The following is a 56,703-nucleotide window of genomic DNA, read 5'->3' as shown; positions in this document are numbered from 1 at the left end:
CATCGGCGCGATCATGGAGCTCTGCCAGACCCGTCGCGGCACCCTCCTCGGCATGGACTACCTCTCCGAGGACCGCGTCGAGATCCGCTACACCCTCCCGCTCGCGGAGATCGTCTTCGACTTCTTCGACCAGCTGAAGTCCAAGACGCGCGGTTACGCCTCCCTGGACTACGAACCCACGGGCGAGCAGTCCGGCAGCCTGGTCAAGGTCGACATCCTGCTCCACGGCGACAAGGTCGACGCCTTCTCCGCCGTGACGCACAAGGACGCCGCCTACGCCTACGGCGTGCGCCTCGTCGCCAAGCTGCGCGAGCTCATCCCGCGGCAGGCCTTCGAGGTGCCGATCCAGGCCGCGGTCGGCTCCCGCGTCATCGCCCGCGAGACCATCCGCGCCATCCGCAAGGACGTCCTCGCCAAGTGCTACGGCGGTGACATCTCCCGTAAGCGGAAGCTGCTGGAGAAGCAGAAGGAAGGCAAGAAGCGGATGAAGATGGTCGGCTCCGTGGAGGTCCCGCAGGAGGCCTTCATCGCGGTGCTGTCCAGCGACGACTCCGGCGGCAAGAAGAAGTAGTCCGGCAGTGACGTTGAGTACGAGACAGGTCCCCGAGGCGATGCCCGGGGGCCTGTTTCGTTATGAATCGGCCGCTCGGGGGCTCTTACGCACCGGCCGGAGGGCCCCTACTCTGATCACTGCTCGATGGTTACTCGCCAGTTACAAGCCCTGAGTCCCGCCCCTGAATGACAGGCCCTGCCGCGTGGTCCGGAGGACATCCGTGAGCGACACACAGACCTTGATCGAGAACCGTCCGCCCACCGTGGCGGCCCTCTTCCTGGAGCGCGTTGCGAAGACGCCCGATGCGGAGGCGTACAGGTTCCCGGTGCCCGCGGCCGGCGGCCAGGGCCCCGACGAGTGGAAGTCGCTCAGCTGGGGCCAGGCGGCCGAGCGGGTCTTCTCCATCGCCGCGGGCCTGATCGACCTCGGCATCGAGTCGGAGCAGCGGGTCGCGCTCGCCTCCAACACCCGCGTCGAGTGGATCCTGTCCGACCTGGGCGTGATGTGCGCGGGCGGCGCCGTCACCACCATCTACCCGAGCACCAACGCGGACGAGTCCGCGTTCATCCTCTCGGACTCCGAGAGCCGGGTGCTCATCGCCGAGGACGGCAAGCAGCTGGCGAAGGCCCGCGAGCGCCGCGCCGACCTGCCGCACCTCGCCCACGTGGTGGTCCTGGAAGCGGCCGACGCGGTCGCCGTCGACGGCGACCCCGAGGGCTGGGTGCTCTCCCTCGCCGACCTGGAGAAGCGCGGCGCGGCCTACCTCGCCAAGAACCCCGGGGCGATCAAGGAGCGGATCGCGGCCATCACCGCCGACCAGCTCGCCACGCTCATCTACACCTCGGGCACCACCGGCCGCCCCAAGGGCGTGCGGCTCCCGCACGACAACTGGTCGTACATGGCCAAGGCCATGGTCGCCACCGGCCTGATCGGCAAGGACGACGTCCAGTACCTGTGGCTGCCGCTGGCCCACGTCTTCGGCAAGGTGCTGACCTCCGGCCAGATCGAGGTCGGGCACGTGACGGCCGTCGACGGCCGGATCGACAAGATCATCGAGAACCTGCCGATCGTGCAGCCGACGTACATGGCGGCCGTCCCGCGCATCTTCGAGAAGGTCTACAACGGCGTGGCCGCCAAGGCCCGGGCCGGCGGCGGCGCCAAGTACAAGATCTTCCAGTGGTCGGTCGGCGTGGCCCGCGAGTACGCCAAGGTCACCCAGGACAACTTCAAGCGCACCGGCCGCAAGACCGCCCCCTTCGGCCTCGCCGCCAAGCACAAGATCGCCGACGTGCTCGTCTACTCCAAGCTCCGCGAGGCCTTCGGCGGCAACCTGCGCGCCGCCGTCTCCGGAGCCTCCGCCCTGGCACCCGAGATCGGCTACTTCTTCTCCGGCGCGGGCATCCACATCCTGGAGGGCTACGGCCTGACCGAGTCCAGCGCCGCCTCCTTCGTCAACCCGGGCGAGGCCTACCGCACCGGCACCGTCGGCAAGCCGCTCCCCGGCACCGAGGTCCGCATCGCCGACGACGGCGAGGTCCTGCTGCGCGGCCCCGGCATCATGCAGGGCTACCACGGGCAGCCGGAGAAGACCGCCGAGGTCCTGGAGTCCGACGGCTGGCTGCACACGGGCGACATCGGCGAGCTGTCGGCCGACGGCTACCTGCGCATCACCGACCGCAAGAAGGACCTGATCAAGACCTCGGGCGGCAAGTACGTCGCCCCGGCCGAGATCGAGGGCCAGTTCAAGGCGATCTGCCCGTACGTGTCGACCATCGTCGTGCACGGCGCCGACCGGAACTTCTGCTCGGCGCTGATCGCGCTGGACGAGCCGGCGATCCTGGGCTGGGCCGCCGAGAACGGGCTGGAGGGCAAGACGTACGGCCAGGTGCTGGCCGCGCCGGAGACCGCGCGACTGATCGAGACGTACGTGCAGACCCTGAACGAGGGGCTGCAGCGCTGGCAGACGATCAAGAAGTTCCGGGTCCTGCCGAGGGATCTGGACGTGGAGCACGGGGACCTCACGCCGAGCCTGAAGCTGAAGCGGCCGGTGGTCGAGCGGGAGTTCAAGCACCTGATCGAGGAGATGTACGAGGGGTCGCGCGAGGCGTAGCGCTTGCAGCGGGCTCGGCCGTCCGGTGCTTCCGGTCGGCCGGGCGTGCGGGCAGGCCCCTGCTTCCGGCGGGGCCGGCCTCGGCTCGGCACCCTGCCGGTGGGTCGGGTGGCTGCGGGGCGGCCCCACTCGGCGACCCCGACGGCCCACCGTGCGGTCCAGCCCGGTCCGGGGTGCCGCTGCGCGGGGCTGGTCCCCTACCCGCCCTTCCACCGTTCCCCGGGGCTCCGCCCCAGACCCCGCGCCTCAAACGCCGGCGAGGCTGAGATGCCGCGCCTCCAGCGCAGGCGAGGCTGAAGAGGCCCCGGGGTGGCGTCCTCGGGGTTGGCGGGGAGGGATCTTCCGTGGGTGCGGGATGATGGGGGTATGCCTTCCGCACTGCCCGACGGTGAACCCATGCCCGAGGACGGCTCGCTGCCGTCGCACGCCCTTGACGGGGCGGGGGACCGGCCGCTCGGTTTCTACCTGCACGTCCCGTACTGCGCCACCCGCTGCGGGTACTGCGACTTCAACACCTACACGGCCACCGAGCTGCGGGGCACCGGCGGTGTGCTCGCCTCGCGGGAGAACTACGCCGACACCCTGATCGACGAGGTCCGCCTCGCGCGGAAGGTGCTCGGGGACGACCCGAGGGCCGTGCGCACCGTGTTCGTCGGCGGCGGAACGCCGACGCTGCTGCCGGCCGGGGACCTCGTACGGATGCTCGCGGCGATCCGCGACGAGTTCGGCCTGGCCGAGGACGCCGAGGTCACCACCGAGGCCAATCCGGAGTCGGTGAACCCGGAGTACCTGGCCGAGCTGCGGGCCGGCGGGTTCAACCGGATCTCCTTCGGCATGCAGAGCGCCAGGCAGCACGTCCTGAAGGTGCTGGACCGCACGCACACCCCGGGCCGCCCCGAGGCGTGCGTCGCGGAGGCGCGGGCGGCGGGGTTCGAGCACGTCAACCTGGACCTGATCTACGGGACCCCGGGGGAGTCCGACGACGACTGGCGGGCCTCGCTGGACGCGGCCCTCGGCGCGGGACCGGACCACATCAGTGCGTACGCGCTGATCGTCGAGGAGGGCACGCAGCTGGCCCGCCGGATCCGCCGGGGCGAGGTCCCGATGACGGACGACGACGTGCACGCCGACCGGTACCTGATCGCGGACGAGGTCATGGCCGGGGCCGGGTACTCCTGGTACGAGGTGTCCAACTGGGCCACTTCGGAGGCCGGGCGCTGCCTGCACAACGAGCTGTACTGGCGCGGCGCCGACTGGTGGGGCGCGGGGCCGGGCGCGCACTCGCACGTGGGCGGGGTGCGCTGGTGGAACGTGAAGCACCCCGGCGCGTACGCCGCCGCGCTCGCCGAGGGCCGGTCGCCCGGAGCCGGGCGGGAGCTCCTGTCGGAGAAGGACCGGCGGGTCGAACGGATCCTGCTGGAGCTGCGCCTGGTCGACGGAGTGCCGCTGTCCCTGCTGGCCCCGGCCGGGCTCGCCGCCTCACGGCGGGCGCTGGCCGACGGCCTGCTGGCGGCGGGCCCGTACGAGGCGGGTCGCGCCGTCCTGACCCTGCGCGGGCGGCTGCTCGCCGACGCGGTGGTCCGGGACCTGGTGGATTGACCACCGGCCGCGCTCCGGGTCAGGCCGCGTCGCCCACCGTGACGAAGTCGATCAGTTCCTCCACGCGGCCCAGGAGGGTCGGTTCCAGGTCCTTGTAGGACGTGACCCGGGACAGGATGTGCTGCCACGCCGCGCCGGTGTTCTCCGGCCAGCCCAGGGCCCGGCAGACGCCCGTCTTCCAGTCCTGGCCGCGCGGGACCGTCGGCCAGGCCGGGATGCCCACGGCGGACGGCTTCACCGCCTGCCAGACGTCGATGTACGGGTGGCCCACGATCAGGACGTCCTCGGAGGTCACCGAGGACGCGATGCGGGATTCCTTCGAGCCGGGCACCAGGTGGTCGACGAGGACGCCCAGGCGGGCGTCCGGGCCCGGGGCGAAGTCGGCCACGACGGCCCGGAGGTCGTCGATGCCCTCCAGGTACTCCACCACCACGCCCTCGATGCGCAGGTCGTCGCCCCAGACCTTCTCGACCAGTTCCGCGTCGTGCCGGCCCTCCACGTAGATCCGCCCCGCCCGCGCCACCCGGGCGCGGGCCCCCGGGACGGCGATCGAGCCCGAGGCCGTGCGGGCGGGCGCCGCGGGGGCTCGTGACGGGCGGGTCAGGGTCACCACCGCGCCGTCCAGCAGGAAGCCGCTGGGCTCCAGCGGGAACACCCGCCGCTTGCCGAAGCGGTCCTCCAGGGTCACGGTGCCCGCCTCGCAGGCCACCACCGCGCCGCAGAAGTCCGTACCGGCCACCTCGACCACCAGGTCCGGTTCCGCCGCCACCTCCGGCACGGCCTTCGGGCGCTTCCACTGGGGGGTCAGGTCGGGGGAGTACTCGCGCATCCGGCCGAGAGTAGGAGAGGTGCGGCCGTCATGGCTACGACACGCCGAAACGGCCCGCCAGTGTGGCGCGTTGCGCAACGACGAAGTCGGCGTCGACCACCGCGCCGTGACCCGGGACGTACGACGCGTCCCGCCCGCCCAGCGACAGCAGCCGGTCCAGCGCGGCGGGCCACTGCCCCGGTGTCGCGTCCGGGCCCACCGAGGGCTCGCCCGACTCCTCCACCAGGTCCCCGCAGAACACCGTCTCGCGCTCGCCCGGCACGAAGACCGCCAGATCGTGCCGGGTGTGCCCGGGGCCCACGTTGGCCAGCAGCACCTGTACCCCGCCCAGTTCCAGCGTCCACTCGCCCGACACGAGGTGCCTCGGCACCACCAGCAGGTCCGCCGCCTCCGCCGCCTCCGCCTCCGCCAGGCCGTGCCGGACCGCGTCGTCGCGCAGCTCCTCGCGGCCCGTGGCGAGCAGCGCGTCCAGCCCGACCGCCCCGTACACCTCGGCACCCGAGAAGGCCGCCCCGCCCAGGACGTGATCGAAATGGCCGTGCGTGAATGCGATATGGGTCACTCGCCGGCCCGTGAGCCGCTCCGCCTCCACCCGCACCCGCGCGCCCTCGCGAAGGCTCGAACCGGGGTCGACGAGGAGCACGGAATCGTCGCCGACCACCAGTCCCACGGTGCAGTCCCACACCGGGAGCCGTCTGCGGCCGGTCCGTCCGGTCAGCCGTTCCCAGCCCGCCTCTTCCCAACGCACGTCCATGCCGCGACGCTACCCTGGCGGGCCTCCCTTGCCAGGGTCTTACTACCCGGCCGTACACTGAGCGGGGGATCTCTGGCACTCGAACGCCCAGAGTGCCAACGACAGGGCAACGGACCACAGCCGGAGGTGTGCGCGATGCTCAGCGAACGCAGACTCGAAGTGCTGCGCGCCATCGTCCAGGACTACGTCGGGACGGAGGAGCCGGTCGGCTCCAAGGCGCTCACCGAGCGGCACCGGCTCGGGGTCTCGCCTGCCACCGTGCGCAACGACATGGCCGTGCTGGAGGACGAGGGCTACATCGCCCAGCCCCACACCAGCGCCGGCCGGATCCCCACCGACAAGGGCTACCGCCTCTTCGTCGACAAGCTGGCGGGGGTCAAACCGCTGTCGACCCCCGAGCGGCGGGCCATCCAGAACTTCCTCGACGGCGCCGTCGACCTCGACGACGTGGTCGGCCGCACGGTGCGGCTGCTCGCGCAGCTCACCCGGCAGGTCGCCGTCGTCCAGTACCCGAGCCTGACCCGGTCGACCGTCCGGCACGTGGAACTGCTCTCGCTCGCCCCCGCGCGCCTGATGCTCGTACTGATCACGGACACCGGGCGCGTCGAACAGCGGCTGATCGACTGCCAGACCCCCTTCGGCGAGACCTCCCTCTCCGATCTGCGGGCCCGGCTCAACAGCCGCGTCGTGGGCCGTCGGTTCACCGACGTGCCCCCGCTCGTCCAGGACCTCCCCGAGTCCTTCGAGGCCGACGACCGCGCCACGGTGTCCACCGTGCTGGCGACGCTCCTCGAAACCCTGGTCGAGGAAGCCGAGGAGCGGCTGATGATCGGCGGCACCGCCAATCTCACCCGCTTCGGACACGATTTTCCCCTGACGATCAGGCCGGTGCTCGAAGCGCTGGAGGAGCAGGTCGTGCTCCTCAAGCTGCTCGGCGAGGCCAACGAGTCGGGAATGGCCGTAAGGATCGGGCATGAGAATGCCTACGAGGGACTGAACTCCACGTCCGTCGTCTCGGTCGGTTACGGTTCGGGCGGCGAAACGGTCGCCAAGCTCGGCGTGGTCGGACCGACCCGCATGGATTACCCCGGAACGATGGGAGCGGTACGCGCAGTGGCACGTTACGTCGGACAGATCCTGGCGGAGTCGTAAGTGGCCACGGACTACTACGCCACTCTCGGCGTACGCCGCGACGCATCCCAGGATGAGATCAAGAAGGCATTCCGGCGGCTCGCGCGCGAGCTGCACCCGGACGTGAACCCCGATCCCAAGACGCAGGAGCGTTTCAAGGAGATCAACGCGGCTTACGAGGTGCTGTCGGACCCGCAGAAGAAGCAGGTCTACGACCTCGGCGGCGACCCGCTGTCCTCCTCGGGCGGCGGCGGCGCGGGCGGCTTCGGGGCGGGTGGCTTCGGCAACTTCTCCGACATCATGGACGCCTTCTTCGGCCAGTCCTCGCAGCGCGGCCCGCGCTCGCGGACCCGCCGCGGCCAGGACGCCATGATCCGTCTGGACCTGGAGCTGGACGAGGCGGCCTTCGGGACGACCAAGGACATCCAGGTCGACACGGCCGTCGTCTGCACCACCTGCTCCGGCGAGGGCGCCGCTCCCGGCACCTCGGCCCAGACGTGTGACATGTGCCGCGGCCGCGGTGAGGTCTCGCAGGTCACCCGGTCCTTCCTGGGCCAGGTCATGACCTCGCGCCCCTGCCCGCAGTGCCAGGGCTTCGGCACCGTCGTCCCGACCCCGTGCCACGAGTGCGCGGGCGACGGCCGGGTCCGCTCCCGCCGCAGCCTCACGGTCAAGATCCCGGCCGGTGTCGAGAACGGCACCCGGATCCAGCTCGCGGGCGAGGGCGAGGTCGGCCCCGGCGGCGGCCCCGCCGGCGACCTGTACGTGGAGATCCACGAGCTGTCGCACCCGACGTTCCAGCGGCGCGGGGACGACCTGCACTGCACGGTGACCATCCCGATGACGGCGGCGGCCCTGGGCACCAAGTGCCCGCTGGAGACCCTCGACGGCCTGGAGGAGATCGACATCCGGCCCGGTACCCAGTCCGGCCAGGCGATCCCGCTGCACGGACGCGGCGTCACGCACCTGCGCGGCGGCGGCCGGGGCGACCTGATCGTCCACGTCGAGGTCACCACCCCGGGCAAGCTGGACGCCCAGCAGGAGGAGCTGCTGCGCCAGCTGGCGAAGCTGCGCGGCGAGGAGCGGCCGACGGGCCAGTTCGCGCCGGGCCAGCAGGGTCTGTTCAGCCGCCTGAAGGACGCCTTCAACGGCCGCTGACCGGCCCGCACGTACGCGCCAGGAGCCCGGCCCGGGGAGCATCCCCGGGCCGGGCTCCGTGCGTGGTCGGCGGATGCCGGAAGGCCGTCGCCGGCCATGCCCCGCAACGGATCCGGCCACGCCGGGAAGCGGACTATGCCAGGCGAATGCGGTGATTCGGCCGACCGAGCGGGACGTGGCACGATGCAGTCCATGTCCTCGGCACCGAGCGGTCTCTCCCCTCACCCGATCGTGCAGGCGCCCATGGCCGGCGGCGGCTCCTGCCCCGCGCTCGTCGGGGCCGTGTGCGAAGCGGGCGGACTGGGCTACCTGGCCGGCGGCTACAAGACCGCCGACGGCATGTACCACGAGATCAAACAGGTGCGGGCGCTCACCCGGCGCCCCTTCGGCGTCAACCTCTTCATGCCGCAGACGGGTTACGTCGACCCGGCCGCCGTCGAGGCGTACCGCGGGCAGCTCGCCGGGGAGGCGAGCTGGTACGCGATCTCCCTCGCCGAGGAGGACATCATCGGCACCAGCGACGACGGCTACGACGCCAAGCTCGCCATCCTGCTGGAGGACCCGGTACCGGTCGTCTCCTTCACCTTCGGCTGTCCCACGCCCGAGGCCCTCGCCGCCCTCCGCAAGGCGGGCACGTACACCGTCGTCACCGTGACCTCCGTCGAGGAGGCGCGCAGCGCTCAGGAGGCAGGCGCCGACGCGGTCTGCGTCCAGGGCGTCGAGGCCGGCGGACACCAGGGCACGCACCGCGACGACCCCCAGGCCGACGGCACGGCGGCCCTGGGGCTGCTCGCGCTGGTCGCCCAGGTGCGGGAGGCCGTCGCCCTGCCCATCACCGCCGCGGGCGGCCTGATGCGGGGCTCGCAGATCGCGGCCCTGCTGGCGGCGGGCGCGGTCGCGGCCCAGCTCGGCACGGCCTTCCTGGTGTGCCCCGAGTCGGGGGCGGACCCGCTGCACAAGCGGGCGATGACCGACCCCCTCTTCGTACGGACCGAGCTGACCCGGGCCTTCTCCGGGCGGCCGGGGCGCGGCTTGGTGAACCGCTTCATGCGGGAGCACGGTCCCTACGCCCCCGCCGCGTACCCGCAGGTGCACCACCTGACCTCGGGGCTGCGCAAGGCGGCGGCCGCGGCCGGGGACGCGCAGGGCATGGCCCTGTGGGCGGGCCAGGGGCACCGGCTGGCGCGGGCGCTGCCGGCGGGCCAGCTGGTGGAGGTGCTGGCGGCCGAACTGGCCGAAGCCCAGCGAGTGTTGAAGGACATGCAGATGAGGAGTGCGTCATGACCGCCCCCGTGTTCGTGGTCGAAGAGGTCCCCGCGGGGCCGGAGTTCGTCCTGGACGGCCCCGAGGGCCGGCACGCGGTCTCCGTGAAGCGGCTGAACCCGGGCGAGGCGGTGGTCCTCGCGGACGGCCGCGGGCGCTGGGCCGAGGCCGTGGTGAAGGAGGCGGAGGGCAAGGACCGGCTCGTCGTCTCGGTGTCCGGGGTCTTCGAGGAGGCCGAACCGGCCGTCCGGATCACCGTCGTGCAGGCCCTGCCCAAGGGCGACCGCGGCGAGGTGGCGGTGGAGACCATGACCGAGACCGGCGTGGACGCGATCGTGCCGTGGCAGGCCTCGCGCTGCATCACGCAGTGGCGCGGCGACCGGGGCGCCAAGTCCCTGGCCAAGTGGCGGGCCACGGCCCGCGAGGCGGGCAAGCAGTCCCGCCGGGTCCGCTTCCCGGAGGTGGCGGAGGCCCTGTCCACCAAGCAGGTGGCGCAGCTGCTGGCCGGCGCCGACCTGGCGATGGTGCTGCACGAGGACCGGGACACCCCGTCCGAGGCGCTGGCCACGGCGGAGCTCCCGGCGGCCGGTTCCGTCGTGCTGGTGGTCGGTCCCGAGGGCGGGGTCTCCCCGGAGGAGCTCGCAGTCTTCGCGGAGGCGGGGGCGCGGCCGTACCGGCTGGGCCGCTCGGTCCTGCGGACCTCCACGGCGGGCACCGCGGCGACGGCGGTCCTGCTGGCGCGCACGGGCCGCTGGGGCTGACGCCGGGCCCTGCCGGGGCCGAGGCGGCCGGGGAGGCGTGTCCGTGACGCAGACCGGCCCGGGGCCCGAGGCGGCCCGGGGCCTGCGGCGGCTGGGTCCGGAGCGGTCGGCCGGGATCGGGGCCGGGCGGCCGGGGAGGTGTGTCCGTGACGCAGACCGGCCTGGTCCGAGGCGGCCCGGGACCCGAGGCGGCCCGGGGCTCACGGCGGCCCGGGGCCTGCGGCGGCTGGGTCCGGAGCGGTCGGCCGGGATAGGGGCCGGGCGGCCGGGACCCGAGGCGGCCCGGCCCTGGCGGTACGGGGCTCCGGCCGTCCGTGGGGCCCGCACCGGCTTCCGGCCGCGGACTTGCCCTTCGGGGGCCCTTCCCGCCCGGGGGCGGCGGCCGTGGCCGATACGATGCGCGGACTGATCAACACCACGGGAGGCTCAGCAATGGCCGGGGAACCGCAGGCCGACTGCCTGTTCTGCAAGATCGTCACGGGGGCCATCCCCGCGACGGTGGTCCGGGAGACCGAAACGACCGTCGCCTTCCGGGACATCAACCCCCAGGCGCCCACGCACGTCCTCGTCATCCCCAAGGCGCACTACCCGGACGCGGCCTCGCTCGCGCACGCCGAGCCGACCGTCGTCGCCGACATACTGCAGGAGGCCGGCCGGATCGCCGCCGACGAGGGGATCGACGACCACGGCTACCGGGTCGTGTTCAACACCGGCGCCGGCGCCGGCCAGACCGTCTTCCACGCCCACCTGCACGTCCTCGGGGGCCGCGGCCTCCAGTGGCCGCCCGGCTGACCGGGCGGGGATCGTACGTGTCCGTCAGAGAGTTCGTGGTGCTGGGCACCGCAAGTCAGGTGCCCACCCGCCACCGCAACCACAACGGCTACCTGCTGCGCTGGGACGGCGAGGGCATCCTCTTCGACCCGGGCGAGGGCACGCAGCGGCAGATGCTGCGCGCCGGAGTCGCCGCGCACGACATCAACCGGATCTGCGTCACCCACTTCCACGGTGACCACAGCCTCGGGCTCGCCGGGGTGATCCAACGGATCAACCTCGACAAGGTGCCGCACCCGGTCGCCGCGCACTACCCGGCCTCCGGGCAGAAGTTCTTCGACCGGCTGCGCTACGCGACGGCGTACCGGGAGACCGTGATGCTGGAGGAGTCCCCGGTCGCGGGGGACGGGATGCTGCCGGTGGCCAAGGGGGCGTCGTACGTCCTGGAGGCGCACAGGCTCTCGCACCCGGTGGAGTCCTTCGGCTACCGGCTCGTCGAGCCGGACGGCCGCCGCATGGTCCCCGAACTGCTGGCGCGGCACGGGATCAAGGGCCCCGACGTGGGCCTGATCCAGCGCGAGGGGCGGATCGGCGAGGTGTCGCTGGACGACGTCAGCGAGCACCGGGCCGGGCAGCGGTTCGCCTTCGTGATGGACACCCGGCTGTGCGAGGGGGTGGAGGCGCTCGCGGAGGGCTGCGACATGCTGGTGATCGAGTCGACCTTCCTCGAAGCCGAATCCGCGCTGGCCACGGAGCACGGCCACCTCACGGCCGGTCAGGCGGCGGAGGTCGCACGGGCGGCGGGCGTGCGCCACCTCGTGCTGACCCACTTCTCGCAGCGGTACACGGACCCGGAAGCGTTCGAACGCGAGGCCCGGGAGGCCGGGTTCGAGGGCGAGTTGACGGTGGCGGCGGACCTGGTCCGGGTGCCGCTGCCCAAGCGGGGCTAGGCCGTCTCTTCCGGGCTTCGTACGGGGCCGGCCCGGGACGGTCGGCCCCGCCGGTGTGCGGAGCGCGGTCCGGGCGGTGTCCCGGAGGCACCTTCATGGGGTGATCTGCGCCACACTGGTTTTTGGTCCCGGCCGAGGAGGACGGGACCGGCAGCTTTCCACCGCAGGAACGACCCTTCCAGAATTCGGGGAGCAACCGTGACGAGTAGGGACAGCTTCGACAGCGCCTCGGCCGCCGTGGACCCGCTCGGTCCGGTGCGCGACCCGGACGAGCCGGGCTGCGACGTCTTCCTCACCGGCACGGTCTTCCTCGACATCATCTTCACCGGCCTCGACTCCGCGCCCGTGCGCGGCACGGAGTCCTGGGCGCGCGGCATGGGATCCAGCCCCGGCGGCGTCGCCAACATGGCCACCGCCCTGGCCCGGCTCGGCCTGCGCACCTCGCTCGCCGCGGCCTTCGGGGCCGACCACTACGGCGAGTACTGCTGGGACGCGCTCGAACAGGGCGAGGGCATCGACCTCTCCATGTCCCGCACGGTGCCCGGCTGGCACAGCCCCGTCACGGTCTCCATGGCCTACGAGGGCGAGCGCACGATGGTCTCCCACGGCCACGAGGCACCGCTCCCCACGGGCCCCGGACCGTTCCCGCAGTGCCCGCCCAGAGCCCGGGCGGCCGTGGCCTCGGTGGGCCCCGGCCGGGGCGAGGAGTGGATCGGGGAGGCGGCCCGGCGCGGCTCACGGGTCTTCGCGGACACCGGCTGGGACGAGAGCGGGCGCTGGGACCTCAGGGCCCTGGCCGACCTGGAGCACTGCGAGGCGTTCCTGCCGAACGCGGGCGAGGCGATGCGGTACACCCGGACCGACTGTCCGCGCGCGGCGGCCCGGGCGCTGGCCGAGAAGGTGCCGATCGCGGTGGTGACGATGGGCGCGGAGGGCTCGTACGCGGTGGACGGGCGCACCGGCGAGACGGCCGAGGTCCGCGGGATCGAGGTGGAGGAGCTGGATCCGACGGGCGCGGGCGACGTGTACGTGGCGGGTTTCGTCACCGGCACCCTGGCGGGCTGGCCGCTGGCGGACCGCCTCGCCTTCGCCGGGCTGACGGCCGCGCTGTCGGTGCAGGAGTTCGGCGGCTCCCTGTCGGCCCCCGGCTGGCCGGAGGTGGCCCACTGGTGGCGGACGGCCCCCGAGGAGCTGCGCGGCCGCTACGCCTTCCTGGACGAGCTCGTCCCCCGGCCCTCGGCCCCGGCCGCCCGCCGCCGGGCGGTGCCGACGATCGGCTTCCGGCACTCCGCGTAGCCGCGCGGTCGCGCCGGCCCGCATTTCGCCGGGGCGAAAACCTCTCGGGGAAGGCCGCGCCGCGTCGTACGCTTGGTATTCCGGAGGTCGTCGAACAGCACGGCCCTTCAGCGGGAGGTATGCGCAGGCCACAGTGCCGGCCCATGACTCAGACATCGACAGCCCACATTCCGGCGCCGGGGCAGGCGCGAGCCCACTTCACCGTTCCGGCCGCCCATCCGATGGTGACCGTGCTCGGCTCGGGTGACGCCCTGTTGCGCGTGATCGAGAAGGCCTTCCCGAAGGCCGACATCCATGTTCGGGGCAATCAGGTCAGCGCGGTCGGCGCGGCTGCGGAAGTCGCACTGATCCAGCGCCTGTTCGACGAGATGATGCTGGTGCTCCGCACCGGGCAGCCGATGACGGAGGACGCAGTGGAACGCTCGATCGCCATGCTCAAGTCGAGCGAGAACGGCAACGGCCCGGACGAGACGCCCGCCGAGGTGCTCACCCAGAACATCCTCTCCAGCCGCGGCCGCACCATCCGCCCCAAGACGCTCAACCAGAAGCGGTACGTCGACGCGATCGACAAGAACACGATCGTCTTCGGCATCGGCCCCGCCGGTACCGGAAAGACCTACCTCGCCATGGCCAAGGCGGTCCAGGCACTCCAGTCCAAGCAGGTCAGCCGCATCATCCTGACCAGGCCGGCCGTTGAGGCGGGGGAGCGGCTCGGCTTCCTGCCGGGCACCCTCTTCGACAAGATCGACCCGTACCTGCGCCCGCTCTACGACGCGCTGCACGACATGATGGACCCCGACTCGATCCCCCGGCTGATGGCGGCGGGCACGATCGAGGTCGCGCCGCTGGCGTACATGCGCGGTCGTACGCTCAACGACGCGTTCGTCGTCCTCGACGAGGCGCAGAACACGACCACCGAGCAGATGAAGATGTTCCTGACCCGACTCGGCTTCGACTCGAAGATCGTCATCACCGGTGACATCACGCAGATCGACCTCCCGGGCGGGGCCAGGAGCGGTCTGCGTCAGGTCCAGGAGATCCTCGAAGGGGTGCCGGACATCCACTTCTCCCGGCTGACGTCCGAGGATGTCGTCCGGCACAAGCTGGTCGGCCGTATCGTCGACGCGTACGAGAAGTACGACGACGGCCAGCAGGCCGCGAACGGCCACCAGCGGAAGTAGAACCCAGCGCACCATGTCGATCGACGTCAACAACGAGTCCGGAACCGAGGTCGACGAGCAGGCGATCCTCGACATCGCCCGCTACGCGCTCACCCGGATGCGGATCCACCCGCTGTCCGAGCTCTCCGTCATCGTCATCGACGAGGACGCGATGGAGGAGCTCCACATCCAGTGGATGGACCTGCCCGGACCCACCGACGTCATGTCCTTCCCGATGGACGAGCTGCGTCCGCCGGCGAAGGACGACGAGGAGCCCCCGCAGGGGCTCCTCGGCGACATCGTGCTCTGCCCCGAGGTCGCCAAGAAGCAGGGCCAGGAAGCCCCGACGCAGCACTCCATGGACGAGGAGCTCCAGCTCCTGACCGTCCACGGGGTGCTGCACCTGCTCGGCTACGACCACGAGGAGCCGGACGAGAAGGCCGAGATGTTCGGCCTCCAGGCGGCCATCGTCGACGGCTGGCGCGCCGAGCGCGGCATCACCGGTCCGTCGCCGGCCCCGACCGTCTCGTGAACGCCCCCCAGCTGATCACCGGAGCGGTGCTGCTGGTCGTGGTCGCCTGGTTCGCGGCGTGCGCGGAGTCCGGGATCGCCCGGATCTCCAGCTTCCGCGCGGAGCAGGCAGTACGGGAAGGACGGCGCGGCAGCGCGAAGCTCGCCCAGGTCGCCGCGGACCCCACCCGCTACCTGAACGTGGCGCTGCTGGTCCGCGTCACCTGCGAGATGGCGGCCGGGGTGCTGGTCACCTACGTCTGCCTCGACGGGTTCGGCGAGACGTGGACGGCGCTGCTCGTGGCCATCGCCGTGATGGTGCTGGTCTCCTTCGTCGCCGTGGGCGTCTCCCCGCGCACGATCGGTCGCCAGCACCCCCTGAACACCGCGACGGCCGCCGCGTACGTCCTCGTACCGCTCGCCCGGGTGATGGGGCCGATCCCGCAGCTGCTGATCCTCATCGGCAACGCGCTCACGCCCGGGAAGGGTTTCCGCAAGGGGCCGTTCGCCTCCGAGGCCGAGCTGCGCGCCATGGTGGACCTGGCGGAGAAGGAATCGCTGATCGAGGACGACGAACGGCGCATGGTGCACCAGGTCTTCGAGCTCGGCGACACGCTGGTGCGCGAGGTGATGGTGCCGCGCACCGACCTGATCTGCATCGAGCGCTACAAGACGGTCCGTCAGGCGACCACGCTCGCCCTGCGGTCCGGTTTCTCGCGCATCCCGGTCACCGGGGAGAACGAGGACGACATCGTCGGGATCGTCTACCTGAAGGACCTGGTCCGCAAGACCCACATCAGTCGGGACGCCGAGGCCGACCTGGTCTCGACGGCGATGCGGCCCGCCGTCTTCGTGCCCGACACCAAGAACGCGGGCGACCTGCTGCGGGAGATGCAGCAGGTGCGCAACCACGTGGCGGTGGTCATCGACGAGTACGGCGGCACGGCCGGCATCGTCACCATCGAGGACATCCTGGAGGAGATCGTCGGCGAGATCACCGACGAGTACGACCGGGAGCTGCCGCCCGTCGAGGAGCTCGGCGAGAACCGCTACCGGGTCACGGCCCGGCTCGACATCACCGACCTGGGCGAGCTGTTCAAGGTCGAGGCCTTCGACGACGAGGACGTGGAGACGGTCGGCGGCCTGCTGGCCAAGGCGCTCGGCCGGGTGCCGATCGCGGGTGCCACGGCCACGGTGGAACTGCCCGACGGGCGACCGCTGCGGCTGACCGCCGAATCCCCGGCGGGACGCCGGAACAAGATCGTGACGGTGCTCGTGGAGCCGGTGGTCCCGGCGGCGGGCGAGGGCGAGGAGGGCGAATGACCCCGGAGCAGCTGCGCGCGTTCTGTCTGGGCTTCAACGCGGCGGTGGAGGAGTTCCCCTTCACGCCGGAGACCTCGGTGTTCAAGGTGCTGGGGAAGATGTTCGCGCTGTCGGCGCTGGACGCCGAGCCGCTGAAGGTCAACCTCAAGTGCGAGCCGGAGCTGGCGGTGCGGCTGCGGGAGGAGCACGAGGCGATCGCGCCGGGCTACCACATGAACAAGCGGCACTGGAACACGGTGACGGTGGGCGGACCGGGCGGGCTGCCGGACGAGATGGTCCGGGAGCTGGTGGAGGACAGCTACGACCTGGTGGTCGCGGGCCTGCCGAAGGCGGAACGGCTGAAGCTCGACCGGGCGTGACGGGTCGAAGGTCCTGCGGGTAAGGGACCTTCGGAACGCGGGAAGCCCTCATCCGCCGCTTGGGTTTGGGGTGCCCCAGGGGGAACGGGGCATGGAGGGGAGGGTGTCCCGGCGGGGTCGTTGCACGGCCCGGCCGGGGCGCTCCATATGCTTTCGCCCATGACCGACAGCACCGGGATCGACCCCGAGGACACCAAGATCATCACGCTCGCGCGCAGTGCGCGGGCCCGCAACGGAGTGCCCGAGGGGGCGGCCGTGCGCGACGAGACCGGCCGCACGTACGTCGCCGGGACGGTGGAGCTCGACTCCCTCAAGCTGAGCGCGCTCCAGACCGCGGTCGCCATGGCCGTCGCGAGCGGGGCGCGGTCGTTGGAGGCCGCGGCCGTCGTCTCCGCCGCCGATGCCCCGGGCGAGGCCGACCGTGCGGCCGTACGCGACCTCGGCGGGCCGGAGACCCCGGTGCTGCTGGCCGGCCCGGACGGCACCCTGAAGTCGACGACCCCGGCCGGCGCGTAGCCTCCGGCCGGCTGCCCCTTGCGGCTGCCGCCACTCGGCACCCCCGTGCCGTCGGGGTCGGGTGTGCGGTGGGGCGCCCCCGCAGGGCGTCGAACGCGACCCCGCTCGTCTTGCCGGTGCCGCACCATGTTCGACGCCCGAGGAGGTGCCCCGCCGCGCGCCCGGCCCCGACGGCCCATCCTGCGGCCCGCTCCGGGCCGGGGTGCCGCTGCGCGGGGCCGGTCCCCTACCCGCCCTTCCACCGTTCCCCGGGGCTCCGCCCCGGACCCCGCGCCTCAAACGCCGGCGAGGCTGGATCTGCCCCCGGCGGGGGTGAGTCTGACTTGCCGGGGGTGGATGCGTCCGCGACTGGACTTGCCCCGCGGGGCATTCGGTCCGCACCTTGCGGACGGCAGCAGCCGAATCCAGCCTCGCCGGCGTTTGAGGCGCCGCCGGAGGCAACCGGCCCCGCCGTCGATCGAGGCGCGGGCGCGGAGCGTCACGGCGGACAGGGCCTGCCGGGCGTGGCCTCAGGCGCCGGACGGGCGGGGGTGTTCAGGGGCCCGGCCCGCCAAGGGCCGAAGGCGGCGGATGGTCATCGACATCAGCGCCGCCACCGCGCACAGCGCCCCCGACGCGTACCAGACCAGGTCGTACGAGCCGAAGGCGTCCCGCGCCAGGCCGCCGAGGAAGGCCACCAGGGCCGCGCCGACCTGGTGGGAGGCCAGGACCCAGCCGAAGACGATCGCGCTGTCCTCCCCGTACTGCTCCCGGCACAGGGCGATGGTCGGCGGAACGGTCGCCACCCAGTCCAGGCCGTAGAAGACGATGAAGAACACCAGCGGCGGCCGTACCTCCGGCGCCAGCAGCATCGGCAGGAAGAGCAGCGAGATGCCGCGCAGGGCGTAGTACACGGCCAGCAGGCGCCGCGCGTCGAAGCGGTCCGTGAACCAGCCGGACGCGATCGTGCCGACCACGTCGAACACCCCGACCACCGCGAGCAGTCCCGCGGCCGCCGTCACCGGCATGCCGTGGTCGTGGGCCGCCGGTACGAAATGGATCCGGACGAGGCCGTTGGTGGAGGCGCCGCAGATCGCGAAGGTGCCCGCCAGCAGCCAGAAGGGCCCGGTCCGGGCCGCCTTGAACAGGACGGTCACGGCCCTGCGAGCAGCCCCCGGGACCGGTGCGGGCTTCGCCGTGTACGTGCCCCCGTACGGGGCGAGGCCCACGTCCGCCGGGTGGTCGCGCAGCAGCAGCCACACGAAGGGGACCACGGCCAGGGCCGCCAGCGCCACCGTGATCGCGGCCGGGCGCCAGCCGTGGTGTTCCACCAGCCAGGACAGCAGCGGCAGGAAGACCAACTGGCCGGAGGCGCCCGCGGCGGTCAGGATGCCCGTGACCAGACCGCGCCGGGCGGTGAACCAGCGGTTGGTCACCGTCGCCGCGAAGGCGAGGGCCATCGAGCCGCTGCCCAGCCCCACCAGCACGCCCCACAACAGCACCAACTGCCAGGCGGCGGTCATCCACACCGTGGCCGCGGAGCCGCAGGCTATGACGGTCAGGGCGACCGCGACGACCTTGCGGATGCCGAAGCGGTCCATCAGGGCGGCGGCGAAGGGCGCGGTGAGCCCGTAGAGCGCGAGGTTCACGGAGACCGCGAAGCCGATCGTGCCGCGCGACCAGTCGAACTCCTCGTGCAGCGGCTCTATGAGGAGGCCGGGCAGGGAGGCGAACGCGGCCGCGCCGATGATCGTCACGAAGGCGACCGCCGCGGCGAACCAGGCGCGGTGGACGCGGCCGGCCCGGCGGGGGGCGACAGGGGCGTCGGTGGAGGTGGGTCCGGGTGTGGGTGCTGTCTGCGTCACGTAGGCAGCTTCCGGGCCGCGGTGCCCTCCGCGACAGTGGCCCGACCGACATGCTTCGCTACGATCGGGCCATGAAGCCGCATCGTGTCGCCGTCCTCGCGCTCGCGGGCCTGCTGCCCTTCGAGCTCGGCATCCCGCACCGGATCTTCGGCTACTCCAGGGACCCGGAGGGGCGCGCCCACTACGAGACCCTCACGTGTGGTCTGCGGCCCGGACCGGTGTCCACCAACGCCGACTTCGCGGTCCACGTCGAGCACGGCCCCGAACTGCTCGCCACGGCCGACACCGTCGTGGTGCCGGCCTCGTACGAACTCGGCCCGGTCCACGAGGAGGGCGTCCTGACCGACGAGCTGGCGGCGGCCCTCGCGCACATCCGCCCCGGCACCCGCCTGGTCTCCATCTGCACCGGCGGCTACGTACTGGCGGCGGCCGGATACCTGGACGGCCACCGGGCCACCACCCACTGGGCGTACGCCGAACACTTTCAGCGGCTCTTCCCGGCCGTACGGGTCGACGCGAACGTGCTGTACACCGACGACGGGGACGTCCTGACCTCCGCCGGCGTCGCCTCCGGCATCGACCTGTGCCTGCACATCGTGCGGCGCGACCACGGCGCGGCCGTCGCCAACGACGTGGCCCGGCGCACGGTCGTGCCGCCGCACCGGGAGGGCGGGCAGGCCCAGTTCATCGAGCGCCCGGTGCCGCAGCCGCAGTTCGCCGGCACCGCGGCGGCCCGGGCGTGGGTGATGGACCGGCTGCACGAGCCGGTCAGCCTCGGTGACCTGGCCCGGCGGGAAGCGGTGTCCGTACGGACCTTCACCCGCCGGTTCCGGGAGGAGGTGGGCGTCAGCCCGGGCGAGTGGATCACCGCGCAGCGGGTCGAGCGGGCCCGGCAGTTGCTGGAGCAGACGGATCTTCCGATCGAGAGGGTGGCGCGGGAGGCGGGCTTCGGGACGGCCCAGTCGCTGCGCAAGCACGTGCAGGCGGCACTCGACGTCAGCCCGACCGCCTACCGGCGCACCTTCCAGGCGGCCTCGGGCGGAGTCGGCGGGCACGCTGCCATCTCCTGATGGGCCATCAGTTGGTGCGGGAGCCGTGCATTGACTTCTCCCGCCCGCCGCTCGTGAATGGCCCCCAGCGGAGCGGAGGGGGCGGGCAGTGCGAACAGGGGCGCGGAACCGAAGATGGTCGGCAGCCGTCGGCATGGCGGTGCTCGCCGCCACGACCGGGGGCGCCCTGGGCGCACCGGCCGCAGCCGAGGGCGAGACCCCGGTGGGCCAGGTGGAGTTCCCCACGCACTGCCTGCCGCCCCAGGAAGCCGGACTCCCGCCCGCCGACGGGCCCACCACCGCCAGGATCACCGTCGACAACCCGGCCCCGCAGGTCGGCGACACCGTCACCGTGACCTACCAGGTGGCCCGTACTCCCGCCGTGAACCCCGCCGGCACCGAACTCCCCGCCGACGCCCTGACCCCGACCGGGCGGGTGCTGCTCTCCGGAGCCCAGAGCGGCGAGGTCACCGTGGTCGGCGCCGCGCGCAACGACCCCGTCCCGGCCGGGGCGGCCCTGCCCGCCGTCACCATGACCGGCACCTACACCGTCACCGCCCCGGGGCAGACGGCCCTCGCCCCGGGCGGCTACACCCTGCACACCGGCCACCCGCTGGGCCTCGACACGGTGTGCACCCCCGCCGCCGGCGAGCCGTCCGGGGTGCCGGTCTCGGCCCGGCTCACCGCGAGCGACCTGCCCACGGCCAACCTGCGCAGCGTCTTCCTCGCCGCTCCCTCCGGGAAACCGGGCGTCGAGGTCAAGGTCACCGCGGCCGGATTCGCCCCGGGCGCGGCCGTGACGGTCGCCGGGCGGGCGGGCGCCGCGGAGACCGCCGACCGGGTCACCGCCACCGCCGACGAGCACGGCGTGGCGGTGGCGCAACTGCCGGTCAAGGACAGGGCCACCACGGCGGTGGTCGCCTACGAGGGCCCGGCCTGGACGGCGAAGAAGGGCTCGGGCCCGGCGGCGTACGCGGTCGTCGACGCGGCGCCGGCCGGTGCGGCGACCGCCACGGCGACCGCCGCGCAGCGGGTCACCGCCACCGTCGAGCCGGGCACGCTGGGCATGACCCAGACCGGCGAGGACGTCACCCTGGGGGCGGTTCCGTACGGCGACGGGGGCGCCGCGCCCGGCCGCATCGGCACGGTCACCGTCACGGACGCGCGGGGCGGGCCGGCCGGATGGTCCCTGATCGGCAAGGTCACCGACTTCACGGGGCCGGGCGGGGTCCGGATCCCGGGTGCGTCGCTGTCCTGGACGCCGGTGTGCGTGGCGGCGCCGGGCAGCGCGAGTGCGTGCGCGGCGGGCAGTGCGGGGGTCGTCGGGCCGGAGGGGGCGGTGCTGGCGTCCACCCCCGACGCGGCGCTGGTCGGCGGGACCTTCACCGTCGACGCGGCGGTCACGCTCCAGGTGCCGAGGTACACCCCGCCGGGCGCGTACACGGCGGTCCTGACGCTGACCCTCTCGTGACGGCCGGGCTGCCGCCGCGCGGGTCGTCCCCCACGGGCGGGGCTTGCGACCCCGGCCGCCGCTCCCGGGGCTCCGCTCCGGACCCCGCGGGGGCTCCGCCCCCGGACCCCCACGCCTCAAACGCCGGCGGGGCTGGATTTGCCCCCGGCGGGGCCTCGAACGCCGGCGGGGCTCGGTTTGCCCCCGGCGGGGCTTCGAGTGCCGGCGAGGCTGAAGTTGCCCCCGGCGGGGCCGAGGTTGCCGTGCCGGCAGGCGAGCCGCGTGTGGCGGACGGCAGCAGCCCGAATCCAGCCCCTCCGGCGTTCGAGGAGCGGGGTCCGGGGCGGAGCCCCGGTTCGGGAAGGGGCGGGGTGGGGGCCGGGCCCCGCGCAGCGGCCCGGCACGCACGCGCCCTGCGGGGGCTGGTGGTCGGCCTGGCCGTGGCCGTGGGGATGGTGCTCGGCGCAGCCGGGGTGGCCGGGGCCGCTGACAACGGGCAGTGGTCCGTGCTGCCGGCGGCCAACGCCGTCGGGCAGCGGCCGTACTTCTACCTCGCGGCCGCCCCCGGCGCGGCCGTCACCGACGCCGTCACCCTCGCCAACCGCACCGACCGCCCCCGCACCTTCCGTCTCTACGCCGCCGACGCCTACAACACCGCCCGCGACGGCGGCTTCGCCCTGCGCGGGCCCGAGGAGCCGCGCCGGGCCACCGCCGCGTGGGCGCGGCTCGACCGGGAGCGGGTGACCGTCCCGGCCCGGAGCGCGGTCAGCGTCGGGTTCACCGTCACCGTGCCCGAGCGGGCCGAGCCCGGCGACCATCCCGGCGCGATCGTCGCCCTGGAGGACCGGCCCGCCCCCGCCACCGCGCAGGGCATCGCCGTGCAGCAGGCCGTCGCCGCCCGGCTGTACCTGCGGGTGACCGGACCGACCGCCCCCGCCCTCGCCGTCGAGGGGGTCCGGGTCGAGAGGAAGGGCGCTCGCGCGGAGGTCTCGTACACGCTCCACAACATCGGCAACGTCACCCTGCGGCCCCGCGCCGATCTCACCGCCACCGGAGTCCTGGGCCGGACCCTGGCCGCCGGCCGCCCGCTCGGCGGGCTCCCCGCGGAACTGCTGCCGGGTCAGGAAGTGCGGCTCGGCGCCCGCTGGGACGGCCCGCCCGCCGTGGAATGGGCCGAGGTGACGATCCGGGTCCGGGCCGAGGGGGCCACCGCCCGGGGCGGCGCGGACTTCGCCGCGTATCCGCCGCTCACGGCCATCGTGGCACTCGTCACCGTGGTCTGGTCGGCGCTGGGAGCCGCATCGGGGAGAATGGCCCGTATGAGCGATCGTTCCCCCGAGTCCACCGGCCCGCACCGTGCGGGCTTCGCCTGCTTCGTCGGCCGCCCCAACGCGGGGAAGTCGACCCTGACCAACGCACTCGTGGGCACCAAGGTCGCGATCACCTCCAACCGGCCGCAGACCACCCGCCACACGGTCCGCGGCATCGTGCACCGCCCCGACGCCCAGCTGGTCCTCGTCGACACGCCCGGCCTGCACAAGCCGCGCACGCTGCTCGGCGAGCGGCTGAACGACGTCGTGCGGACCACCTGGGCCGAGGTCGACGTGATCGGCTTCTGCCTGCCGGCCGACCAGAAGCTCGGCCCCGGCGACAAGTTCATCGCGAAGGAACTCGCGGCGATCAAGAAGACCCCGAAGATCGCCATCGTGACCAAGACGGACCTGGTGGAGTCCAAGGCGCTGGCCGAACAGCTCCTCGCCATCCACCAGCTCGGCGCGGAGCTCGGCATCGAGTGGGCCGAGATCGTGCCCGTCTCGGCCGTCGGCGACACCCAGGTCCAGCTGCTGGCCGACCTGATCGCGCCGCTGCTGCCGGAGAGCCCGCCGCTGTACCCGGAGGGCGACCTCACCGACGAGCCCGAGATGGTCATGGTCGCCGAGCTGATCCGCGAGGCCGCCCTGGAAGGCGTGCGCGACGAGCTGCCGCACTCCATCGCCGTGGTCGTCGAGGAGATGATCCCTCGGGAGAACCGCCCGGCGGACCGCCCGCTGCTGGACATCCACGCGAACGTCTACATCGAGCGGCCCAGCCAGAAGGGCATCATCATCGGCCCGAAGGGCTCCCGCCTGAAGGAGGTCGGGATGAAGTCGCGCAAGCACATCGAGGCGCTGCTCGGGACCCCGGTCTTCCTCGACCTCCACGTGAAGGTCGCCAAGGACTGGCAGCGGGACCCCAAGCAGCTCCGCAAGCTCGGCTTCTAGGAGCGCGAGGACGAGCCCGACGACGAGCCCGAGGACCCCGACCGTCTAGCGGAGGCGGCGGACCTTGAGCACGTTGTCGTAGCCGGGGCCCGGGCGGTCGGCCTCGGCCCCGACCCGGGCGTGCTCCGCGCAGACCAGGACCTCCCAGTGGCCCTCCGTCAGCTCAAGGTCCGCCAGGACCTCCTGCGGGGTGGGGAAGTGCAGCTCCGGGTGCGGGTTCTCGGCCCCGTGCTCCCAGCCGCCGTGGCCGCCGACCAGCAGCACCCCGCCCGGGGCGACGGCCGCCGCGGCGGTGCGCAGGATCCGTTCGCGGGGCATGTCGCCCGGGCTGTGCAGGAAGCAGGCGGAGACGAGGTCGAACTCGCCGGCGGGGAAGGACTCCCCGAGGTCGTGGTGCTCGAAGGCGATCCGGTCGCCGACGCCCGCCTCGGCGGCGTGCTCGGCGGCCCTGCCGAGGGCGACCTGCGAGATGTCGACACCGGTGACCCGCCAGCCCCGCCGGGCCAGCCAGACGGCGTCCGCGCCCTCCCCGCAGCCGAGGTCCAGCGCCCGGCCGGGGGCCAGGTCCTCGGCCTCCCGGAGCAGGAGCGCGTTCGGATTGCCGCTCCAGATGCGGGTGCTCTCGCTGTAGCGGCCGTCCCAGAACTCCGCCTCTCCGGCGGGCTCGCCGGCGGCGGCGTGGGCGTGGGCGTGGGCGTGCTCGTGCTGGTGCATGGGGCCTTCTTCCGGTTCGGGCTCGGTCGTCCGGTCTACGTCCTCCGATGCTCCGCCCGGCGCCCGAGATCCGGCAAACCCTGTTGCCGATCCGGCAAACCCGGCCCCGGGGGTCATGCCTCCGGGGGCTCCGCGATCAGGGCCGTCGCCACCCGGCGGAAGCCGATCCGGCCGTAGATGCGGGCCACGTCCTCGTCGCCCGCCGAGAGGAAGACGGTGCGCGCCCCCCGCTCCAGGGCGCGGGCGACCAGGGCCGCGGTGACCGCGAGGGCCAGGCCCTGGCGGCGGGCCGACGGGAGCGTGCCGACGCCCACCACCTCGGCGACGTCGCCGACGGGGTTGTACTGGCCGGCGCAGAGCACCACGCCGTCGTGGACGGCGGCCGCCAGGGCGGTGGTGCCCGCAGTGATCTTCCCGGCCACCCGGGCCCGTCCCTCTTCGGCCCCCGGCTCGGCCGTCTTCGCCGCCAGCTCCGCCGGACCGGCCTCGCCGACCGCGGTACCGGGGGTCGCGAAGGCCAGGGCGGGGACCGTCACCGCCGCCTTCAGCAGCGGGTCGTCCGCGCCGAGCAGTCGTACGTCGGGATGCGCGGGGAGGGGGGCCGCCCCGGCGTCCAGCACCATCAGCGGGTGGGCGTGCACGTGCAGTCCCGCCGCCTCCACCGGTCCCCGTAGCGAGGGGCTGGTTTCGGCCACCCATTCGAAGGATTCGGGGACCTTCAGCTCCCGCTGCCGGGCCAGGACCCGCTCCACGTCCGCCACGGTCGCGGCGGAGCCGCCGAGCGCGGGCCGCGCGTAGTACTGCCAGCCCGCGCCCTCCTGGACGAACAGGGTCAGCGGGCCGAAGTCCTCGGCCCGGGCACCACCCACCCGGGGGGCCGTGTCGTAGTACCGCTCCAGCGAGTCCAAGATCGTGGTCATCCCGGCATCCAACCAAAGCGGTGTCACGGGGGCACCCCTTTAACAGGCCCCCTCCTTCAGGCTCCTTGTTCCAGGCCCCTTCCGTCAGGCCCCTTCCGTCAGGCCCCTTCCTTCAGGACGCGCGAGATCAGCGTGCGCTGCGCGTCCGAGAGGTGCGGGTCGTGGCAGGACACCGTCCGCCCGTCCACCGTGATCTCGTACGAGAACCCGTCCCGCACCCCCGACGGCGCGTGCTCCGGCACGATCGGCGCCAGCGCCAGGGCGGCCAGGGCCCGCCACTCGTCCTCGTCCGGCCGGCCCGAGGTGTCCACCTCGGCCCGTCGCTCGATGCCCGCGAAGCCGCCCGTCCGCACCACCTGAATCCGCATGGCAGCCGTCCTACCCCACGAGCGGCACGCCCACCACCGACCACGCCTTCTGCAGCGCCCGGTGCTCGGCGCCGCCCTCCCCGTACCGGGCCGCGGCCGCGGCGGTGGACAGCCGGGCGAAGTCCGTGAACTTGGCGTTCGAGGACAGCTGCCCGCCCGTCAGGGTGTCGTACCAGATCTGTCCGGCCCGCTCCCAGGCCTTGCCGCCCAGTTCGGTCGCCGCGACGTAGAAGGCGTGGTTGGGGATGCCGGAGTTGATGTGCACCCCGCCGTTGTCGCGGTTGGTGTTCACGTAGTCGTCCATGGTGGCCGGCTGCGGGTCCTTGCCGAGCTCGTCGTCGTCGTACGCCGTCCCGGGAGCCTTCATGGAGCGCAGGGCGACCCCGGAGACATTGGGGCCCAGCAGCCCGGCGCCGATCAGCCAGTCGGCCTGCTCGGCGGTCTGGTCCAGGGAGTACTGCTTGATCAGGGAGCCGAAGACGTCCGACATCGACTCGTTCAGGGCGCCGGACTGCCCGAGGTACGCCAGGTTCGCCGTGTACTGGGTGACCCCGTGCGTCAGCTCGTGCCCGATGACGTCGATCGACACCGTGAAATCGAGGAAGAGGTCGCCGTCGCCGTCCCCGAAGACCATCTGTCGGCCGTCCCAGAAGGCGTTGTTGTAGTCCTCGCCGTAGTGCACGCTCGCGTCGAGCGGGAGCCCGGAGTCGTCGATCGACCGGCGCCCGAAGCCCTGCCGGAACAGTTCGTACGTGGCTCCGAGCCCCGCGTACGCGCGGTTGACGGTGGCGTCCTTGTCCAACGGGTCGCCCTCGACGCGCACCTTCCTCCCGGGCAGCCGGGTGCGGTGCTGGGCGTCGTAGATCGTCCGGTCCGGTCCGTCGGAGACGGGCGCTTCGAGTACGGGGCCGATCCCGCGGACGGTGGTGACCCGACGCCGGGTGCGCAGCATGGCGTCGTGTTCGAGCGTGTTCTGGGCGAGGTCTGCGCGCCGGGAGTCGGTGGACTCGGCGGCCTTGTCGAGCACGTGGGGCGGCACGACGGTGCAGAAGACGGGGTGGCGGGGGGCATTGGAGGCATTCATGCCCGGAAATGTGGCAGCGGGTCACGGCGGTGTCACTACCCGCGACCATGATTCATTCGCATGTCCGAAAGTCGCGGCGTCGGATTGACGGATCAAACGGACCTTCCCGGAAGGAAAGAGTCTTGGCTCACATTAGGTACAAATCGGACAGGGCGGTCTTGCATACTGAAACAGGTCCTCGCGTTACGGCGCGGCTCGGCTAGGCTCGGCCCATCATGCGTTTCGGGCTGCTTCTCCTTAGCTGCCGCGGCGAGGGTCTGTAGTCGTAGGCCGACCCCCTCCCCGCGGAGTTTGGTGTTGCGGTTTTTACGACCGCCGTCGGCCGTTCCAGCGAACTACACGCGGACACGCGAGGAGCCCAACGCCATGAGCCAGCAGCCTTTTGTCGGTCGCCCCACGCCCATCACCAACGCGACCCACACCCAGAAGTCCTCCGGGATGCCGATCCACAAGTACGGCCAGTACGAGCAGGTGGACATCCCCGACCGCACCTGGCCGGACGCCCGCGTCACCAAGGCTCCCCGCTGGCTCTCCACCGATCTGCGCGACGGCAACCAGTCGCTGATCGACCCGATGACCCCCAGCCGCAAGCGCGAGATGTTCGATCTGCTGGTGCGCATGGGCTACAAGGAGATCGAGGTCGGCTTCCCGTCCTCCGGCGAGACCGACTTCGCCTTCGTGCGCTCCATCATCGAAGAGGGCGCGATCCCGGACGACGTCACCATCTCCGTACTGACCCAGGCCCGCGAGGACCTGATCGAGCGGACCGTCGAGTCGCTGATCGGCGCCAAGCGCGCCACCGTGCACCTGTACAACGCGACCGCCCCGACCTTCCGCCGGGTCGTCTTCCGCGGCTCCAAGGAGCAGATCAAGCAGATCGCCGTCGACGGCACCCGCCTGGTCATGGAGTACGCCGAGAAGCTGCTGGGCCCCGAGACCGTCTTCGGCTACCAGTACAGCCCCGAGATCTTCACCGACACCGAGCTGGACTTCGCCCTGGAGGTCTGCGAGGCGGTCTGTGACGTGTGGCAGCCGTCCGAGGGCCGCGAGATCATCCTGAACCTGCCCGCCACCGTGGAGCGCTCGACGCCGTCCACCCACGCGGACCGCTTCGAGTGGATGGCCCGCAACCTGACCCGCCGCGAGCACGTCTGCATCTCCGTGCACCCGCACAACGACCGCGGCACCGCCGTCGCCGCCGCCGAGCTGGCCCTGATGGCCGGCGCCGACCGCATCGAGGGCTGCCTGTTCGGTCAGGGCGAGCGCACCGGCAACGTCGACCTGATCACGCTGGGCATGAACCTGTTCTCGCAGGGCATCGACCCGCAGATCGACTTCTCCCAGATCGACGAGATCCGCCGCACCAGCGAGTACTGCAACCAGATGGAGGTCCACCCGCGCCACCCCTACGCGGGCGACCTGGTCTACACCGCCTTCTCCGGCTCCCACCAGGACGCCATCAAGAAGGGCTTCGACGCCATGGAGGCCGACGCGGCCGCCCAGGGCCCGGGCGTCACCGTCGATGATCTGGAGTGGGCGGTCCCGTACCTGCCCATCGACCCCAAGGACGTCGGCCGTTCCTACGAGGCCGTCATCCGCGTCAACTCGCAGTCCGGCAAGGGCGGCATCGCCTACGTCCTGAAGAACGACCACAAGCTGGACCTGCCGCGCCGCATGCAGATCGAGTTCTCGCGGATCATCCAGGCCAAGACCGACGCCGAGGGCGGCGAGGTCACGCCGAAGGCGATCTGGGAGATCTTCTCGGACGAGTACCTGCCCAACCCCGAGAACCCGTGGGGCCGCATCCAGCTGCGCTCCGGCTCGACGACCACCGACAAGGACGGCACCGACACGCTGACCATCGAGGCGGTCGTGGACGGGATCGAGACGGTCCTGAACGGCACCGGCAACGGTCCGATCTCGGCCTTCTTCGACGCGCTGGCCGACATCGGCGTCGACGCCCGCCTGCTGGACTACACCGAGCACACCATGAGCGAGGGCGCCTCCGCCGTGGCCGCCTCGTACATCGAGTGCGCGATCGACGGCCGGGTCCTGTGGGGCATCGGCATCGACGCCAACACCACCCGCGCCTCCCTGAAGGCGGTCATCTCCGCCGTCAACCGCGCGGGCCGCTGATCCACCCGCACGTGAACCCCGCTCCTCCCTCGTGGAGGGGCGGGGTTCCGTCGTTCCGGGGGTCGCCGTTCCCGGGGCCGCCGCCTCAGCGGGCCAGGTAGCCGCCGTCCACGGGCAGCACCACGCCCGTCACGAACGAGGCCGCGTCCGAGGCCAGGAAGGCGATGACCCGGGCCACCTCCTCCGGCTCGCCGAGCCGGCCCATCGGATGCGCCGCCGAGATCTCCTCGAGGTACTCGGGACCGCCCGGCTCGTCCTCCAGCGCCAGCACCCGCTCCGTACGGATGGTGCCGGGGGCCACCGCGTTGATCCGGATCCCGCGGTCCGCCCACTCCACCGCGAGGTGCTTGGTCAGCCCCGACGCCACGAACTTCGCCGGCCCGTACGCGGCCTGCCGCGCCTGCCCGGCCACCCCCGAGATCGAGGACACGCAGACCAGCGCCCCGCCGGGCCGCTCCTGCGCGTTCATCGCCTCGATGGCGTACTTGCACGTCAGGAACATGCCGCGGCCGTCGACCGCCATGACGTGGTCCCAGTCCGCGGGGGTGGTCTCCCGTACATCCGAAAGAGGGAGCACCCCGGCGTTCGCCACGGCGACGTCGAGCCTCCCGTAGGCCTCCACGGCGGCGGCGACCATCGCGCGGTTGGCCTCCGGATCGGACACGTCGCCGGTCACCGTCGTGATGGAGTACCCCTCGTCGGCGAGCGACGCGCGCAGGCGCTCGACGCCTGGGCCGTTGATGTCGGCCGCGGTGACCCGGGCTCCCGAGCGGGCCAGCAGCGTGGCGGTGGCCCGGCCGATCCCGCTCGCGGCGCCCGTCACCAGGCAGGACTTCTCGTTCATGGGGCAGACCCTAGGGCCCGGAGGCAGGGGCGCGGATCGGCCAAGTCCGCGCGGCGTCACATGTTGTCCTGTCACACGACTGACGCGGCCTCACCTATGTGGCTAACATCACGCCAACCCGGCGATGTTGCCGGAAGGTTACGGAGGTGCGACGTGCTGCCAGTTCGGGGTGGGGACGGCCGGAAGCTGACGGTCTGGGGCACCCGTACCACCTGGAGCACCGTGGGCGACGGGGAGTTCTTCTGTCCGTCCTGCGGTGGCGACCGCAACTACCGCAGGCGCACGGGGCGCCGCCGGTTCACCGTCCTCGGGGTCCCGCTGCTGCCGCGCGGGCAGGCCGGCCCGATCGTCGAGTGCCAGGGCTGCCGCGAGCGCTTCGACACCGAGGTCCTGGACCACCTGACCACCGCCCGCTTCACGGCGATGCTGCGAGACGCCGTGCACACCGTGAGCCTCGCGGTGCTCGCGGCCGGCGGTACGGCCTCGCGCGGGGCGCTGGAGGCCGCGGCGGGCGCCGTACGGGCCGCCGGGTTCCCCGAGTGCACCGAGGAGCAGTTGGAGGCCCTCGTGGCCGCGCTGACCGCCGACGAGGGTCGGCTCGGGCTGTACGACGTACCGGAGTGCTGCGGGGCCGCCCTCTCGATCGAGCTCCACGAGGCCCTGGAACCGCTGGCGCCGCACCTGGCGGGCCCGGGCCGCGAGTCGATCCTGCTGCAGGGCGCTCGCATCGCGCTCGCGGACGGCCCGTACACCCCGGCCGAGCGCGAGGTGCTCTCCACCGTCGGCGCGGCGCTGCGCATCGACGTGGACGAGGTGGGACGGCTGCTGTCGGCGGTACGCGCTCCGTAGTCGTCCGCATCTGCACGGTGACGCCCGAACCCTTGGGGTTCGGGCGTTTTCGTGTTCCCGGACGGTCACATCCGCTCAGCGGAGCAGATCCGTCCGAAACAGACGTGCCGGGAGGTAACGATCCGGCCTCACAGGGGTGTTTTAGGACCTCGTGAACGTCCTGTGAACGCCGGAATCACGTCATCCACACAGGTTCGGTCCACCAGGTGGACAGCCGGAGCGCGTGGCTCGACTTCGCGAATCCGAACGTCGGTGAAGTCTTTATCCGCAGCTCACACCCCGTGTGCTTCGCGGGTGCAGGCCCGGAGGGGGTGTCTCCGGCTGCTGTTTCGCATAGCCCCGTCGCGCGGGTCCGCACTACTGGAGAAACCTACAGATCCGACGTCACCAGAGGTCAACAATTTGTGTAAGTCGACGATATCTGTGAGGCCTCCCACAGGCGTTCAATTCCGGTCACACGACAAGACGGCGCCGGAAACAAGGCCCGACTTGGATGCGACGCATCAACGTGAACGCACTGAAACCCTGGCGGATCAACGGGATAGCGACCCACTTCGCCCAGGGATAACCAGATCTCCTCTCAATTACCTACCTCTTGAAGGGCAAGGCAGAGATGGCACGTGTCGCCGCCCGGCTTTCCACCAGTGGAGAGCAGAGCACGCACCCGGTCGACGAGGTGCTCCCCCTCCCCAAGCTCGCGCTGTACGGCTTCCAGCACGTACTCGCGTTCTACGCCGGCGCGGTGATCGTCCCGATCATCGTCGGCAGCGCGCTCAAGCTGAGCCCTGAACAGCTCGTCTACTTGATCAACGCAGACCTCTTCACCTGCGGTATCGCCTCGATCATCCAGGCCTTCGGCATCGGCAGGATCGGCGCGCGACTGCCGCTGATCCAGGGCGTGACCTTCACGGCCGTGTCCCCGATGATCGCCATCGGCCTCGGTGCCGGCGGCGGAACCGCGGCCCTCCTGGTCATCTACGGCGCCGTCATCACGGCGGGCATCGCGACCTTCGCGTTCGCCTGGCTGCCGGCAGGTGCCTTCAAGGCCGTCATGCGGCTCTTCCCGCCGGTGGTCACCGGCACGGTCATCACGGTGCTCGGCATCGTGCTGATCCCGGTCGGCCTCAAGGACGCGGCCGGCGGCGTTCCGACGCTCGCCGACGGCGGTGTGCCGACGCAGTTGGCCTACGCCGGCGGCACCATGCTCTTCATCCTGGTCCTGATGAAGTTCGGCGGACCGTTCCTGCGCAGCATCAGCATCCTGCTCGGCCTGGTCGGCGGTACCCTCGCGGCCTTCGCGCTGGGTGACGCCAAGTTCGGCAACGTCGGCCAGTCCGACTGGATCGGCGTCACCACGCCCTTCCACTTCGGCGCCCCGAAGTTCGAGTGGTTCCCGATCTTCCTCATGCTGATCGTCATGCTGATCACCATGGTCGAGACCACCGGTGACACCTACGCCGTCGGCGACATCGTCGGCAAGGAGGTCGACAGCGAGGTCGTGGCCCGCGCCCTGCGTGCCGACGGCGCCGCGACCGCCCTCGGCGGCATCCTGAACTCCTTCCCGTACGTCGCCTTCGCCGAGAACGTCGGCCTGGTGCGGATGACCAAGGTCAAGAGCCGCTTCGTGGTCGTCGCCGCGGGTGTCTTCATGATCATCCTGGGGCTGCTGCCCAAGGCCGCCGCGATCGTCGCCTCCGTCCCGCCGGGCGTCCTCGGCGGCGCGGCCACCGTGATGTTCGGCATGGTCGCCCTGGCCGGTATCCAGACCCTGGCCAAGGTGGACCTCAAGGAGGAGAAGAACGCGCTGATCGTGGGCGTCTCGCTGGCCCTCGCGCTCTTCCCCGCCACCGTCCCGCTCTACTTCGACAAGCACGTGAGCCCCGACGCGTCCTCGCTGCTCAACAGCGGTGTCACCCTCGGTGCCACGGCCGCCATCGTCCTCAACCTGATCTTCAACGGTCTGGCCAAGGACGACGCCCACGACGCCGTCAAGGCCGAGCTCCCCGCCCAGCCGACGGCGGCCCCGGCCGGCGCCGAGAAGGCGGCCGACACCGACGCGGTCGATGTCGACGCGGCCGACGCCGACAAGGCCGACGCCGACAAGGCCGACGCGAAGAAGGCGGACACGGCGGAGACCACCGCCTCCTGATCCTCCCAAGGGGTGCTGACCCCTCGTCCGGAGACGCTCATCCGGACGGGGGGTCAACGCTGTCCCGTACGGGACAATGGGCGCATGAGTCTGTTCCGCGACGACGGCATCGTGCTGCGCACCCAGAAGCTGGGTGAGGCGGACCGCATCATCACGCTCCTCACCCGGGGCCACGGACGGGTGCGGGCCGTCGCGCGCGGCGTCCGGCGCACCAAATCGAAGTTCGGCGCCGGGCTGGAACCTTTCTCCCACGCCGACGTGCAGTTCTTCGCCCGCGGCAGCGAGCTGATCGGCCGCAGCCTGCCGCTCTGCACCCAGACCGAGATCATCGCCCCGTACGGCAACGGCATCGTCACCGACTACGCCCGCTACACCGCCGGCACCGCGATGCTGGAGACCGCCGAACGCTTCACGGAGAACGAGGGCGAGCCCGCCGTACAGCAGTACCTGCTGCTCGTCGGCGCCCTGCGCACCCTCTCCCGCGGCGAACACGAACCGCACCTCATCCTCGACGCCTTCCTGCTGCGCTCCCTCGCCGTCAACGGCTACGCGCCCAGCTTCCAGGACTGCGCGAAGTGCGGGATCCACGGCCCCAACCGGCACTTCTCCGTCGCCGCGGGCGGGGTCATATGCGGGGACTGCCGCGTGCCCGGCAGCGTCGTACCCTCGTCGGAGGCCATCGCCTTGCTCAGCGCCCTGCTGACGGGCGACTGGGGGTACGCCGACGCGTGCGAGGCACGTCACGTGCGGGAGGGCAGCGGGCTGGTCTCGGCCTACCTGCACTGGCATCTGGAGCGCGGGCTACGCTCCCTGCGATACGTCGAGAAATAGGAGCTGGGCACATGGCACGACGCGGACTTCTGGGACGCTCTCGCCGGGAGTACAAGGTTCCCGAGCCGCACCCGTCCGGAGCGGTCCCGCCGAAGATCCCCGGCGAGCTGGTCCCGAACCACGTGGCCATCGTCATGGACGGCAACGGCCGCTGGGCCAAGGAGCGCGGCCTGCCGCGCACGGAGGGCCACAAGGTCGGCGAGGGCGTCGTCCTCGACGTGCTCAAGGGCTGCCTGGAGATGGGCGTCAAGAACCTCTCCCTCTACGCCTTCTCGACGGAGAACTGGAAGCGCTCGCCCGACGAGGTGCGCTTCCTCATGAACTTCAACCGCGACGTCATCCGCCGCCGCCGCGACGAGATGAACGAGCTGGGCATCCGCATCCGCTGGGTCGGCCGCATGCCGAAGATGTGGAAGTCGGTCGTCCAGGAGCTCCAGGTCGCCCAGGAGCAGACCGTCGACAACGACGCGATGACCCTGTACTTCTGCGTCAACTACGGCGGCCGCGCGGAGATCGCGGACGCGGCCCAGGCCATCGCCCGCGACGTCGCCGCCGGCAGGCTGGACCCGTCGAAGGTGAACGAGAAGACCTTCGCGAAGTACATCTACTACCCGGACATGCCGGACGTGGACCTGTTCCTGCGCCCCAGCGGCGAGCAGCGCACCTCCAACTACCTGATCTGGCAGAGCGCGTACGCCGAGATGGTCTACCAGGACGTGCTGTGGCCCGACTTCGACCGCCGTGACCTGTGGCGGGCCTGCCTGGAGTACGCCCAGCGCGACCGTCGCTTCGGCGGCGCGGTCCCCAACCAGGCGGAGCCCGGCTCCACGGCCTGACCTGCCGTGATCCGTGTCCGACGGCGCAGCCCGCCGGACACGGTGATCCCGGTAGGGTCGCCTGTCATGGACATGGAGTACGACGCGGCGGGGCCCGCCGCGCAGACGGTCGAACTGGCCTACCGGATCACCACGAAGGACCTCGCGGAGGCGGTGCGCCTGCGCGACTCGAAGACCGCGGCCGGTCGCCGCAGGCGGTGGCTGTTCCCCGTGACCGGGGTGCTGTCGCTGCTCCTCGCCGCGTTGGCGATCGCGGGGGACGAGTCCGCGGTCAAGGTGACCGGCTTCCTCACCGCCGGCGTCATGATGACGGTGTTCGCGCTGTTCGGCCCGCGCATCCAGGCACGGGCCTTCCGGGGGCTGCTGGAGAAGGCGGGCGACTGCCACACCGTCGTCGACGGCTCGGGGGTCCTCGCGAAGACGGCCACCACCGAGTCGCGCATCTCCTGGGCCGCGCAGCCGAGGTACGCGGAGACGGACGGCGCTTTCGTCATGCTCAGCGACGACAAGGGCGCGGTGGCCATGACGGTCCTGCCCAAGCGCGGCGTCCGGCACCCGGCCGACGTGGACCGGCTGCGGGCACTCCTGGACGCGAACCTGCGGCGGATCTAGGGCCTGTTTTTCGGATCAGGCCGGATCAGCCCGCGGCGGCACAGTCCGCGCAGGTGCCGAAGATCTCCACCGTGTGGGCCACGTTGACGTAGCCGTGCTCGGCGGCGACGGACTCCGCCCACTTCTCCACCGCCGGGCCCTCCACCTCGACGGCCTTGCCGCACTTGCGGCAGACCAGATGGTGGTGGTGGTCCCCGGTGGAGCAGCGGCGGTAGACGGACTCGCCGTCGCTGGTGCGCAGGACGTCGACCTCGCCCGCGTCCGCGAGGGACTGGAGGGTGCGGTACACCGTGGTCAGACCCACGGAATCGCCGCGGTGCTTGAGCATGTCGTGGAGTTCCTGGGCGCTGCGGAACTCGTCCACCTCGTCCAGCGCCGCCGCGACGGCGGCCCGCTGGCGGGTGGATCGTCCTCGTACTGGCGCGTTCATCTCGCCAGGCGCAGTCGCCACCGGTTCCTCCTCGTATAGGCCTGCGGCCATTGTGCCAGGCGGCCGCCGGGCCTAGACCTTCACGTCGTCGCGGGTGCAGACCTCTTCGGCGGCGCGTGCCGCGTTCGCCCGGCGCTTGGCCAGGGGGGCCGACACCGCCGTCATGATCATGAACACGGCGATGGCGAGGAGCACGATCGAGCCGCCGGAGGGGGCGTCGACGTAGTACGTGGTGACCGTGCCGGTCAGCGAGACGAGCACGCCGATGGTCATGGCCACGGCGAGGGTCGCGGTGAACCCGCGGGTGACCCGCTGGGCGGCCGCGACGGGGATCACCATCATGGCGCTGACCAGCAGCAGGCCCACGATGCGCATCGCCACGGTCACCGTGACGGCGGCGGTGACCGCCATCAGCAGGTTCAGCGCGCGCACCGGCAGCCCGGTGACCCGGGCGAACTCCTCGTCCTGGCAGACCGCGAACAGCTGGCGGCGCAGGCCGATCGTGACGGCGACGACGAACACGGCGAGGATCACCACGGCCGTGATGTCCTCGGCCGAGACGGTGGTGATGGAGCCGAAGAGGTAGCTGGTCAGATTGGCGGTGGAGCCGCCCGGCGCCAGATTGATGATCATGACGCCGCCGGCCAGGCCGCCGTAGAAGAGCATGGCGAGCGCGATGTCGCCGCTGGTCTTCCCGCGGGAGCGGATCAGCTCCATGCCGACCGCGCCGAGGACGGCGACGAGGGTGGCCATCCACACCGGGCTGGTGTTGAGCAGGAAGCCGAGGGCGACGCCGGTCATGGCCACGTGCCCGATGCCGTCGCCCATGACGGCCTGGCGGCGCTGGACGAGGTACGTGCCGATCGCGGGCGCCGTGAGGCCTACCAGCACGGCCGCGAGCAGGGCCCGCTGCATGAAGGCGTAGTCGAGGAATTCCATCAGCTCAGCAGTCCCGTCCGCAGGGGCTCGGCGTCGTGCGCCGCGTGGGGGTGTACGTGGTCGTGGCCGGGCAGCGCGTGCTGGCCGACCGCCTCCGGGGGCGGGCCGTCGTGGACGACGCAGCCGTCGCGCAGGACGACGGCGCGGTCGATCAGCGGCTCCAGCGGGCCCAGTTCGTGCAGGACCAGGAGGACGGTGGTGCCGGCGGCGACCTGTTCGCGCACGGCGCCCGCGAGGACCTCCTGGTTGGCGAGGTCCACGCCGGCCATCGGCTCGTCCATGATCAGCAGTTCGGGCTCGACGGCGAGCGCCCGGGCGATGAGCACGCGCTGGTGCTGGCCGCCGGAGAGTGCGTTGACCGAGGCGTCGGCGTACGACTCCATCCCCACGAGGACGAGGGCGCGCTCGACGGCGGCCTTGTCGGCCTTGCGCAGGAGGCCGAAGCGGGAGCGGGCGAGCCGGCCGGCGGAGACGACCTCGCGCACGGTGGCCGGGACCCCGCTGGCCGCGGTGGTGCGCTGCGGGACGTAGCCGATGCGCGACCAGTCGCGGAAGCGCCCGAAGTCGGTGCCGAAGAGGGAGAGGTCCCCGCCGGAGAGCGGGACCTGGCCGACCACGGCGCGGACGGCGGTGGACTTGCCGGAGCCGTTGGCGCCGAGCAGGGCGACGACCTCGCCGGGGTGGACGGTGAGGTCGACGCCGCGCAGCACGGGGCGTGAGCCGAGCGAGGCGGTGGCCCCGCGCAGGGATATGACGGGCTGGTCGTCAGCCGGTCGGGGCGTGGACTCCATGGCTCGCGCCTCCGTTGCTGCTGCTGTCATCACTTGGCTCCGAGGGCCTTCTGGAGGTTCTTCAGGTTGGACCGCATGACCTCGAAGTAGTCAGCGCCCTGGGACTTGTTCGAGATTCCCTCAAGGGGGTCGAGGACGTCCGTCTTGAGACCGGTGTCCGTCGCGAGGCTCTTGGCCGTCTTGTCGCTGGCCAAGGTCTCGAAGAACACCGTGGAGACATTCTCCTGCTTCGCGAGGGCCTGGAGTTCCTTCATGCGGGCCGGGCTGGGCTCGGACTCGGGGTCGACCCCGGAGATGCCCTCCTGGTCCAGGCCGTAGCGCTCGGCGAGGTAGCCGAAGGCGGAGTGGGTGGTGATGAAGGTCTTGGAGGTGGTGTCGTGCAGGCCGTCCTTGAACTCGGTGTCCAGCGCGGCCAGCTTGCCGACGAGTTCGTCGGTGTTCTTCCTGTAGTCGGCGGCGTGGCCGGGGTCGGCCTTCTCCAGGGCCGCGCCGACGCCCTTGGCGACCTCCGCGTACTTGGTGGGGTCGAGCCAGACGTGCGGGTCCTCGCCGGCCTCGCCGTGACCGTGGTCGTGACCGGCTTCGCCCTCGCCCTCGTGGGCGTGGTCGTGGCCGGAGGCGTCGTGGACCTCCAGCTTGGTGAGGGCGCCCGCGTCGACGACGTTCTTCACGCCGGACTGGGCGACGGCCTTGTCGACGGCCGGCTGCAGGGTCTTGAGGTAGAGGACCACGTCGGCCTCGCCGAGCTGCCCGGTCTGCTTCGGCGTGATCTCCAGGTCGTGCGGCTCGACACCCGGCTTGGTCAGGGTGGAGACCTTCACGTGGTCCTTGCCGATCTGCTCGGCGAGGAACTGCATCGGGTAGAACGACGCCATCACATCGAGCTTGCCGTCCTTGCCGCCACCACCGGCGGCGCTCGCACCGGAGCAGGCCGTGAGGGCCGTGGCGCCGAGGGCCACGGAGGCGGCGAGGGCGGCGGTGGGTATGAGGCGTCGTACGTTCATGACATCCATTTTCATCAAAGATGGAAACGATTGTCAAAAACCCTGGTGAGGGGCCCGGGGAGCGGCCGCGGAAGGGGGGTCCCGATTTGAAAGGGGAGGTGCGGGCGCCGGTAACCTAAAGACTTCGCCGTTCGTCCTCGTAATGAAGAGAGCACCGTGGCCGCCGACAAGATCGACACCATCGTCAGCCTGAGCAAGCGCCGTGGCTTCGTTTTCCCCTGCAGTGAGATCTACGGCGGGTCCAAGGCCGCCTGGGATTACGGTCCGCTGGGTGTCGAGCTCAAGGAGAACATCAAGCGCCAGTGGTGGAAGGCGATGGTCACCGGGCGTGAGGACATCGTCGGCATCGACTCCTCCGTGATCCTGGCCCCCGAGGTCTGGGTGGCCTCCGGCCACGTCGCGACCTTCTCGGACCCGCTGACCGAGTGCACCTCCTGCCACAAGCGTCACCGCGCCGACCACCTGGAAGAGGCGTACGAGGCCAAGCACGGCCGCCTGCCCGAGAACGGCCTCGCCGACATCAACTGCCCCAACTGCGGTGTGAAGGGCCAGTTCACCGAGCCGAAGCAGTTCTCCGGCATGCTGGAGACCCACCTCGGCCCGACCCAGGACACCGGCTCCAAGGCGTACCTGCGCCCCGAGACCGCCCAGGGCATCTTCACCAACTTCGCCGTCGTGCAGACCACCTCGCGCAAGAAGCCCCCGTTCGGCATCGCGCAGATGGGCAAGTCCTTCCGCAACGAGATCACCCCCGGCAACTTCATCTTCCGCACGCGCGAGTTCGAGCAGATGGAGATGGAGTTCTTCGTCAAGCCGGGCGAGGACGACCAGTGGCAGGAGTACTGGATGCAGGAGCGGTGGAACTGGTACCGCGGCCTGGGTCTGCGCGAGGAGAACATGCGCTGGTACGACCACCCGAAGGAGAAGCTGTCCCACTACTCGAAGCGCACCGCCGACATCGAGTACCGCTTCAACTTCGGTGGCAGTGAGTTCTCCGAGCTCGAAGGCGTCGCCAACCGCACCGACTTCGACCTCAAGGCGCACTCCGCCGCCTCGGGCCAGAACCTGTCCTACCTGGACCAGGAGTCGGGCGAGCGCTACACCCCGTACGTCATCGAGCCGGCGGCCGGTGTCAACCGCGCCATGCTCGCCTTCATGCTCGACGCGTACATCGAGGACGAGGCCCCCAACGCCAAGGGCGTCATGGAGAAGCGCACCGTGATGCGCTTCGACCCGCGCCTGGCCCCGATCAAGGTCGCCGTCCTGCCGCTGTCCCGCAACGCGCAGCTGTCGCCGAAGGCCAAGGGCCTCGCCGCCGACCTGCGCAAGTTCTGGAACATCGAATTCGACGACGCGGGCGCCATCGGTCGCCGTTACCGTCGCCAGGACGAGATCGGTACGCCGTTCTGCGTCACCGTCGACTTCGACACCCTCGAGGACAACGCGGTGACCGTGCGCGAGCGCGACACCATGAAGCAGGAGCGCGTCTCCCTGGACCAGATCCAGGGCTACCTCGGCAGCCGCCTGCTCGGCTGCTAGGTCCGCCCCGGCAGACAGAAGACCGGTGGCCCGGTGCGCGTAGTGCGCACCGGGCCACCGGTCTTTTCCGTGGTCCCGCTCGGTCAGGCGGTTCCGGCCGCGGCGGCCTCGGCGGCCGCCGCTTCGGCCGCGCGGCGCTCGCCCTCGGCCTGCGAGCGCTTCCCGTACATCGCGGTCCACACGCCGAGCGCGCCCAGCACCCCGTAGATCATGATCGGGCTGACGGTCACCATGGTCTTGGTGTCCAGCGTGTAGGCCAGCGCGATGCGGACGATCGCCTCGGCGACGTACGCCACGCCCCAGACGAGGGTCATCCGGGTCATGGTGGTGCGGAAGCCCTCGTACTGCCACAGGCCGTTCCACCAGGCGGTGCTCTCCGGCGTGCCGTCCGTGGCGAACTTGCGGCCGAAGTAGAACATCAGCGGGCGCCGCGCGAGCAGCGTGGCCAGGCAGAGCAGCCCGAACAGGCCGGTCACGCACGAGTCCTTGATGAGCAGGGCGCGGGCCGAGGGGTCGCCGACGAGCGACACGACGGCCGTGATCACGATGAACACCAGGGTGACGATGGCGAATTCGTCGAGCTTGCGCCGCCAGGCCACGCTGATGGCGCTGTCGAGCACCGGCCAGGCACTGCTGACGAGGAGCGCCGAGAACTCGCTCCAACCGTGGTCGTCGACGAGCGTGTTGTAGGTGATGATCGGCGCGACCACGTTGAGGCCGATGGTCAGGATCCAGCCGATGGCGGTCGCGGCCCCGGACCGGGCGGGAGGCGCCGGTCGGGCGGGAGGTGTGGGTCGTGCTTCTTGGGCTGACATGGTTCCCCCTGGAACGTGCCTGATAGTGCGGTAGGGGGACCGTAAGGACATGGCAATGACATGTACAAGCCGGGCGTCCTAAAATGATCACCAAGCGGACCGGACGGAATGGTTCCGGACGGATCCGGCCAGGTCAGGCGCGCAGGCCCCGGATGATCAGGGCGGTGACCGCCTCGAACTCGGAGAGGATCCCGGGCGAACGCCATTCGGCGGCGTACTGCGGGTCGTGGAAGCGGCCGGTGGCGTCGAACACCGCACGGGCGGTGGCCGGCACGTCATCGGCGGCGATCGTCCCCGTGGCCACGCCCTCGGCGATGATCCGGGCCAACTGGTCGATCAGCTCGGTGAGGTGCGCGTCGACCACGCCGCTGTTCTCGGCGAGCAGCACCGTGTAGGTCGCGAACAACTCGGGATCGTCACCGGCCTTGTGCCGCTTCGCCTCGAAGAGCGCCTCCAGCCACGCCTCCAGCTTGGAGGGCGCGCTCTCGGCGGGCGCCGAGGTGATCTCCTCCAGCACGGCCACGCTCTTCGCGAGCCAGCGGTCCGTGACGGCCTCGCGCAGCGCGGCCTTGGACGGGAAGTGCCGGTACACGCTGCCGTGGCTCACGCCCAGGGCGCGGGCCACGTCCACCACGGTGGCCTTGGTCGGGCCGAAGCGTCGCAGTACGTCCTCGGTGGTCTCGAGGATGCGCTCGGGTGTCAGGGGCTCGGCCGCGGCGGGGGACATGGGTACGACCGTACCGCCCGCTCAGTGCTCGCTGTCCAGGTGGGCCATCTGCGCCGCCGGGTAGCGGTCTCCGGCCGCGGAGCCCTCGGGCACGGCCTCTTCGATGGCGGCCAGGTCCCCGGCGTCGAGGGATATCTCCATGGCACCCAGTGCCTCGGCCAGCCGCTCACGGGTCCGGGCGCCGATCAGCGGCACGATGTCCTCCCCGCGGGAGAGGACCCAGGCGATGGCGGTCTGGGCCACGCTGACGCCCTTGCCCTCGGCGACCTTGCGCAGGGCGTCGACCAGATCGAGGTTCCGGTCGAGGTTCTCGCCCTGGAAGCGGGGGCTCATACCGCGGAAGTCGCCCGGGGAGAGCTCCCGGTCTCGGGTGAAGTGGCCGCTGATCAGGCCGCGGGAGAGCACCCCGTACGCCGTCACGCCCATGCCGAGCTCGCGCGCGGTCGGCAGGATCTCCGCCTCGATGCCGCGGGAGATCAGCGAGTACTCGATCTGGAGATCGGCGATGGGGGCCACGGCGGCAGCCCTGCGCAGGGTGTCGGCGCCGACCTCGGACAGGCCGATGTGGCGCACGTGCCCGGCTTGGACCGCCTCGGCGATGGCCCCCACGGTCTCCTCGATCGGCACGGCCGGATCCACGCGGGCGATCCGGTAGATGTCGATGTGGTCCCGGCCGAGCCGCTGGAGGGAGTAGGCCAGGAAGTTCTTCACGGCCTCGGGCCGGCCGTCGTACCCGGTGAAGCCGCCCTCGACCGTGCGCAGGGCGCCGAACTTGACGCTGGTCAGCGCCTGCTCGCGGGCCGCGGCGGGCGCGGTGCGCAGGGCCTCGTTGATCAGCAGCTCGTTGTGGCCCATCCCGTAGAAGTCGCCGGTGTCGAGCAGCGTGACGCCCGCGTCCAGGGCGGCGTGGATGGTCGCGACGGACTCGGCGCGGTCGGCCGTTCCGTACAGGGCGGACATCCCCATGCAGCCCAGCCCCAGCGGGAAGACGGTGGGGCCGGTGCTGCCGAGGGCGCGGTGGGCGCGGTGGGCACGGCCCCGGTGAGCGCCGTCGCGGTGATCGGTGGTGGTGGTCGCAAGGGTGTTCTCGTTCGTCTCCATGCAACGAGAATGACATGACGAGTGACAGATTTCAATATCTGTCACTCGTCAGTGTCAGGCCAGGACCCGCAGCGCCAGAGCGGCCGCCGCGACCAGCGTGAGCACGGCCGCCGGGGCCAGTTCGTAGTCCTTGACGCGCAGGTGGGCGATGACCGCGCCGATGAAGTAGAGGGTCACGCCGACCGTGGCGGCCACGCCGAGCGGCGTCACCCACAGGCCCGCGACCAGGCCGATCGCCCCGGCGGCCTTGAGGCCGGCCAGTCGCGGCAGCCAGGAGTCCGGGACCCGGACCTTCCGCATGTTCGCGACGATCTGGTCGTTGCGCCGGAGCGTGAACGTGGCGGAGGCGGCGAGGGTGAGGGCGAGCAGGAGGCCGACGGCGGCGTAGGCGATGAACATGGAAATCTCCAACGGTCGATGATTGCTAATCATTGAATAGCATCAACGATATGATCCATGCAATCATTTCTCCGTTGCTACGATGTGATACATGACGGCAGATCAGGACGGATCGCACACCCCGCAGCGGCTCGGCCTGCTGCTCGCCTGGCACGGATCGATCACCCAGACCCGCATGAAGAAGGCGCTCGGCGCGGCGGGGCTCACCCCCCGGCACGCGATGACGCTGATGCACCTGGAGGAGGGCCCCATCAGCCAGCGGGCGCTCGCCGACCGGCTGGAAGTGGACCCGAGCGTGCTCGTCGGGATCCTGAACGACCTGGAGGGCGACGGCCTCGCCGAACGCCGCCGGGACCCGGCCGACCGACGCCGCCACAACGTGGTGATCACCGCGGCCGGCGAAGCCGCCCTCGGCACCACGAACGCCGCCCTCGACGAGGTCGAAGGCGGCATCTTCGGAGCCCTGTCGGTACAGGAGCGCGAGGTCCTGCGCGGCCTCCTCGACCGGGTCAACACCTCGGCCGAGGACTTCGACTGCGGGGAGTAGTCACCCGCGGGGAGCGGGGGACCGACGCCTCACGCGCGCGGGGCGTCCAGCTCCGCCACGGGGCTCGCCGGCTCCTCCAGGGCGCGGGCCGTGCGGTCCGCCGTGCGCAGCGCCCACGCGCCGGTCGACGCCGCGCCCAGCACCAGCACCAGCGCCCCGCACAGCGTGATGATCCACCACGCCGGAACGGCCGCCTCCGTGAAGTCCCGTCCGTCCGCCATCCCGGCGGCCAGCACCGCGCCCACGACGGCGACGCCCAGCGTGCTGCCGGTCTGGCGACTGGTGGAGGCGATGGCGGCCGCGACGCCCGCCTGGGAGCGCGGCATGCCGGAGACGGCCGTATTGGTCACCGGCGCGTTGACCATGCCGAAGCCGATCCCGAACAGCACGTACCCGGTGAACAGCAGCGGGGTGGACGTCTCCCCGCGGAACACGGCGAACAGCAGCCCGCTCGCCCCCATGGCCGACCCGGCGATCAGCAGCGGCAACCGGGGCCCTCGACTGCCCACCAGCCGCCCCGACATCGGCGCGATCACCAGCGTCATGGCGGCCATCGGCAGCATGTAGAGCCCGGCGGTCAGCGCGTCCAGTTTCCGTACGTCCTGGAGGTACAGCGTGTTCAGGAAGAGGAAGCCGGCCATCGAGGCGAAGGCGCTGACCGCGATCACGGTCGCCCCGCTGAACGGCACGCTCCGGAAGAACCGGAAATCGATCAATGGCTCTTCCCGCCGGGGCTCGTAGACCAACAGCCCCACCAGCGCGACGACCGACACCAGGGCGCACCCCACGATCACCGGCGAGGTCCAGCCCGCCGACGGCGCCTCGATGATCCCGTACGTCACACAGCCGAGCAGCACCATGATCAGCACCTGCCCGACCGGGTCGGGGCGCCTCGGCCGGGCCGCCCGGGACTCGGGGATGTGGCGCAGGGTCAGCACGAGCGCCAGGAGACCGATCGGCAGGTTGACCCAGAAGATCGAGCGCCAGCCCACGGAACCCACCAGGAGCCCGCCGATCAGGGGCCCCGCGGCCATGGAGATGCCCGCGACGGCGCCCCACACGCCGATGGCCCGCGCCCGCTGGGCCGGATCGGTGAAGGTGTTGGTGATGATCGACATCGCCACCGGGTTGAGCATCGCGCCGCCGACCGCCTGGACCATCCGGAAGACGATGAGCCATTCGAGCCCGGGCGCGAGGGAACACAGCAGGGAACCTGCGGTGAAGAGCACCAGGCCGGTGACGAACACCTTGCGGCGCCCGATCCGGTCGGCCGTGGAGCCCATGAGCATCAGCAGCGAGGCCAGCACGAGCGTGTAGGCGTCGATGGTCCACTGCATGCCCGCGACCGACGCGTCCAGTTCGGTGCGCATGGTGGGGAGCGCCACGTTCAGGACGGTGTTGTCGAGGCTGACGATCAGCAGGCTCATGCAGCAGATCGCCAGGACGAGCATGCGCTGCCGGGAACTCGTCTCGATCATGCGGCCGATGGTACGTCCGCACCCCCGCGCGCGGCATGCGGGACAATGGGCGGATGACCACGCTCCCCCCGCCTCTCGCGATCGGCCCGCACACCGTGCAGCCCCCGGTGGTGCTCGCCCCCATGGCCGGTATCACCAATGCCCCGTTCCGTACCCTCTGCCGGGAGTTCTCGGGCGGCAAGGGGCTGTTCGTGAGCGAGATGATCACGACCCGCGCCCTGGTCGAGCGCAACGAGAAGACCATGCAGCTGATCCACTTCGACGAGACCGAGAAGCCCCGGTCGATTCAGCTGTACGGGGTCGACCCCGTGACGGTCGGCAAGGCGGTCCGCATGATCGTCGAAGAGGACCGCGCCGACCACATCGACCTCAACTTCGGCTGCCCCGTCCCCAAGGTGACCCGCAAGGGCGGCGGCTCGGCCCTGCCCTACAAGCGCAACCTGCTGCGCGCGATCCTGCGCGAGGCCGTCGCGGGCGCCGGCGACCTGCCGGTGACCATGAAGATGCGCAAGGGCATCACCGACGAGCACCTCACCTACCTCGACGCCGGCCGGATAGCGGTCGAGGAGGGGATCACCGCGATCGCCCTGCACGGGCGCACCACCGCCCAGCACTACGGCGGCACCGCCGACTGGGACGCCATCGCGCGGCTCAAGGAGCACGTGCCGGAGATCCCGGTCCTGGGCAACGGCGACATCTGGTGCGCGGAGGACGCGCTGCGCATGGTCCGCGAGACCGGCTGCGACGGCGTGGTCGTCGGCCGCGGCTGCCTGGGGCGGCCGTGGCTCTTCAACGACCTCGTGGCGGCCTTCGAGGGGCGCCCCGAGGACTTCCACAAGCCGACGCTGCGCGAGGTCGCGGCGACCATGCACCGCCACGCGCAGTTGCTGGGGGAGTGGATCGGGGACGAGACGCGCGGGGTGATCGACTTCCGTAAGCACGTCGCCTGGTACCTCAAGGGCTTCTCGGTGGGCTCCGAGATGCGGGGCAAGCTCGCGGTGACCTCTTCGCTGGCCGAATTGGACGCTCATCTGAGCGAGCTGGACCTGGACCAGGGCTGGCCCGAGAGCGCGGACGGCCCGCGCGGCAGGACGTCCGGAAACAACCGAGTTGTCCTGCCGGAGGGCTGGCTGAAGGACCCGTACGACTGCGCCGGTGTGAGCGAGGACGCCGAACTGGACACCTCCGGAGGCTGACAAATCGCCCTGCGTGGCGCGTGATATACGCCACGCATGGGTAGGGGTTTGCTCAGATGAGCGCATAAGTCACGGGTAAGACTTCCAAAGGGTGGCACTGGGTGCCACCCTTTGTGCGTTCAAGACTTGAACGCAAATGTATCGATGATCGCTCATCCGAGCGTGATCACGGCCCAAACGGCCCTTCCTCCTTCGGCTTGTGAACGCTCTTCGTACTTTCGCATTACCCGTGAGTTACTTTCGATCTGCTGGCGCACGGGTGGTTACGGCCGCATGACGGCCAAGTGGACGTACCCATAAGCCTTCGATCTGGGTATGTTCCTGGCCGTCAGGGCAGCCACCGAGCCTCGAGGAGTCGAGACCCGTGTCGGAAAACAAAGATCAGAAGTTCGTCTACGACTTCACCGAGGGCAACCGCGACCTCAAGGACCTTCTCGGCGGCAAGGGAGCCAACCTCGCCGAGATGACCAACCTTGGCCTCCCGGTCCCTCCCGGCTTCACCATCACCACCGAGGCCTGCAAGGTCTACCTCGAGAGCGGTTCGGCCCCGGCCGTCCTGCGCGACGAGGTCAGCGCCCACCTCGCGGCCCTCGAATCGAAGATGGGCAAGAAGCTCGGCCAGTCGGACGACCCGCTGCTGGTCTCCGTGCGTTCCGGCGCCAAGTTCTCCATGCCCGGCATGATGGACACGGTCCTCAACATCGGCCTCTCCGACGAGTCCGTGACCGGCCTCGCCACCCAGGCCGGCAACGAGCGCTTCGCGTGGGACTCGTACCGCCGCCTGATCCAGATGTTCGGCAAGACCGTCCTCGGCGTCGAGGGCGAGCTCTTCGAGGACGCCCTCGACGAGGCCAAGGCCGCCAAGAAGGTCACCGTCGACACCGACCTCGACGCCGCCGACCTGAAGAAGCTCGTCAAGGTCTTCAAGAAGATCGTGGCGAAGGAAGCCGGCCGCGAGTTCCCGCAGGACGCCCGCGAGCAGCTGGACCTCGCCGTCGAGGCCGTCTTCAACTCGTGGAACACCGACCGCGCCAAGCTCTACCGCCGCCAGGAGCGCATCCCCGGCGACCTGGGCACCGCCGTCAACATCTGCTCCATGGTCTTCGGCAACCTCGGCCCCGACTCCGGCACCGGCGTCGCCTTCACCCGCGACCCGGCCAGCGGCCACGCGGGCGTCTACGGCGACTACCTGCAGAACGCCCAGGGCGAGGACGTCGTCGCCGGCATCCGCAACACCGTGCCGCTCGCGGACCTCGAGGCCATCGACAAGACCTCGTACGACCAGCTCATGACGATCATGACGACGCTGGAGACCCACTACAAGGATCTCTGCGACATCGAGTTCACCATCGAGCGCGGCCAGCTGTGGATGCTCCAGACCCGCGTCGGCAAGCGCACCGCGGGCGCCGCCTTCCGCATCGCCACCCAGCTCGTGGACCAGGGCCTGATCGACGAGGCCGAGGCCCTCCAGCGCGTCACCGGCCACCAGCTCGCGCAGCTGATGTTCCCCCGCTTCGACGAGGGTGCCAAGACGACCCTGCTGGGCCGCGGCATCGCCGCCTCCCCGGGCGCGGCGGTCGGCAAGGCCGTCTTCGACTCGTACACGGCCGTCAAGTGGTCCCGCTCCGGCGAGAAGGTCATCCTGATCCGCCGCGAGACCAACCCCGACGACCTCGACGGCATGATCGCCTCCGAGGGCATCCTGACCTCGCGCGGCGGCAAGACCTCGCACGCCGCCGTCGTCGCCCGCGGCATGGGCAAGACCTGCGTCTGCGGCGCCGAGGACCTCGACGTCGACACCAAGCGCCGTCGCATGACGGTCGGCGACACGGTCATCGAAGAGGGCGACGTCGTCTCCATCGACGGCTCCACCGGCAAGGTCTACCTCGGTGAGGTACCCGTCGTACCCTCCCCGGTCGTCGAGTACTTCGAGGGCCGCATGCACGCCGGCGCCGACGACGCCGACGAGCTCGTCGCCGCCGTGCACCGGATCATGGCGTACGCCGACCGCGTCCGCCGCCTGCGGGTGCGCGCCAACGCCGACAACGCCGAGGACGCGCTGCGCGCCCGACGCTTCGGAGCCCAGGGCATCGGCCTGTGCCGCACCGAGCACATGTTCCTCGGCGAGCGCCGCGAGATGGTCGAGCGCCTGATCCTCGCGGACACCGACTCGGAGCGCGAGCAGGCACTCAGTGCCCTCCTGCCGCTGCAGAAGAAGGACTTCGTCGAGCTCTTCGAGGCGATGGACGGCCTGCCCGTCACCGTCCGCCTGCTCGACCCGCCGCTGCACGAGTTCCTGCCCGACATCACCGAGCTCTCGGTGCGCGTCGCCCTCGCCGAGTCCCGCCAGGACCACAACGAGAACGACCTGCGCCTGCTCCAGGCCGTGCACAAGCTGCACGAGCAGAACCCGATGCTGGGTCTGCGCGGCGTCCGCCTGGGCCTGGTCATCCCCGGCCTGTTCGCCATGCAGGTCCGGGCGATCGCCGAGGCCGCGGCCGAGCGCAAGAACGCCAAGGGCGACCCCCGCGTCGAGATCATGATCCCGCTCGTGGGCACCGTCCAGGAGCTGGAGATCGTCCGCGAGGAGGCCGACCAGGTCATCGCCGAGATCGAGGCCGCCACCGGCACCGAGCTCAAGCTCTCCATCGGCACCATGATCGAGCTGCCGCGCGCCGCCCTGACGGCCGCCCAGATCGCCGAGGCCGCGCAGTTCTTCTCCTTCGGCACGAACGACCTGACCCAGACGGTGTGGGGCTTCTCCCGCGACGACGTCGAGGCCAGCTTCTTCACCGCCTACCTGGAGAAGGGCATCTTCGGGGTCTCGCCCTTCGAGACCATCGACAAGGACGGCGTCGGCTCGCTGGTCCGCCACGCGGTCAAGCAGGGCCGGGCCACCCGCCCCGACCTCAAGCTCGGCGTCTGCGGCGAGCACGGCGGTGACCCCGAGTCCGTCCACTTCTTCCACGAGGTCGGCCTCGACTACGTCTCCTGCTCGCCCTTCCGGATTCCGGTGGCGCGCCTGGAGGCCGGTCGTGCGGCCGCCGAGGCGAAGGGCAGCGACAGCCGCTGACCCCCGGCCCTGAGAAGGGCCCCTCAAGACGGCGCGTCTGCCCCCGGGTTCCCTGACCCCCGAGGGCAGACGCGCCCATTTTTTCTTGTTCAACAAATCTTTACGCCAGCAGGCGGTGGACGGATCCCCACCCGTCCACCGCCGCTGTCATTCTGCCGGGCACGTCGGCGCTTCCCGTGCGACCGACCGCCAGGCCCCGCAAAGCCCCCCACGGCCTTCGCGGAGCGTTTCGGTCGCATCGGAGTGTGCCCGGCGGAGTACAGGATTTCGGTTGTCACGCCTCTGCCGAAAGGGGTTTCAACTGTGGCCGAAAGGGCGTGGTGACCACGTGTGACTGCATGCATACTCATGGGGCGGGGGGATTGCGGTTGCACAGGTGGGGGTTCGGTGCTGCGTATCCATTTCACTGGAGTGGACCTGGCACGCGTACGGATGGCAGGGCGTCCCGATGCGTTGTGGGAAACGATTCTCAGCTTTCATCGGCTAAGAGACCGGCGAGATGTCCGGTTGTTCGGTGAATGGCGGACGGAATCGCGAATCAGGTTGAACAGTGAAACACGCACGCTCGGTATGCTTATACCGAGCAGGGGTTATTTCCCCGATTTCCTGACGCCCGTCGAGGGGCAGTACGGGTGGGACGTGGGCCTCGACGCGCTGCGCGGGATCCGTCCCGAGCGGGTGCGGCGGGAGCTGGAGCTGCTGGGTGGCGGCGTCTCGGGTTCCGGGGCGGGCGCCGGTGTGGCGCTGCCGCCGAGGCTGCGGGAGTTCATGGACGACTCCGCCAAACACCTGCCGAGGCTGCTGGGCGAGCTGCGGGCGTACCACCGGGCGGCCGTGGAGCCGTACTGGACGCACATCCAGGCCCAGATCGAGGCCGAGCGGGCCGCGCGCGGCCGGGCCCTGCTGGACGGGGGCGCGGACGAGCTGCTGGCCTCGCTGCCGCCGATGCTGCGCTGGCGGGCCCCGGTACTGGAGTGCGACTACCCCGTGGACCGGGACGTTCGGCTGCGGGGGCGCGGGCTGCTGCTCCAGCCGTCCTTCTTCTGCCGCCGCACCGCGGTGACCCTGCACGACCCGCAGCTGCCGCCGGTCCTGGTCTACCCGGCCGCCGCGCAGCTGGCCTCGGCGCCGGCGGGGGGTGAGGCGGCGCGGCCGGCGGAGGAGCAGCGCGTACGCACCCTGGGCAAGCTCGTCGGGCACACCCGCTCGGTGGTGCTGCGGGCCATAGGGGACGGCGCGACCACGAGTGAGCTGGCGCGGCGGGCCGGGGTCTCGCTGGCCTCCGCGAGCCAGCACGCGTGCGTGATGCGGGAGGCGGGGCTGGTGACGACGCTGCGCCACGGGAACGCGGTGCTGCATACCGTGACGCCGTTGGGGGCGGCGCTGCTGAAGGGTGGGGCCGTGGCCTCGTGACGCGCCGCGGCCGCACCCCGGCGGGGTTGACCCGTCGGGGTGCGGCCGATGGTGCCGTGCGGCGCCGTTGCGGGGGCTCCGGCCCCGGGCCCCCGCGCCTCAAACGCCGGCGGGGCTGGAGTTGCCCCCGTGGCCGGGGCGGGGGCGGGGCTGGAGTTGCCCCCCCCGGGGCTCAGGTGCGGAACGGGCCCGTCACCTCGTACGTGATGCCTCCCGTCGAGCTGCCCGTCGTGCCGCGCTGGCTGGAGAAGTACAGGCGGGTGCCGTCGGGGGAGAAGGCCGGGCCCGTGATCTCCGAGGAGGACTGGCCGTTGACGCGGAGGAAGACGGCGACCACGTCGTCCGGGGTGATCAGGCAGATCTCCATGTTGCCGCCGTCCTCGGCGACGTACAGGTCGCCGTACGAGGACCCGGTGACGTTGTCCACGCCCGTCAGCGGGGCCGCGCCGCCCGGGACGAGCGAGTCGTCGTAGGCCAGTTCGTAGGTGTTGTTCGCGAGGTTGAGCTGCCAGACCCGGTTGTCGCCCTTCGTGGTGAACCAGACCGTGTCGTTGGCGTAGTGGCAGCCCTCGCCGCCGTTGAACTTCTTCGAGCCCGAGACCTGGGTGCGGGTGGCGGTCGGGGAGCCGTCCGGGTCCGGGACGTTCTGCCAGGTGAAGGAACCCGAGGCGGCGGTTCCGGCGACGAGCACCTGGAGGGTGCCGGAGGAGAGGTTGCCCCAGGTGGTGGGGATGAAGCGGTAGAAGCAGCCGCTGGTCTCGTCCTCGGTCAGGTAGATCACCTGGCGCACCGGGTCGGCGGCCGCCGCCTCGTGCTTGAAGCGGCCCATCGCGGGGCGCTGCACCGCCGCGTTCACGCCGTACGGGTCGGTCTCGTAGACGTAGCCCAGGCTGACCTCCTCACAGGACAGCCAGGTGTTCCACGGGGTCTTCCCGCCCGCGCAGTTCTGCCGGGTGTCGGAGAGGATCCGGTACGAGCCGGTGATCGTGCCCGCGGAGTCGAACTTCACGGCGCTCGCGCCCCCCGACGGGTTGATCTCCGAGTTCGACACGTAGATCCAGCCCGTGCCGTCGGCGAAGCAGGCGCCGCCGTCGGGGGCGCTGTGCCACTTGTAGGAGGTGGGGCCGACGTTCTGGCCGGAGCGGGCGATCACCCGGCTGCTGAATCCGGCGGGCAGCATGATGCCGTTCGCGTCCGCCGCGCCGAGCGCCCCGTAGGGCCCTGCGCCGGGCTGGGCCGGCGCCGCGTAGGCGGCCCCGTGCATCAGCGTGCCGCCGAAGGCGGCAGCCGACGAGCCGATGACGGCGCCGCGCAGGAAGGTACGTCGTTCCACGGTCACTCCTGGGGGAGTCGGGGCCCCGCGCCCGGTCGGAAGCGGGGTCGCACGCGTCGAGGAACCTAGGAGCGCCGCGTTGCCGGGGCTCCAATTCCGCATGACGCGCGAGCGACCGCTTCGCGTTCAATCCGAGGGCACGGTCCGCGGGCCCCCGGCAGCACGGGACTTTCTGCCCTGGGGAGTCCGGGCGTGCGGGAGGATGGTGGTCTCATGGACCACTTCGCCGCAGCCGACGACATCTCGGGCCGCGCCGACCTCGACGTCGTGCTGCGCCGCTTCTACACGGCGGCCTTCGCCGACGCCCGGATCGGGCCCTTCTTCACCGAGATCGCGGGCACGGACCTGGAGGTCCACCTGCCCCGCATCACCGACTTCTGGGAACGCGCGCTGTTCCGCGGCGCCGACTACCGGCGCAACGCCTTCGCCCCGCACGCCGCGCTGAACTCGGTACGGGCGATGACCGCCGCGGACTTCGGCCGCTGGGTGCAGCTGTGGCACGCGACCGTCGACGGCCTGCACCGCGGGCCGAACGCGGAGCGGGCCAAGGCCCAGGGCGAGCGGATCGCGATGACCCTGCACAAGCGGCTCGCGGGCGGCGACGCGTCCATGGTCGGCGGGGACGGCATCGGCTTCGTCCCACTGGCCGCACTGCAGCTGCGCTCGGCGTCCACGGCCTGACCTGCGGTTTCGTACCGCCGGAAAGATTCGTCGAAAAACTTCGCGCGGGAGCGATGAGTTTCCCGCCGGGTCCCGGTCTACCTCTCGAAAGCAGCGAACAGCGAGCAACGGCAACCGCCGGCGCACACCACGCGAGAGAAGAGAGCCCGAGATGTCCCAGCCCCAGATGATCTTCGTCAACCTGCCGGTCAAGGACCTGGACGCCGCCAAGGACTTCTGGGCGAAGCTCGGCTACTCCACCAACCCGCAGTTCACCGACGAGAACGCGGCCTGCCTGGTCATCAGCGACACGATCTTCGCGATGCTGCTGACCGAGGCCCACTTCAAGACCTTCGCGACCAAGCCGATCGCCGACGCCGGCTCCGTCACCGAGGTGATGGTCGCCCTCAGTGCCGAAAGCCGCGAGAAGGTCGACGAGATCGTCGACGCCGCCCTGGCGGCGGGCGGCACCGAACCCCGCCCGGCCATGGACATGGGCTTCATGTACGGCCGCGCCTTCGAGGACCTGGACCACCACGTCTGGGAGCTCGTGTGGATGGACCCGGCCGCCGTCCAGGGCTGAGCCGTACTCCTACGAGGTCGCGGCGGTCCGCACCGGGTAGGTCCGGACCGCCACCTCCTCGTCGTCCAGGCAGCGCCCCGACTCCAGGTCGAAGCGCTGCTTGAGCAGCGGCGAGGCCACGAAGGGCCGCCCCGCCGCGGCTCCCAGCAGGCCCCGCGAGAGCACCTGCGCCCCGGTGAAGGGGTCCCGGTTGGCGATGGCGTACGTACGCCCCGCGCGGTCGACGAACACGGCGGCCTGGCTGCCGTCGGGCAGCAGCGCCGCCACCCCGCGTCCGGGCGTGAGCGAGGACAGCTCGCACACCGTCAGCCAGCCCTCCGCCACCTGCAGTTCCACGGTCATCGGACCCCTCCGATCGTCAGGACGGCCAGGTCGGGCTTGACCTGGTCGCGCTCGGGCACGAACTTCACCGTCGGGTCCGGGGCGCCGGGCGCGTTGACGAAGGACACGAACCGGCGCAGCCGCTCCGGGTCCTGGAGCGTCTCGGCCCACTCGTCCCGGTAGTGGGCGACGTGGTCGGCCATCAGGGCCTCCAGCTCGTCGCACAGCCCCAGCGAGTCGTGCACGATCACGTCCCGCAGGTGCCCCAGGCCCCCCTCCAGCCGCTCCAGCCAGGTGGAGGTCCGCTCCAGCCGGTCCGCGGTGCGGATGTAGAACATCAGGAACCGGTCGATGAGCCGGACCAGTTCGGCGTCCGACAGGTCCTGGGCGAGGAGATCGGCGTGGCGCGGGGTGGCCCCGCCGTTGCCGCCGACGTACAGGTTCCATCCGGCGGCCGTCGCGATGACCCCGAAGTCCTTGCTCTGCGCCTCCGCGCACTCGCGGGCGCAGCCGGAGACCGCCGACTTCAGCTTGTGCGGGGCGCGCAGGCCCCGGTAGCGCAGCTCCAGGTCGATGGCCATCTTCACGCTGTCCTGGACCCCGTAGCGGCACCAGGTCTGCCCCACGCAGGACTTCACCGTGCGCAGGGCCTTCCCGTACGCGTGCCCGGACTCGAAACCGGCGTCGACGAGCCGGGCCCAGATCCGGGGGAGCTGGTCGACGCTCGCGCCGAAGAGGTCGATCCGCTGACCGCCGGTGATCTTCGTGTAGAGGCCGAAGTCGCGGGCCACCTCCCCGATCACGATCAGCTTGTCGGGGGTGATCTCACCGCCCGGGATGCGCGGGACGACCGAGTAGGAGCCATTGCGCTGCATGTTCGCGAGGAAGTGGTCGTTGGTGTCCTGGAGCGCGGCCTGTTCCCCGTCGAGGACGTAGCCGCTCGCGCCGAGGGTGGGGGCGAGCGAGGCGATGACCGAGCCGACGGCGGGCTTGCAGACCTCGCAGCCCTCGCCGCCGCGCGCCTCGGGGCGGCCGTGCCCGTCCAGGATCTCCCGGTACGAGGTCAGGCGGCGGGTGCGGACGATCTCGTAGAGCTCGGCGCGGGTGAAGGGGAAGCAGCCGCACAGCCCCTTGTCGGCGGCGGCCGGCAGCAGCTGCCCGATCACCTTGACGCAGCTGCCGCAGCCGGTGCCCGCCTTGGTGCACTTCTTGACCTCGGGGAGGGTGGCGCAGGCGGTGATGGCCTTCTTGGTGACGTTGTGGCAGGAGCAGATCACCGCGTGGTCGGGGAGCGAGGAGGGACCGAGCGCGACGGGCGCGCCGACCCCGGCGGGCAGCACCAGCTGCTCGGGCGCGACGGGCGGCACGCTCCCGGTGAGCGGCCGCAGCAGTCCGTACGAGTCCGCGTCGCCGACCAGGACCCCGCCGAGCAGGACCCCGTCGGGGGAGACGACGAGCTTCTTGTAGACGCCGGAGCGGGAGTCGGACCAGACGACGTCGAGGCTGTCGGGGGCGCTGCCGTGGGCGTCGCCGAAGGAGGCCACGTCCACGCCGAGCAGCTTGAGCTTGGTGGAGAGGTCGGCGCCCGTGAACTCCTTGTCCCGGCCCAGCAGGTCGTCGGCGGCGGTCTCGGCCATCTCGTAGCCGGGGGCGACCAGGCCGTAGACGCGGCCGTCGACGGCGAGGGCGCACTCGCCGATGGCGTAGACGTACGGGTCGGAGGTGCGGCAGCGGGCGTCGACCGAGATGCCGCCGCGCTCGCCGACGTCCAGGCCCGAGGCGCGGGCCAGTTGGTCGCGGGGGCGGACGCCGGCGGAGAAGACGACGAGTTCGGTGTCGACGGCGGAGCCGTCGGACAGCCGCATCCCGCTGACGCGTCCGTCGTCGCCGGTCAGCACCTCCTGGGTGCCGACGCCGGTGTGGACGGTGAGGCCCATGCCCTCGATGGTGCGCAGCAGGGCCGCGCCGCCGCCCTCGTCGACCTGTACGGGCATCAGGCGCGGGGCGAACTCGACGACGCGGGTGGCGAGTCCGAGCCCCTGGAGGGCGCCGGCGGCCTCCAGCCCGAGCAGCCCGCCGCCGACGACCGCGCCGGCGGTCTTGTCCTTCGCGTACTCCTCGATGGCGAGGAGGTCCTCGATGGTGCGGTAGACGAAGCAGCCGGGCGCGTCCTTGCCGGGGACGGGCGGCACGAAGGGGTAGCTGCCGGTGGCCAGGACCAGGACGTCGTACGGGAACACCTCGCCGGAGCGGGAGGTGACGGTGCGGGCGGCCCGGTCGATGTGCTCGGCGGGGTCGTCGAGGTGGAGGCCTATGCCGTGCTCCGCCATGAAGCCGGGGGGCGTCAGGGACAGGTCCTCGGGGGTGCTGCCGGAGAAGTACGAGGTCAGGTGCACGCGGTCGTAGGCGGGCCGGGGCTCCTCGCAGAGCACGGTGATCCGGTGGGTGGCGTTGACCCCGCGCTCGACGAGCGCTTCGAGGTAGCGCTGGCCGACCATGCCGTGCCCGATGAGCACGATCGTGGGCAAGGGCTCGGTCACGGTCATGTCAGTGGCCTCCGTCGTCGGTGAGCAGGTGGAACAGGTCGTGCGGTGTTTCGTCGCCCTCCCAGGTGCGGGCGAGGGCCCCCACGGTCGAGAGCTCCCCGAGCAGGACCCCGCCGACGAGGCGGTCGCCGCGGACGACGACCTTGCGGTAGGTCCGGCGGGTGGCGTCGGCGAGGCGGACCACGTCGTCGCCGGGGAGGGGGGTCGTCTCGCCGAAGGCGGCGAGGTCGAGGGAGCCGTCGGCCCCGGGGAGGGTGAGGCGGGTGAGGGCGCGGGTGCCGGTGTAGGGGGTGGGGCGGCCGGCGAGGGTGGCGGCCAGGGCGTCGGCCTGCTCCAGGGCGGGGCCGGCCAGGCCGTACACCTGGCCGGCGTGCTCGGCGCAGTCGCCGATGGCGTGGATGTGGGGGTCGCTCGTGCGGAGGTGGTCGTCGACCACGATGCCGGTGCGGGTCTTCAGCCCTGCGGCCTGGGCGAGGCCGGTGCGGGGCCGTACGCCGCAGGCGAGCACGACGATGTCGGCGTCGAGGCGGTACCCGTCGGCGAGCTCGACCCCGGTGACGGTGCGGTGGCGGTGTGCGGCGCCGCTGCTGGGGCTCCGCCCCAGACCCCGCTCCTCAATCGCCGGAGGGGCTGGATTGTGGCTGCTGCCGTCTGTCGGGTGCGGCTGGATTGCGCGAAGCGCAAGACCGTCCCCGCCGGAGGCGAAACCAGTCTCGCCGGGGGCAACATCAGCCCCGCCGGCGTTTGAGGCGCGGGGTCCGGGGCGGAGCCCCGGCAGAGGCGCCGCAGATGTGGTCAGGCCGCGGACCCGGCACTCC

The 56,703-nt window shown here is 71.5% G+C and carries 52 protein-coding genes and 1 pseudogene (2 of these 53 cut by a window edge); 32 read left to right on the top strand and 21 right to left on the bottom strand.

Annotated features, from left to right (window positions below; all coding sequences use genetic code 11):
* The 3 genes from lepA to hemW form a co-directional block, all read left to right on the top strand.
* On the top strand, positions 1–571 hold the 3' portion of the coding sequence (lepA, locus tag ACFYYJ_RS13620) for a translation elongation factor 4 (protein WP_385122463.1). Its footprint begins 1,295 nt before the window's first position; only the last 571 of its 1,866 coding nucleotides appear in the window; the start codon falls outside the window, past its left edge; the stop codon is at positions 569–571.
* Between the two features lie 202 nt (positions 572–773).
* Positions 774–2,663 carry an AMP-dependent synthetase/ligase gene (locus ACFYYJ_RS13615; protein WP_389131885.1) on the top strand — a complete coding sequence of 630 codons (1,890 nt, stop codon included), beginning with the start codon at positions 774–776 and terminating at the stop codon, positions 2,661–2,663.
* Positions 2,664–3,029: 366 nt separating this feature from the next.
* On the top strand, positions 3,030–4,262 hold the full coding sequence (hemW, locus tag ACFYYJ_RS13610) for a radical SAM family heme chaperone HemW (protein ID WP_389131882.1): 1,233 nt from the start codon (positions 3,030–3,032) through the stop codon (positions 4,260–4,262).
* A gap of 19 nt (positions 4,263–4,281) precedes the next feature.
* On the opposite strand, the gene ACFYYJ_RS13605 is transcribed toward hemW, so the two are convergent.
* Complete coding sequence (locus ACFYYJ_RS13605; RefSeq protein WP_389131879.1) at positions 4,282–5,091, bottom strand: DUF3097 domain-containing protein; 810 nt, start codon at positions 5,089–5,091, stop codon at positions 4,282–4,284.
* Between the two features lie 34 nt (positions 5,092–5,125).
* A complete protein-coding gene (locus tag ACFYYJ_RS13600; protein ID WP_385122454.1) occupies positions 5,126–5,845 on the bottom strand; it encodes an MBL fold metallo-hydrolase in 720 nt (239 codons plus the stop codon).
* A 135-nt stretch (positions 5,846–5,980) separates the two neighbouring features.
* Between ACFYYJ_RS13600 and hrcA the strand changes: the two genes are divergently transcribed.
* The 12 genes from hrcA (at position 5,981) to ACFYYJ_RS13540 (ending at position 17,043) form a co-directional block, all read left to right on the top strand.
* Positions 5,981–6,997 carry a heat-inducible transcriptional repressor HrcA gene (gene hrcA, locus ACFYYJ_RS13595; RefSeq protein ID WP_385122452.1) on the top strand — a complete coding sequence of 339 codons (1,017 nt, stop codon included), beginning with the start codon at positions 5,981–5,983 and terminating at the stop codon, positions 6,995–6,997.
* On the top strand, positions 6,998–8,134 hold the full coding sequence (gene dnaJ / locus ACFYYJ_RS13590) for a molecular chaperone DnaJ (RefSeq protein ID WP_376660969.1): 1,137 nt from the start codon (positions 6,998–7,000) through the stop codon (positions 8,132–8,134).
* A gap of 192 nt (positions 8,135–8,326) precedes the next feature.
* Positions 8,327–9,418, top strand: coding sequence for a nitronate monooxygenase (locus ACFYYJ_RS13585; RefSeq protein ID WP_385122450.1), 1,092 nt, complete (start codon positions 8,327–8,329; stop codon positions 9,416–9,418).
* Positions 9,415–10,158 (top strand): 16S rRNA (uracil(1498)-N(3))-methyltransferase, encoded by a 744-nt coding sequence (locus tag ACFYYJ_RS13580; protein WP_385122448.1) that lies wholly within the window; start codon positions 9,415–9,417, stop codon positions 10,156–10,158. Before ACFYYJ_RS13585 ends, ACFYYJ_RS13580 begins: the two co-directional genes overlap by 4 nt.
* A gap of 432 nt (positions 10,159–10,590) precedes the next feature.
* Positions 10,591–10,950 carry a histidine triad nucleotide-binding protein gene (locus ACFYYJ_RS13575; RefSeq protein WP_385122445.1) on the top strand — a complete coding sequence of 120 codons (360 nt, stop codon included), beginning with the start codon at positions 10,591–10,593 and terminating at the stop codon, positions 10,948–10,950.
* A 17-nt stretch (positions 10,951–10,967) separates the two neighbouring features.
* The gene (locus tag ACFYYJ_RS13570; protein WP_389131871.1) at positions 10,968–11,879 is read left to right on the top strand and encodes a ribonuclease Z; all 912 of its coding nucleotides are present in this window, start codon (positions 10,968–10,970) and stop codon (positions 11,877–11,879) included.
* A gap of 198 nt (positions 11,880–12,077) precedes the next feature.
* The gene (locus tag ACFYYJ_RS13565) at positions 12,078–13,175 is read left to right on the top strand and encodes a PfkB family carbohydrate kinase (protein ID WP_385122440.1); all 1,098 of its coding nucleotides are present in this window, start codon (positions 12,078–12,080) and stop codon (positions 13,173–13,175) included.
* A 143-nt stretch (positions 13,176–13,318) separates the two neighbouring features.
* Entirely contained in the window at positions 13,319–14,356 is a 1,038-nt protein-coding gene (locus tag ACFYYJ_RS13560) for a PhoH family protein (RefSeq protein WP_385122437.1), read from the top strand.
* A gap of 13 nt (positions 14,357–14,369) precedes the next feature.
* Complete coding sequence (gene ybeY / locus ACFYYJ_RS13555; protein WP_385122435.1) at positions 14,370–14,867, top strand: rRNA maturation RNase YbeY; 498 nt, start codon at positions 14,370–14,372, stop codon at positions 14,865–14,867.
* Complete coding sequence (locus tag ACFYYJ_RS13550; protein WP_385122432.1) at positions 14,864–16,168, top strand: hemolysin family protein; 1,305 nt, start codon at positions 14,864–14,866, stop codon at positions 16,166–16,168. Before ybeY ends, ACFYYJ_RS13550 begins: the two co-directional genes overlap by 4 nt.
* Entirely contained in the window at positions 16,165–16,527 is a 363-nt protein-coding gene (locus ACFYYJ_RS13545) for an MmcQ/YjbR family DNA-binding protein (RefSeq protein ID WP_384755405.1), read from the top strand. Before ACFYYJ_RS13550 ends, ACFYYJ_RS13545 begins: the two co-directional genes overlap by 4 nt.
* A 159-nt stretch (positions 16,528–16,686) precedes the next feature.
* Positions 16,687–17,043: a cytidine deaminase gene (locus ACFYYJ_RS13540; protein ID WP_385122427.1), complete on the top strand. Its 357-nt coding sequence runs from the start codon at positions 16,687–16,689 to the stop codon at positions 17,041–17,043.
* A gap of 509 nt (positions 17,044–17,552) precedes the next feature.
* Here ACFYYJ_RS13540 and ACFYYJ_RS13535 read toward each other — a convergent pair.
* Positions 17,553–18,887 (bottom strand): MFS transporter, encoded by a 1,335-nt coding sequence (locus tag ACFYYJ_RS13535; protein ID WP_385366766.1) that lies wholly within the window; start codon positions 18,885–18,887, stop codon positions 17,553–17,555.
* 71 nt (positions 18,888–18,958) lie between these two features.
* Here ACFYYJ_RS13535 and ACFYYJ_RS13530 point away from each other — a divergent pair, with 71 nt between their 5' ends.
* The 4 genes and pseudogenes from ACFYYJ_RS13530 to era all read left to right on the top strand — a co-directional run bounded on the left by ACFYYJ_RS13530 (position 18,959) and on the right by era (position 23,647).
* Positions 18,959–19,957, top strand: coding sequence for a GlxA family transcriptional regulator (locus ACFYYJ_RS13530; RefSeq protein ID WP_389131864.1), 999 nt, complete (start codon positions 18,959–18,961; stop codon positions 19,955–19,957).
* 133 nt (positions 19,958–20,090) lie between these two features.
* Entirely contained in the window at positions 20,091–21,407 is a 1,317-nt protein-coding gene (locus ACFYYJ_RS13525; RefSeq protein WP_389131862.1) for a beta-xylosidase, read from the top strand.
* A gap of 431 nt (positions 21,408–21,838) precedes the next feature.
* A pseudogene (locus tag ACFYYJ_RS13520) lies at positions 21,839–22,204 on the top strand (WxL protein peptidoglycan domain-containing protein); the annotation flags it as partial.
* A 492-nt stretch (positions 22,205–22,696) separates the two neighbouring features.
* Complete coding sequence (gene era, locus ACFYYJ_RS13515; protein WP_376660479.1) at positions 22,697–23,647, top strand: GTPase Era; 951 nt, start codon at positions 22,697–22,699, stop codon at positions 23,645–23,647.
* 45 nt (positions 23,648–23,692) lie between these two features.
* Here the strand turns inward: era and ACFYYJ_RS13510 are convergent, their stop codons facing one another.
* From ACFYYJ_RS13510 to ACFYYJ_RS13495, 4 genes are all read right to left on the bottom strand, one after another.
* Entirely contained in the window at positions 23,693–24,361 is a 669-nt protein-coding gene (locus ACFYYJ_RS13510; protein ID WP_389131859.1) for an SAM-dependent methyltransferase, read from the bottom strand.
* Positions 24,362–24,474: 113 nt separating this feature from the next.
* Positions 24,475–25,281, bottom strand: a complete 807-nt coding sequence (locus ACFYYJ_RS13505) for a GNAT family N-acetyltransferase (RefSeq protein ID WP_389131856.1) — start codon at positions 25,279–25,281, stop codon at positions 24,475–24,477.
* 98 nt (positions 25,282–25,379) lie between these two features.
* On the bottom strand, positions 25,380–25,649 hold the full coding sequence (locus tag ACFYYJ_RS13500; protein WP_385122412.1) for a protealysin inhibitor emfourin: 270 nt from the start codon (positions 25,647–25,649) through the stop codon (positions 25,380–25,382).
* 10 nt (positions 25,650–25,659) lie between these two features.
* Complete coding sequence (locus ACFYYJ_RS13495; RefSeq protein WP_385364759.1) at positions 25,660–26,733, bottom strand: M4 family metallopeptidase; 1,074 nt, start codon at positions 26,731–26,733, stop codon at positions 25,660–25,662.
* A gap of 366 nt (positions 26,734–27,099) precedes the next feature.
* Here ACFYYJ_RS13495 and leuA point away from each other — a divergent pair, with 366 nt between their 5' ends.
* Positions 27,100–28,869 (top strand): 2-isopropylmalate synthase, encoded by a 1,770-nt coding sequence (gene leuA, locus ACFYYJ_RS13490; protein ID WP_389131852.1) that lies wholly within the window; start codon positions 27,100–27,102, stop codon positions 28,867–28,869.
* An 85-nt stretch (positions 28,870–28,954) separates the two neighbouring features.
* On the opposite strand, the gene ACFYYJ_RS13485 is transcribed toward leuA, so the two are convergent.
* A complete protein-coding gene (locus ACFYYJ_RS13485; protein WP_385122405.1) occupies positions 28,955–29,713 on the bottom strand; it encodes an SDR family NAD(P)-dependent oxidoreductase in 759 nt (252 codons plus the stop codon).
* A 153-nt stretch (positions 29,714–29,866) separates the two neighbouring features.
* Between ACFYYJ_RS13485 and ACFYYJ_RS13480 the strand changes: the two genes are divergently transcribed.
* The 5 genes from ACFYYJ_RS13480 (at position 29,867) to ACFYYJ_RS13460 (ending at position 34,990) form a co-directional block, all read left to right on the top strand.
* On the top strand, positions 29,867–30,562 hold the full coding sequence (locus tag ACFYYJ_RS13480; protein ID WP_385122403.1) for a TerB family tellurite resistance protein: 696 nt from the start codon (positions 29,867–29,869) through the stop codon (positions 30,560–30,562).
* Positions 30,563–31,175: 613 nt separating this feature from the next.
* Positions 31,176–32,711, top strand: coding sequence for a nucleobase:cation symporter-2 family protein (locus ACFYYJ_RS13475; RefSeq protein ID WP_389131847.1), 1,536 nt, complete (start codon positions 31,176–31,178; stop codon positions 32,709–32,711).
* An 84-nt stretch (positions 32,712–32,795) separates the two neighbouring features.
* Positions 32,796–33,542, top strand: a complete 747-nt coding sequence (gene recO, locus ACFYYJ_RS13470; RefSeq protein ID WP_376660470.1) for a DNA repair protein RecO — start codon at positions 32,796–32,798, stop codon at positions 33,540–33,542.
* Between the two features lie 11 nt (positions 33,543–33,553).
* Complete coding sequence (locus tag ACFYYJ_RS13465; protein WP_385122398.1) at positions 33,554–34,378, top strand: isoprenyl transferase; 825 nt, start codon at positions 33,554–33,556, stop codon at positions 34,376–34,378.
* A 66-nt stretch (positions 34,379–34,444) separates the two neighbouring features.
* Positions 34,445–34,990, top strand: a complete 546-nt coding sequence (locus ACFYYJ_RS13460; protein WP_389131842.1) for a YcxB family protein — start codon at positions 34,445–34,447, stop codon at positions 34,988–34,990.
* A gap of 25 nt (positions 34,991–35,015) precedes the next feature.
* Here ACFYYJ_RS13460 and ACFYYJ_RS13455 read toward each other — a convergent pair whose 3' ends face one another.
* Genes ACFYYJ_RS13455 through ACFYYJ_RS13440 form a run of 4 tightly spaced genes read right to left on the bottom strand, consistent with a single transcriptional unit; the run spans position 35,016 to position 38,154 of the window.
* Positions 35,016–35,441 carry a Fur family transcriptional regulator gene (locus ACFYYJ_RS13455; RefSeq protein ID WP_376660467.1) on the bottom strand — a complete coding sequence of 142 codons (426 nt, stop codon included), beginning with the start codon at positions 35,439–35,441 and terminating at the stop codon, positions 35,016–35,018.
* A 51-nt stretch (positions 35,442–35,492) separates the two neighbouring features.
* On the bottom strand, positions 35,493–36,359 hold the full coding sequence (locus ACFYYJ_RS13450; protein WP_385122393.1) for a metal ABC transporter permease: 867 nt from the start codon (positions 36,357–36,359) through the stop codon (positions 35,493–35,495).
* A complete protein-coding gene (locus ACFYYJ_RS13445; RefSeq protein ID WP_385122680.1) occupies positions 36,359–37,150 on the bottom strand; it encodes a metal ABC transporter ATP-binding protein in 792 nt (263 codons plus the stop codon). Before ACFYYJ_RS13445 ends, ACFYYJ_RS13450 begins: the two co-directional genes overlap by 1 nt.
* Positions 37,151–37,179: 29 nt before the next feature.
* Complete coding sequence (locus ACFYYJ_RS13440) at positions 37,180–38,154, bottom strand: metal ABC transporter substrate-binding protein (RefSeq protein ID WP_389131838.1); 975 nt, start codon at positions 38,152–38,154, stop codon at positions 37,180–37,182.
* Between the two features lie 156 nt (positions 38,155–38,310).
* Between ACFYYJ_RS13440 and ACFYYJ_RS13435 the strand changes: the two genes are divergently transcribed.
* Positions 38,311–39,693 carry a glycine--tRNA ligase gene (locus ACFYYJ_RS13435; RefSeq protein WP_384593021.1) on the top strand — a complete coding sequence of 461 codons (1,383 nt, stop codon included), beginning with the start codon at positions 38,311–38,313 and terminating at the stop codon, positions 39,691–39,693.
* A gap of 83 nt (positions 39,694–39,776) precedes the next feature.
* On the opposite strand, the gene ACFYYJ_RS13430 is transcribed toward ACFYYJ_RS13435, so the two are convergent.
* The 4 genes from ACFYYJ_RS13430 to ACFYYJ_RS13415 form a co-directional block, all read right to left on the bottom strand.
* Complete coding sequence (locus ACFYYJ_RS13430) at positions 39,777–40,508, bottom strand: VC0807 family protein (RefSeq protein WP_385366131.1); 732 nt, start codon at positions 40,506–40,508, stop codon at positions 39,777–39,779.
* A 133-nt stretch (positions 40,509–40,641) separates the two neighbouring features.
* Positions 40,642–41,235: a TetR family transcriptional regulator gene (locus ACFYYJ_RS13425; RefSeq protein WP_389131834.1), complete on the bottom strand. Its 594-nt coding sequence runs from the start codon at positions 41,233–41,235 to the stop codon at positions 40,642–40,644.
* A gap of 21 nt (positions 41,236–41,256) precedes the next feature.
* Positions 41,257–42,336, bottom strand: coding sequence for an aldo/keto reductase (locus ACFYYJ_RS13420; protein ID WP_389131831.1), 1,080 nt, complete (start codon positions 42,334–42,336; stop codon positions 41,257–41,259).
* Between the two features lie 54 nt (positions 42,337–42,390).
* On the bottom strand, positions 42,391–42,747 hold the full coding sequence (locus ACFYYJ_RS13415; protein WP_389131828.1) for a DoxX family protein: 357 nt from the start codon (positions 42,745–42,747) through the stop codon (positions 42,391–42,393).
* A 79-nt stretch (positions 42,748–42,826) separates the two neighbouring features.
* Here ACFYYJ_RS13415 and ACFYYJ_RS13410 point away from each other — a divergent pair, with 79 nt between their 5' ends.
* Complete coding sequence (locus ACFYYJ_RS13410) at positions 42,827–43,282, top strand: MarR family winged helix-turn-helix transcriptional regulator (RefSeq protein ID WP_385366135.1); 456 nt, start codon at positions 42,827–42,829, stop codon at positions 43,280–43,282.
* Between the two features lie 29 nt (positions 43,283–43,311).
* Here the strand turns inward: ACFYYJ_RS13410 and ACFYYJ_RS13405 are convergent, their stop codons facing one another.
* On the bottom strand, positions 43,312–44,760 hold the full coding sequence (locus ACFYYJ_RS13405; protein WP_389131825.1) for an MFS transporter: 1,449 nt from the start codon (positions 44,758–44,760) through the stop codon (positions 43,312–43,314).
* Between the two features lie 35 nt (positions 44,761–44,795).
* On the opposite strand from ACFYYJ_RS13405, the gene dusB reads away from it, so the two are divergent.
* The 3 genes from dusB to ACFYYJ_RS13390 all read left to right on the top strand — a co-directional run bounded on the left by dusB (position 44,796) and on the right by ACFYYJ_RS13390 (position 50,442).
* Positions 44,796–45,956: a tRNA dihydrouridine synthase DusB gene (gene dusB / locus ACFYYJ_RS13400; protein WP_385133774.1), complete on the top strand. Its 1,161-nt coding sequence runs from the start codon at positions 44,796–44,798 to the stop codon at positions 45,954–45,956.
* Positions 45,957–46,320: 364 nt separating this feature from the next.
* Positions 46,321–49,029 carry a pyruvate, phosphate dikinase gene (gene ppdK, locus ACFYYJ_RS13395; protein ID WP_385133773.1) on the top strand — a complete coding sequence of 903 codons (2,709 nt, stop codon included), beginning with the start codon at positions 46,321–46,323 and terminating at the stop codon, positions 49,027–49,029.
* A 387-nt stretch (positions 49,030–49,416) separates the two neighbouring features.
* Entirely contained in the window at positions 49,417–50,442 is a 1,026-nt protein-coding gene (locus ACFYYJ_RS13390) for a helix-turn-helix domain-containing protein (RefSeq protein WP_385133770.1), read from the top strand.
* Positions 50,443–50,614: 172 nt separating this feature from the next.
* Here the strand turns inward: ACFYYJ_RS13390 and ACFYYJ_RS13385 are convergent, their stop codons facing one another.
* The gene (locus tag ACFYYJ_RS13385) at positions 50,615–51,775 is read right to left on the bottom strand and encodes an alkaline phosphatase PhoX (RefSeq protein WP_389131821.1); all 1,161 of its coding nucleotides are present in this window, start codon (positions 51,773–51,775) and stop codon (positions 50,615–50,617) included.
* 213 nt (positions 51,776–51,988) lie between these two features.
* On the opposite strand from ACFYYJ_RS13385, the gene ACFYYJ_RS13380 reads away from it, so the two are divergent.
* Positions 51,989–52,456: a group III truncated hemoglobin gene (locus ACFYYJ_RS13380; protein WP_385127702.1), complete on the top strand. Its 468-nt coding sequence runs from the start codon at positions 51,989–51,991 to the stop codon at positions 52,454–52,456.
* A 151-nt stretch (positions 52,457–52,607) separates the two neighbouring features.
* A complete protein-coding gene (locus ACFYYJ_RS13375) occupies positions 52,608–53,018 on the top strand; it encodes a VOC family protein (RefSeq protein ID WP_384754318.1) in 411 nt (136 codons plus the stop codon).
* 9 nt (positions 53,019–53,027) lie between these two features.
* On the opposite strand, the gene nirD is transcribed toward ACFYYJ_RS13375, so the two are convergent.
* The 3 genes in view from nirD to ACFYYJ_RS13360 are tightly spaced (at most 1 nt apart) and all read right to left on the bottom strand, a layout consistent with a single transcriptional unit that may run on beyond the window.
* Entirely contained in the window at positions 53,028–53,360 is a 333-nt protein-coding gene (nirD, locus tag ACFYYJ_RS13370) for a nitrite reductase small subunit NirD (protein ID WP_385127706.1), read from the bottom strand.
* Positions 53,357–55,885 (bottom strand): nitrite reductase large subunit NirB, encoded by a 2,529-nt coding sequence (nirB, locus tag ACFYYJ_RS13365; protein WP_389131818.1) that lies wholly within the window; start codon positions 55,883–55,885, stop codon positions 53,357–53,359. Before nirB ends, nirD begins: the two co-directional genes overlap by 4 nt.
* 1 nt (position 55,886) lies before the next feature.
* Positions 55,887–56,703, bottom strand: the 3' portion of a protein-coding gene (locus ACFYYJ_RS13360; protein ID WP_389131815.1) for an NAD(P)/FAD-dependent oxidoreductase. The gene runs 611 nt beyond the window's last position; only the last 817 of its 1,428 coding nucleotides appear in the window; its start codon lies off the right edge, out of view; the stop codon is at positions 55,887–55,889.

Source organism: Streptomyces sp. NPDC002467 (assembly GCF_042889825.1).
Lineage (GTDB): Bacteria > Actinomycetota > Actinomycetes > Streptomycetales > Streptomycetaceae > Streptomyces.
The sequence above is the reverse complement of the archived record's forward strand: the minus strand, read 5'-3'. Positions and strand labels throughout refer to the sequence as shown.

Coding starts and splice junctions, on each gene's coding strand:
- ybeY (WP_385122435.1), top strand. CDS start 14,370: ATGTCGATCGACGTCAACAACGAGTCCGGAACCGAGGTCGACGAGCAG.
- ACFYYJ_RS13475 (WP_389131847.1), top strand. CDS start 31,176: ATGGCACGTGTCGCCGCCCGGCTTTCCACCAGTGGAGAGCAGAGCACG.
- ACFYYJ_RS13425 (WP_389131834.1), bottom strand. CDS start 41,235: ATGTCCCCCGCCGCGGCCGAGCCCCTGACACCCGAGCGCATCCTCGAG.
- ACFYYJ_RS13605 (WP_389131879.1), bottom strand. CDS start 5,091: ATGCGCGAGTACTCCCCCGACCTGACCCCCCAGTGGAAGCGCCCGAAG.
- ACFYYJ_RS13585 (WP_385122450.1), top strand. CDS start 8,327: ATGTCCTCGGCACCGAGCGGTCTCTCCCCTCACCCGATCGTGCAGGCG.
- hrcA (WP_385122452.1), top strand. CDS start 5,981: ATGCTCAGCGAACGCAGACTCGAAGTGCTGCGCGCCATCGTCCAGGAC.
- ACFYYJ_RS13500 (WP_385122412.1), bottom strand. CDS start 25,649: ATGCGGATTCAGGTGGTGCGGACGGGCGGCTTCGCGGGCATCGAGCGA.
- nirD (WP_385127706.1), bottom strand. CDS start 53,360: ATGACCGTGGAACTGCAGGTGGCGGAGGGCTGGCTGACGGTGTGCGAG.
- ACFYYJ_RS13575 (WP_385122445.1), top strand. CDS start 10,591: ATGGCCGGGGAACCGCAGGCCGACTGCCTGTTCTGCAAGATCGTCACG.
- ACFYYJ_RS13505 (WP_389131856.1), bottom strand. CDS start 25,281: ATGACCACGATCTTGGACTCGCTGGAGCGGTACTACGACACGGCCCCC.
- ACFYYJ_RS13440 (WP_389131838.1), bottom strand. CDS start 38,154: ATGAACGTACGACGCCTCATACCCACCGCCGCCCTCGCCGCCTCCGTG.
- ACFYYJ_RS13465 (WP_385122398.1), top strand. CDS start 33,554: ATGGCACGACGCGGACTTCTGGGACGCTCTCGCCGGGAGTACAAGGTT.
- ACFYYJ_RS13375 (WP_384754318.1), top strand. CDS start 52,608: ATGTCCCAGCCCCAGATGATCTTCGTCAACCTGCCGGTCAAGGACCTG.
- ACFYYJ_RS13460 (WP_389131842.1), top strand. CDS start 34,445: ATGGACATGGAGTACGACGCGGCGGGGCCCGCCGCGCAGACGGTCGAA.
- hemW (WP_389131882.1), top strand. CDS start 3,030: ATGCCTTCCGCACTGCCCGACGGTGAACCCATGCCCGAGGACGGCTCG.
- recO (WP_376660470.1), top strand. CDS start 32,796: ATGAGTCTGTTCCGCGACGACGGCATCGTGCTGCGCACCCAGAAGCTG.
- ACFYYJ_RS13545 (WP_384755405.1), top strand. CDS start 16,165: ATGACCCCGGAGCAGCTGCGCGCGTTCTGTCTGGGCTTCAACGCGGCG.
- ACFYYJ_RS13560 (WP_385122437.1), top strand. CDS start 13,319: ATGACTCAGACATCGACAGCCCACATTCCGGCGCCGGGGCAGGCGCGA.
- era (WP_376660479.1), top strand. CDS start 22,697: ATGGCCCGTATGAGCGATCGTTCCCCCGAGTCCACCGGCCCGCACCGT.
- ACFYYJ_RS13445 (WP_385122680.1), bottom strand. CDS start 37,150: ATGGAGTCCACGCCCCGACCGGCTGACGACCAGCCCGTCATATCCCTG.
- ACFYYJ_RS13410 (WP_385366135.1), top strand. CDS start 42,827: ATGACGGCAGATCAGGACGGATCGCACACCCCGCAGCGGCTCGGCCTG.
- ACFYYJ_RS13540 (WP_385122427.1), top strand. CDS start 16,687: ATGACCGACAGCACCGGGATCGACCCCGAGGACACCAAGATCATCACG.
- ACFYYJ_RS13450 (WP_385122393.1), bottom strand. CDS start 36,359: ATGGAATTCCTCGACTACGCCTTCATGCAGCGGGCCCTGCTCGCGGCC.
- ACFYYJ_RS13510 (WP_389131859.1), bottom strand. CDS start 24,361: ATGCACCAGCACGAGCACGCCCACGCCCACGCCCACGCCGCCGCCGGC.
- dusB (WP_385133774.1), top strand. CDS start 44,796: ATGCGGGACAATGGGCGGATGACCACGCTCCCCCCGCCTCTCGCGATC.
- ACFYYJ_RS13430 (WP_385366131.1), bottom strand. CDS start 40,508: ATGTCAGCCCAAGAAGCACGACCCACACCTCCCGCCCGACCGGCGCCT.
- ACFYYJ_RS13600 (WP_385122454.1), bottom strand. CDS start 5,845: ATGGACGTGCGTTGGGAAGAGGCGGGCTGGGAACGGCTGACCGGACGG.
- ACFYYJ_RS13405 (WP_389131825.1), bottom strand. CDS start 44,760: ATGATCGAGACGAGTTCCCGGCAGCGCATGCTCGTCCTGGCGATCTGC.
- ACFYYJ_RS13530 (WP_389131864.1), top strand. CDS start 18,959: ATGAAGCCGCATCGTGTCGCCGTCCTCGCGCTCGCGGGCCTGCTGCCC.
- leuA (WP_389131852.1), top strand. CDS start 27,100: ATGAGCCAGCAGCCTTTTGTCGGTCGCCCCACGCCCATCACCAACGCG.
- ACFYYJ_RS13420 (WP_389131831.1), bottom strand. CDS start 42,336: ATGGAGACGAACGAGAACACCCTTGCGACCACCACCACCGATCACCGC.
- ACFYYJ_RS13580 (WP_385122448.1), top strand. CDS start 9,415: ATGACCGCCCCCGTGTTCGTGGTCGAAGAGGTCCCCGCGGGGCCGGAG.
- nirB (WP_389131818.1), bottom strand. CDS start 55,885: ATGACCGTGACCGAGCCCTTGCCCACGATCGTGCTCATCGGGCACGGC.
- ACFYYJ_RS13525 (WP_389131862.1), top strand. CDS start 20,091: ATGGCGGTGCTCGCCGCCACGACCGGGGGCGCCCTGGGCGCACCGGCC.
- ACFYYJ_RS13485 (WP_385122405.1), bottom strand. CDS start 29,713: ATGAACGAGAAGTCCTGCCTGGTGACGGGCGCCGCGAGCGGGATCGGC.
- ACFYYJ_RS13380 (WP_385127702.1), top strand. CDS start 51,989: ATGGACCACTTCGCCGCAGCCGACGACATCTCGGGCCGCGCCGACCTC.
- ACFYYJ_RS13495 (WP_385364759.1), bottom strand. CDS start 26,733: ATGAATGCCTCCAATGCCCCCCGCCACCCCGTCTTCTGCACCGTCGTG.